Below are 56,127 nucleotides of genomic sequence, written 5' to 3' on the forward strand. Positions count from 1 at the left end.
CCCGCGGGCCACACCGGGCCGCCCCGCCGCGCCCCGCACCTGGGTGTCCTCGGTCACCCCGGCCCGTTCCGGCCCCGCGGGACGGGCGGGCTCCGCCCGCCCCCATCGGGGTCCTCCCCCAGGAGGGGGTCAAGGCTTCCCCTGACTTGCCCCCCGGTTCCGTGGATTCGCGGTGAGAGTCGCCGGCCACCGGGAACATTCCGCACGTCTCCCACGTTGGCCCCTCATGTGAACATCCTTGAGCCTCCCCGACTCAAGTGATTTGACACGACGGCAGCCACGAAGCAATATTGCGCTTGTAAGACTCAACTTTCACGGAGGATGCACTCATGGCACGTGCGGTCGGCATCGACCTGGGTACGACGAACTCGGTCGTCTCGGTCCTGGAGGGCGGCGAGCCCACGGTCATCGCCAACGCCGAAGGCGCCCGGACGACCCCGTCCGTCGTCGCCTTCGCGAAGAACGGTGAGGTACTCGTCGGCGAGGTGGCCAAGCGGCAGGCGGTCACCAACGTCGACCGGACCCTCCGCTCGGTCAAGCGCCACATGGGCACCGACTGGAAGACCGAGATCGACGGCAAGACCTTCAACCCGCAGCAGATCAGCTCCTTCGTGCTGCAGAAGCTGAAGCGCGACGCCGAGGCCTACCTCGGCGAAGAGGTCACCGACGCCGTCATCACGGTTCCGGCCTACTTCAGCGACTCCGAGCGCCAGGCCACCAAGGACGCGGGCAAGATCGCGGGCCTCAACGTCCTGCGCATCATCAACGAGCCCACCTCCGCCGCGCTCGCCTACCACCTGGAGAAGGAGGAGGAGGCCACCATCCTGGTCTTCGACCTCGGCGGCGGTACCTTCGACGTCTCCCTGCTGGACGTCGGCGACGGCGTGGTCGAGGTCAAGGCCACCCACGGCGACAACCACCTCGGTGGCGACGACTGGGACCAGGCGGTCGTGAACTGGCTGGTCGAGCGGTTCAAGAACAGCAACGGCGTGGACCTGGCCAAGGACAAGATGGCGCTCCAGCGTCTGCGCGAGGCCGCCGAGAAGGCCAAGATCGAGCTGTCCAGCTCCAGCGAGACCTCGATCAACCTGCCCTACATCACGGCCTCGGCCGAGGGCCCGCTGCACCTGGACGAGAAGCTCTCGCGCGCGGAGTTCCAGCGCCTGACCTCCGACCTCCTCGAGCGCACCAAGGCCCCGTTCCAGCAGGTCATCCGGGACGCGGGGATCGACGTCAGCAAGATCGACCACGTGGTCCTGGTCGGCGGCTCGACCCGCATGCCGGCCGTCGTGGACCTGGTCAAGGAGCTGACCGGCGGCAAGGAGCCCAACAAGGGCGTCAACCCCGACGAGGTCGTCGCGATCGGCGCGGCCCTCCAGGCGGGCGTGCTCAAGGGCGACGTCAAGGACGTGCTCCTGCTCGACGTGACCCCGCTGTCGCTGGGCATCGAGACCAAGGGCGGCGTGTTCACCAAGCTCATCGAGCGCAACACCGCCATCCCGACCAAGCGCTCGGAGATCTTCACGACCGCCGACGACAACCAGCCCTCGGTGCAGATCCAGGTCTACCAGGGCGAGCGCGAGATCGCCCAGTACAACAAGAAGCTGGGCGTCTTCGACCTGACCGGCCTGCCCCCGGCTCCGCGCGGCGTCCCGCAGATCGAGGTCACCTTCGACATCGACGCCAACGGCATCGTGAACGTCACCGCGAAGGACCTCGGCACCGGCAAGGAGCAGTCGGTGACCATCTCCGGCGGGTCCGCCCTGCCGAAGGAGGACATCGACCAGATGGTCCGCGACGCCGAGCAGTACGCCGAGGAGGACCGCAAGCGCCGCGAGGAGGCCGAGGTCCGCAACAACGCCGAGTCGCTGGTCTACCAGACCGAGAAGGTCATCGCCGACAACGAGGACAAGATCCCGGCCGACGTCAAGACCGAGACCCAGGACGCCGTCGGTGAGCTGAAGAAGGCCCTGGAGGGCTCCGACATCGAGGCCATCCGCTCCGCGAGCGAGAAGGTCGCGCTGTCCAGCCAGAAGATCGGCTCCGCGATCTACAGCCAGAGCCAGCAGGGCACCGAATCGGCGGCCCCGGGCGCCGATCAGGCCGCCGCCGAGGACAACGACGTCGTGGACGCCGAGATCGTCGACGAGGAGCCCAAGCGCGAAGGCAACGCCTGAGCCGGGAGCCTGGATTAGGAGGCGTAGCTAAATGGCGCTGCCGGAGAACGAGAACGGCAACGAAGAGCAGGGCCCGGTGATCCGCGACAAGCGGCGCATCGATCCCGACACCGGCGAGCTGCGTTCCCCGGAGGGGGCCCAGGAGCCCTCTGCGGACTCCGAGGAGGAGTCGGCGGAACCCGCGGCGGAGGTCGGGGCCCCCGCCGCGGACGACGCGGAACTCGACTCGCTGCGGACCGAGGTCACCGAGCGCACCAACGACCTCAAGCGGTTGCAGGCCGAGTACGTCAACTACCGCAAGCGGGTCGAGCGCGACCGGGCGGCCGTACGGGAGCAGGCCCTGTCCCAGGTTCTGGGCGAGCTGCTGCCGGTCCTGGACGACATCGGCCGGGCGCGCGCGCACGACGAGCTGACCGGCGGTTTCAAGTCGGTGGGCGAGTCGCTGGAGGCGCTGGTCGCCAAGCTGGGGCTGAAGAAGTACGCGGAACAGGGCGACGAGTTCGACCCGAACGTGCACGAGGCCCTGACCATGGTGCCCTCGCCCGAGGTGAGCGTTCCGACCATCATGGAGGTGTTCCAGCCGGGGTACCTCATCGGCGAGCGGGTGATCCGCCCGGCCCGCGTGGTCGTGGCCGGTCCCTCCGCCGAGGAGGCGGGGGCCTCCGCCGAGGAGGCCGCCGAGCCCGTCGGGGACGAGTCCGACGGATCGCAGTAGCGGGACGGCGCGCCCCGGGGCGGGATCCCCGGGGCGCGCCCACCATCCACCACCACCTGAGCACGGAGCGGGAGAAGGCAAGCGTCGATGAGCACCAAGGACTACCTGGAGAAGGACTACTACAAGGTCCTCGGAGTCTCAAAGACGGCCACCGCGGACGAGGTCAAGGCGTCCTACCGCAAGCTCGCGCGCCGGTACCACCCTGACGCGAACAAGGGCGACTCCGCGGCCGAGGACAGGTTCAAGGAGATCTCCGAGGCGTACAGCGTCCTTTCGGACGAGAAGCGCCGCAAGGAGTACGACGACGCCCGGTCGCTGTTCGGCGGCTCGTACCGGCCCGGCGGTGGCGGCGGCGTCGGCGACTTCAACCTGGGCGACCTGTTCGGCCAGGGCGCCCCGGGCGGGGCCGGTGGAGGCGGTGGCGGCGGCGAACGGCTGACCGACCTGTTCGGCGGGCTGTTCGGCGGTCGCGGCCGGACCGCCACCCAGTCCCGGCGCGGTGCCGACCTGGAGACCGAGACCAAGCTGACCTTCGCCGAGGCGGCTAACGGGGCCACCCGGTCCTTCAACCTGACCACCGAGGTCTCCTGCCCCACCTGCCGGGGCAGCGGGGCCAAGCCCGGGACGACGCCGCGGGTGTGCTCCAAGTGCTCGGGCACCGGGCACGAGAACAAGAACCTGGGCGGCTTCTCGCTGTCCGAGCCGTGCAGCCTGTGCAAGGGGCGCGGCTTCCTCGTCGACGACCCGTGCACGACCTGCAAAGGCTCCGGCAACACCAAGAGCACCCGCACCGTGCAGGCCCGCATCCCGGCGGGGGTGTCCGACGGGCAGAAGATCCGCATCAAGGGCAAGGGCGAGCCGGGCGAGCGCGGCGGGCCCGCCGGAGACCTCTTCGTGGTGGTGAAAGTGCAGCCGCATCCCGTGTTCGGCAGGTCCGCCGACAACCTGACCATCACCGTCCCGGTGACCTTCCCCGAGGCCGTCCTCGGCGCGGATGTGCGCGTCCCGACGATGAACGGCTTCCCGGTCACCGTGAAGATCCCTCCGGGCACCCCGAGCGGGCGCACCCTCCGGGTCCGGGGCAAGGGCGCCACCCGGCGCGACGGCACGGTCGGCGACCTGCTGGTCACCGTCGAGGTCGCGGTGCCGCAGAACCTCAACGGCCCGGCCAAGGAGGCCCTGGAGCAGTTCCGCGCCGCGACGGCCGACCAGGACCCGCGCGCCGACCTAGAGGCGCGGGCGAAGGGGGCGTAGAACCATGACCACTTCCGCGTTCGGTGACGACACCCCGGTCTACGTCATCTCCGTGGCCGCGGAGCTTTCCGGACTGCACCCGCAGACGCTGCGGCAGTACGACCGGCTCGGGCTGGTGAGCCCGGGCCGGGCGTCGGGACGCGGTCGGCGCTACTCGATGCGCGACATCCAGATGCTGCGCGAGGTGCAGCGGCTCTCCCAGGAGGACGGCATCAACCTCGCCGGGATCAAGCGCATCCTGGAACTCCAGCGCGAGGTGGCCGAGCTTCGCGAGCACATGTTCCACCTGCACAACGAATTGAACGCGGCGCGGGCCGCGGTGGCCCGGCGGGCGGGCGGGCAGCCGTCCGCCGGTGGCGAGCTGCTGCCGGTCCGGCGCACCCGCGTCACGATCTTCGACCACACGCCCCGCCCTCCCGAGAAGCAGTAGCGTTCCGGGCCCGACCGGGCCCCTCCCGGGGTGGCGGACCCGGTCGGCGGTGCGCGGGGTCCAGGGACACCACACGTTTTCGGGGAAGGAGCGGCGAGAGTCGTGGAGTACAAGTTCACCAAGAAGAGCCAGGAGGCGTTGTCGACCGCCATCCGGCGGGCGACCACGGACGGCAGCCCGCAGGTGGAGCCCGTCCACCTGCTCGCCGCGCTGCTCGGCCAGAGCGAGGGGATCATCCGCCCCCTGCTCAAGGAGGTCGGCGTCGACCCCGGCCGGTTCGACGCCGACGTCGAGAAGGCCGTCGCCGCGCTGCCCCGGGCGGCGGGTTCGACGGTCAGCGCCCCCGCCAGCTCCCGGCAGCTCATCGTCTCGCTGAACACCGCGGCGCAGCGCGCCAAGCAGCTGGAGGACGATTTCGTCTCCACCGAGCACCTGCTGGTCGGCCTCGCCGCCGACGGCGGGTCGGCCGCCGCCCTGCTCAGGGAGGCGGGCGCCACGCCCGAGGCGCTGCTGGAGGCGTTCGAGCGGGTGCGCGGAGGCGCCAAGGTCACCTCGGAGAACCCCGAGGACACCTACCAGGCGCTGGAGAAGTACGGCGTGGACCTCACCGAGCGGGCCCGCGACGGCCAGCTCGACCCGGTGATCGGCCGGGACGCCGAGATCCGCCGGGTCGTCCAGGTGCTGTCCCGGCGCACCAAGAACAACCCCGTGCTCATCGGCGAGCCGGGCGTGGGCAAGACCGCGGTCGTGGAGGGCCTGGCCCAGCGCATCGTCGCCGGGGACGTGCCCGAGTCCCTGCGCGGCAAGCGGCTCATCTCCCTGGACCTGTCCGCGATGGTGGCGGGCGCCAAGTACCGGGGCGAGTTCGAGGAGCGGCTCAAGGCCGTCCTGAACGAGATCAGGCAGAGCGACGGCCAGGTCGTCACGTTCATCGACGAGCTGCACACCATGGTCGGCGCGGGCGCCGCCGAGGGCGCGATGGACGCCGGGAACATGCTCAAGCCGATGCTGGCCCGAGGCGAGCTCCGGATGGTCGGCGCGACGACGCTGGACGAGTACCGCGAGCGGATCGAGAAGGACCCGGCGCTGGAGCGGCGCTTCCAGCAGGTGCTGGTGGGCGAGCCCTCCGCGGCGGACACGATCGCGATCCTGCGCGGCCTGAAGGGCCGGTACGAGGCGCACCACAAGGTGCAGATCGCCGACTCCGCGCTGGTCGCGGCGGCCACGTTGTCCGACCGGTACATCACCGCGCGGTTCCTGCCCGACAAGGCCATCGACCTGATCGACGAGGCGGCGTCGCGGTTGCGCATGGAGATCGACTCCCGTCCGGTGGAGATCGACGAGCTCCAGCGCGCCGTGGACCGGCTCAAGATGGAGGAGCTGGCGCTGGAGAAGGAGTCCGACGCCCCCTCCAAGCACCGCCTGGAGCGGTTGCGCGCGGACCTGGCGGACAGGCAGGAGCAGCTCAACGCGCTGGTCGCCCGCTGGGAGCAGGAGAAGGCCGGGCTGAACCGGGTCGGCGAGCTCAAGGAGCGGCTGGACGGGTTGCGCGGCCAGGCCGAGCGCGCCCAGCGCGACGGCGACTTCGAGGCGGCGTCCCGGCTGATGTACGGGGAGATCCCGCAGCTGGAGCGCCAACTGGAGGAGGCCGCGTCCGAAGAGGGCGAGGCCGAGCGCGAGCAGGCCACCATGGTCAAGGACGAGGTCGGCGCGGACGACGTGGCCGACGTCGTGTCCTCGTGGACCGGCATCCCGGTCGGACGGCTGCTGGAGGGCGAGACCGCCAAGCTGCTGCGCATGGAGGACGAGCTCGGCAGGAGGCTGATCGGCCAGTCCAAGGCGGTGACCGCGGTCTCGGACGCGGTGCGCCGCGCCCGCGCCGGGATCTCCGACCCGGACCGGCCCACCGGCTCCTTCCTGTTCCTGGGCCCCACGGGTGTGGGGAAGACGGAGCTGGCCAAGGCGCTGGCGGAGTTCCTGTTCGACGACGAGCGCGCGATCGTGCGCGTCGACATGAGCGAGTACTCCGAGAAGCACTCGGTGTCCCGCCTGGTCGGAGCGCCTCCCGGGTACGTCGGCTACGAGGAGGGCGGCCAGCTCACCGAGGCGGTGCGGCGCCGGCCGTACACCGTGGTGCTGCTGGACGAGGTGGAGAAGGCGCACATCGAGGTCTTCGACACCCTGCTCCAGGTGCTCGACGACGGGCGCCTCACCGACGGCCAGGGCCGGCACGTGGACTTCAGGAACACCATCCTGGTCCTCACCTCCAACCTCGGCTCGCAGTTCCTGGTCGATCCCGCCATCGGGGAGGCCGAGCGCCACGACAAGGTGATGCAGGTGGTGCGCAACACGTTCAAGCCGGAGTTCCTGAACCGGCTGGACGACGTGATCGTGTTCGACTCGCTGTCCACCGACGAGCTGACCAGGATCGTGGACCTGCAGGTGGACCGACTCGCCAGGCGGCTGGCCGACCGCCGCCTGAACCTGGACGTCACTCCGGCCGCCCGCGAGTGGCTCGCCCTGACCGGCTACGACCCGGTCTACGGCGCCCGTCCGCTGCGCCGCCTGGTCCAGGCCGCCATCGGCGACCCGCTGGCCCGCGCCCTGCTCGCGGGCGACCTCGTCGAGGGCGACACCGTCAGGGTCGACCTGGACGAGTCCAAGGACGCCCTGAGCGTGGGCCCGGCGGAGGACTGACCGATACGTGCCGGCTCCTGGCGTCGGCGAGGCCGGGACCGCGGCCGGTCCACGCCGGCGCCGGGAGCTCCGATCACCGCAGAACCGCGCAGGGGTCCACCACTCGGTCCCGCCTGCCGTTCCGCGTTCGGCGTCGCCCGGGACCGCCGCGCCCCCGGCAGCGGTACGGCTCGGTCGCCGCGGAGATGTGCCTGTCGATGTGGGGGGCAGACGACCTCACCGGTGACACGACGTAGTGGGCGCCGCTGGAGAAGGGCACCCGCACGGAAATGCCCCGATGCAATTGCATCGGGGCTTTGCGCTGCGAGGCGGTCCTCCCCTGGCGGAAGGCGGGGTCTCAGCGGGCGGCGGACTCGATCAGGTCGGCCGCGCGCGTGACGCCCTCGCGGCTGCGGATCTCCTCCCCGATCTCGGTGAGGTTGCGGCGCAGACTCGCGTTGCCCAGGAGGCTCTCCATCGCGGTGCGCAGCTCCTCGGGCGTGAAGCGGTACGTGTCCAGCCGCTCCCCGAGGCCGATCTCGTGGACGCGCTGGGCGTTGTCGTACTGGTCCCAGAACAGCGGCAGCACCACCATCGGCTTTCCGAAGTGCAGGGACTCGGTGACCGTGTTGTTGCCGCCGTGCGTGATGACCAGGTCCACCAGCGGAAGGATCGTGGTCTGTGGCAGGAACTCCGCTCCCCACATGTTGCCGGGGAGCTCGATCTCGTCGTGCCGCGGGCCCTTGGAGACGATGTAGCGGTGCGGGGTGTCGGCCAGGACGCCGATGACCTCGCGCATCAGCTCCACGTCGGCCGAACCGAGCGAGCCCAGGCTGAAGTAGACCAGCGAGCCGCCGCCCGAGGCGATGTGGTCGGGGACCCGGGCCTCCGCGTCGACGCGCCGGACCGAGGAGTCCAGCCGGTGCCACTTCTCGCCGAGCGGGCGGCGGTCCACGTAGTCGGCGACCTCCGGGAAGAGGTAGAGGTTCACGTCGGCCTCGGGCATGAACTCCATGTGGGGGAGCGCGGGGGCGCCCTGGGCCTGGACGTACTCGTCGAACCGGGCCCAGAGTTCGCCGTGGGTGCGCTCGTACTCGGCCCGGAACGCCGCGGCCGCCTCGTGGTCCCCGCTGGACAGCCCCGAGAACGCGGGCGGCACGGCCTTTCCGGGGACCTCCAGCGGGTTGCAGGAGACGATGCGCACGAACGGCACGCCCGCGGTGGCCAGCGCGGGGAACAGCACCACGTTGTCCTCGACGACGACGTCCGGGCGGACCTCGTCGATGATCCGTTTGAGCTGCGGTTCGGCGTACTCGACCCCCGCGATCAGCTCCTCGAGGATCGGCCTGGTCACCGTCTCCAGCTGCTCGGTGGTGGACTTGCGGAACTCGGGGGAGATCTGCGTGATGTAGTCCTTCCAGAACTGCCCGGCGTCCTGCTCGCCGCCGTCCTCCGACGGCGGCGTGAGGTCGACCAGAGCCTCCTCGAAGCCCAGCGGGGCCAGCCGCCCCTTCCAGGAGGACTCCGCGGCGAACACCACCCGGTGCCCCCGCTTCAGCAGGATGTCACCGATACCGATGCAGTTGTTCGTCGGACCGTACGCGCTTTCGGGCAGGAACAGCACCGTCAGTTTCTGATCGGCCATCAGTCAGGGCACCACCTGTCGGGAAAGGGGCGGAAAAACCGCTTCACGCCTATTTATAGAACACCTTGTTACGTGATTATCAGCTTTGAATCATGATCGAAAGAGGGCATCAGCCCACAATTCCATACCTCCGGGCGGCTGAAACACTTGAATCAGTCGCCGACCAGCGGCTTTGTCGATTTCTGTCATCGCCTACCGCCGGCCCACCCGCTCGATCTCGTCCGCCGCGAGGTCGAGTCCGTTCCGGTTCCGGATCTCCGCGCCGATCTCGTGCAGGTGCTGGCGCAGCCAGGCGTTGCCGAGCAACCGCTCCATGGCCTCGTGCAGTTCCCGAAAGGAGACCCGGTAGGTGTCCAGGCGTTCGCCGAATCCGAGTTCCTGGACGCGCTGGGCGTTGTCGTACTGGTCCCAGAACAGCGGCAGCACCAGCATCGGCTTGCCGAAGTGGAACGACTCGGTGACCGTGTTGTTGCCGCCGTGCGTGATGACCAGGTCCACCAGCGGAAGGATCGTGGTCTGGGGCAGGAACTCCCCGCCCCACATGTTGTCCGGCAGCCGGAGCTCCCGGTGCCGCGGCCCCATCGAGACGATGTAGCGGTGCGCGGTGTGCTCCAGCATGTCGATGAGCCGCTGCATCAGCTCCACGTCGGCCGAGCCGAGGGAGCCCAGGCTGAAGTACACCAGCGAGCCCTCTCCCCGCGCGATCTTCGCCGGGATCTCGAACGGCTCGTCGGTGCGCCGCACCGAGGACTCCAGCCGGACCCAGTTGGGGTTCATCTCCCGGCGGTCCACGTAGTCGGCGATCTCGGGGTAGAGGTAGAGGTTCACGTCGGCCTCGGGCAGGAAGCGCAGGTAGGGCAGCGGTCCGGCGCCCTGGGCCTGCACCCACTCGTTGAAGCCGGCCCACAGGTCGCGGTGGGTGCGCTCGAACTCGGCGCGGAAGCCCGCCCAATGGCTGCGGTCGTTGGACGGGAACCCCGAGAAGATCGGCGGGACGTCCGTCCCGGGGACCTCCAGCGGGTTGCACGAGGCGATGCGCACGAACGGCACGCCCGCGGTGGCCAGCGCGGGGAACAGCACCACGTTGTCCTCGACGACGACGTCCGGGCGGACCTCGTCGATGATCCGTTTGAGCTGCGGTTCGGCGTACTCGGCACCCTCGACCAGGGTCGCGAAGATGTCCGAGATGACCGTGGTCAGCTGCTCGGACGTGGACCGTTGGAACTCCGGTTTGATGGCGGCGACGTAGTCCTTCCAGAACTGCCCCGGCTCCTCGGGTTCGCCGCCCTCCCCCGGCGGCTCCAGGCGCACCAGCCTCTCCTCGAAGCCGTGCACGGCCAGCCGCCCCTTCCAGGAGGACTCCGCGGCGAACACCACCCGGTGCCCCCTGCCGCGCAGCACGTCGCCGATGCCAATGCAGTTGTTCGTCGGACCGTAGGCGCTCTCAGGGAAGAACAGCACCGTCAGCCTCTGCCCGTCCATGAACGGCCTCCGCACCGCTATTCACGCAGAAATCAGTCGATGCGTCGATTCAAGTGGCTTTCGGAACATTACGTCAACACGGGCTAATGATTACATAACCGTACTAAGTACTCATTTCCCCGTTAAAACCGCGAATCATGGCATTTCGCCGAGGACGGGCCTTCTCCCCGGCCGGGCCCTGATCACCGCGTCCCCCACGGCATCGCGCGCGGACTGGCGCGGATGCGGCCGGCGGAGGAGTGACGAACGTCTCCCCGCCGCTTCGCTCCCACCCCTTCCGGGCATGTCGGAGGCAATACCCGAAACTCGGGAGAATAGTGCTTCCAGCACTTCACACGGAGGCCAGAGGATGCGTGTCGGGTACCCGCCGGGCCGGGGCGACGACGCGCCCCGGCGGCACCACCACGACTTCACCAACGTCGTACTGCGCGCGATCACCTTCCAGCTCGGCCACCGGTTCTTCACCCTGGCCCGCGAGGGCCTGCTGGCCGACGGACTGCACGGGGCCTGGCAGCGGGCGGGGGCCGGGATCCCCGAAGGGCAGCGCCTGCCCTCCACCGGACTGACCACGGTCTTCACCCGCCGCGGATCACTGGAGGCCGCCGTGGTCGTACTCCCCCAGCCGCTGCGCGCGGGCGAGGCCTACCTGGTGTGCGGAACCCGGACGGACGACCCGTTCCTCGGACCGGGCGACCCGGACTTCTTCCTGCTGGAGGCGGACCACCAGGCACGCGGCCGGCGCACCGAGCGCCGGACCCGGCTGGCCCGGTGGACCAGGGACGGACGCCGGCTCGACCTCGGCGAGGGGCCCCTGCCCGAGGTGGGCGCGCTGCTGGACGCGATCGCGCGGGTGATGGCCATCGGGTCATAGAGGCGTCACCCGCCCCCTACTGGCACAGCACTACTACTGGGTAGTAACATCGGTTTGTTACCAGTCAGTAGATCGGCTGTGCACACGCAGCGGCCATGACACAGCGGAGCGCGGGCCATGACGCATTACAAGAGCAACCTTCGCGACCTCGAGTTCAACCTGTTCGAGGTCTTCAAGCGCCAGGACGTGCTGGGAACCGGCCCGTTCGAGGAACTCGACGAGGACACCGCCCGCACCATCCTGGACGAGGTCAACCGGCTCGCCACCGGGGTCGTGGCCGAGTCCTTCGAGGACGCCGACCGCAACCCCCCGGTGTTCGACCCCCGGACCAACACGGTGCGGATGCCCGAGAGCTTCAAGCGGTCCTACCAGGCCTACATGGACGCCGAGTGGTTCCGCCTGGACCTGCCCGCCCAGCTGGGCGGCAGTGAGGCCCCCCGCTCCCTCGTGTGGGCCGCGGCCGAGCTGATCCTGGGCGCCAACCCCGCCGTGCACATGTACTCCGCCGGGCCCGGCTTCGCCAGCATCCTCTGGAAAGAGGGCAACGAGGCGCAGAAGAAGTTCGCCAAGACGGCGATCGAGCGCGGCTGGGGCGCCACCATGGTCCTGACCGAGCCCGACGCGGGCTCGGACGTGGGCGCCGGGCGCACCAAGGCGGTCCAGCAGGACGACGGCACCTGGCACATCGAGGGCGTCAAGCGCTTCATCACCTCGGCCGAGCACGACATGTCCGAGAACATCTACCACCTCGTGCTGGCCCGCCCCGAGGGCCACGGCCCCGGCACCAAGGGCCTCTCCCTCTTCCTCGTGCCCAAGTACCTGGTCAACGAGGACGGGACGCTGGGCGAGCGCAACGGCGCCTACGTGACCAACGTCGAGCACAAGATGGGCCTGAAGGCCTCCACCACCTGCGAGCTGACCTTCGGCGACAAGCACCCCGCCGTCGGCTACCTGGTCGGCGACAAGCACGACGGCATCCGGCAGATGTTCCTCGTCATCGAGTACGCCCGCATGATGGTCGGCACGAAGGCCATCGCCACCCTGTCCACCGGCTACCTCAACGCGCTGGAGTACGCCAAGGAGCGCGTGCAGAGCGCCGACCTGACCCGGCAGTCCGACAAGAGCGCGCCGCGGGTGACCATCACCCACCACCCCGACGTGCGCCGCAGCCTCATGACGCAGAAGGCCTACGCCGAGGCGCTGCGCGCGCTGGTCGTCTACACCGCCACCCAGCAGGACGCGATCCAGATCGCCCAGGCCGCGGGCGAGGACGCCTCCGCCGCCTCGGCCCTGAACGACCTGCTGCTGCCGCTGGTCAAGGGCGTGGGCTCGGAGCGCTCCTACGCGCTGCTGTCCGAGTCCCTGCAGACCCTGGGCGGTTCGGGCTACCTGCAGGAGTACCCGATCGAGCAGTACATCCGGGACGCCAAGATCGACACCCTCTACGAGGGCACCACCGCGATCCAGGGCATGGACCTGTTCTTCCGCAAGATCGTGAAGAACGGCGGCCAGGCGCTGGGCGCGCTGATGGGAGAGATCCAGGCGTTCGCCTCCGGCGAGGCGGGCAACGGGCAGCTCAAGAACGAGCGCGCCCTGCTCGCCGAGGCCGCGGCCGACGTCCAGGCGATCGTGGAGAGCATGGTCGGCGATGCGATGCGCTCCGTCGAGGAGCCCCGCGAGGTCTACAAGGTGGGTCTGAACAGCACCCGCCTGCTGCTGGGCCTGGGCGATGTCGTGCTGGGCTGGCTGCTGCTGCGCCAGGCCGAGGTGGCGCTGTCCCGCCTCGACGGCGCGAGCGAGTCCGACCGGGACTTCTACACCGGCAAGATCGCCGCCGCGCGCTTCTTCGCCGACCAGGTCCTGCCGCGCCTGGCCGTCGAGCGCAGGATCGCCGAGCGCACCACGCTCGACCTGATGGACGTTCCCGAGTCCGCGTTCTAGCGATGTTCTGGCGATGAGCGCCGGGGGCCGGATCCCTGAGCGGGGTCCGGCCCCCGGTGTCCCTGCGTCAGTCCCGCTTCGGATAACCCCGGAGCAGGAGCGTCAGGGTGGCCGCGGCCAGGAGCGAGACCGCCGTCATGGGCACGAAGGCGAGCTGGAAGGACGCGTCGGCGCCCTGGAGGTCCAGCAGGACCCCGGCGCCCACCACGCCGACCGTGATCGACGTGAAGCCGCTCATGTTGACCAGGCCCGAGGCGACACCGGTGCGGTGCGCGGGCATGCCGTCACGGGCGTAGTCGAAGGACACCGACGGGGCCAGGACCGCGCCGAAGGCGCTGGCCACGACCACCGCCCCGGTGACCTCCAGCGGGGGCAGCCCCCCGGGCCAGACCACCACGGCCAGCCAGGCCAGTGAGATCGTCCAGGACAGCGTGAGGCCCAGCGGCTTGCGCAGCCCCGGCCGGCTGCCGGTGAGCCGGGCCAGGAACGGCACCAGGCCCATCGGGACGACCGCCGCGCCGGTCAGCAGCAGGCCGGTCAGCCCCGGGGAGAGGCCGTAGCCCTGCTCCAGCAGCGGGTAGCCCCACAGGATGCCCAGGACGCCGAACGGCACCATGATGACCGCGTGCGCGGCCATGCCGACCTGCGGTCCGCGGGTGGACAGCGCCTCCCTGACGCTCTCCAGCACCGAGACGGGGGCGGCGTGCGCGGACTCGGCGTGGCCCCCGGGGTGGTCCCGGACCGCCAGCAGCACCAGGAGTCCGATCAGCACGCTGACCGCGCCCGCGCCCAGGAAGGACGCCTCCCAGCCGACCCCGCGCAGCAGCGCCGACAGCGGCGCGACGCTGACGATCTGCCCGATCCCCCCGGTGAGCCCGGTCAACGCGCTGACGAGGGCGTACTGGTGCCGGGGGAACCACAGGGCGCCGATCCGGATCACGTTGAGGAAGACCAGCGCGTCGCCCGCGCCGATGAGCACCCGGCCCGCCACGGCCGAGCGGATCTCCGGCGCGACGGCGAACAGGATCACGCCGACCGCCATGACACCCAGGCCGATCAGCAGCGACCTGCGCGGCCCCAGGCGGTCCGCGAGAACCCCTGAGGGCACCTGGAGGACCACGTAGACGGCCAGTTGCACCATGGGCAGCGCGGACAGCAGGGCCGGTCCGACGTCGAAGCGCTCCTGCGCCTGCAGGGCCGCCGCGCTCATGCCGTTGCGGTGGAACATCGCCAGGAAGTAGACGGCCGCGGCCACGCCCCACACAAGCCACGCGCGGGCGCCGCCCGGCGGATCGGCCGCATCGCGCGCCGCCACGTTGGTCCGGTCATCGGACCTTCTCCGACCCGCCGAAGCGTCCCGTCTCGCGTCGATACTCATCGCTTCGCCCCCAATAGCTCCGCGGCGTGGTCCATATGGGCGTGCACCGCCCTTTCGGCCGCCGCGGGGTCTGCGTCCCGGATCGCGGTCAGGATCGCGGTGTGTTCCTCGATGTTGCGCAGCATTCGGTCGGTCCCCCGCATTCCGGCCCTCATCATCCGCAGCTGGCGGTCGCGCAGGGAGTCGTACAGGCCGGTGAGGATGGCGTTGCCGCCCGCGGCGACGACCAGCCGGTGGAAGTCCCGGTCCGCGTGGACGAACTCCTGGCTGCCGGGCTCCAGGCGGGCCCGCATCTCGGCCAGCCGCGCGGTGAGCGCTTCGACCAGCGCGGCGCGCGCCCGGGTGTCCGCCCCGGCCGCCACCCGGGCGGTGAAGCCCTCGATGAGGCGCCGGGTCTCGATCACGTCGTCGATCTCCTGCTGCGACACCGGCACGATGAGCGCCCCTCGCTTGGGGTAGAGCCGGACGAGGCCCTCGACCTCCAACCGGAGCAGCGCCTCGCGCACGGGCGTTCGGGACACGCCCACGTCCGCCGCGATGTCGCCCTCGCTGACGAGCTCGCCGCCGGGGTACCGCCCGCCGAGGATGGCCTGCTTCGCGTGGGCGTACGCCCGGTCCGCCGCCGAGATCTTTGTATGCATGTTGTATCTATGCTAGCTCCGGACCCCGGCCCCTCCCACCGCCCACGGCCCGCGCACCGAGGCGCAGAACACACGCGGACGGCGTTTGCGCGGCGAACCCGCCGGATGCGGCGCACGGACCCCCTACTACACAAGGAGGACCGAAAGCGGCGACTCCAGGGCGGACGGCCGGGGACTTTTCCGCCCGCCTCGGGCGCACGGACGCCTCAGAGCCGCGCCAAACAGGCAATGACCAGGCAAAACGTTCTCCATATCGTGATTTCGGGATGATCACGATGTGAGATGGCATACATTTCCCGGACTCGCCTACCCGCAGCGGTTTCCTGCTAACATCCGGACGCGAGGATAACTACGAGGTAACGGTGAACCCTGACCCTCGCAAAGATTGAGGATTCTCCGACCGCCTCGTCCGGCGGTCCGGGCGGTCGCAGCCGGCGGCTCCCGAACGATGAATGGTGTGCTGCCGCGGCCACCGCGGAAGTACCCGAGCCACACCCGTCAGGAGACGTCTTGAGTCACCCGCGACTGAACAACCCCCGGTCCCACCGGGCGAAGTTGGCGGAAGCGGCCCGCGTGAAGCGCGCCCCCCGGCACGGCTTCCGCGCCGACCGCTCGGTCGAGGCCCTCTTCAGCGAACTGAACGCCCGCCAGGCCCGCCCCCTGTTCCAGGCGGGCTCCGCCGACGTCGCGATCGTCTCCACCCGCTGCGGGCTCAACGTCTGGTGCCGGGACGGCAAGTTCATCTGGAACGACGTCCTCGGCTCGACCATCACGCACCCCGCGAGCGACCCCTCGGGAGCCGCCGCCCTCATCAACCCGCTGCGCCCGCTCCACATCGCCGCTCCGGCCCCACGCCACGCCCCCCACCACTCCCTGCGCCTCAGCGCCGCCTAGGCGGTCTCCGGCGCGGGGGTGGTTCGGCGTGCCGGTGCTTCGGGTGGGTCGTTCGGCCTCACGCCACGCGGATCGCGAGGTCCCGGCGGGCGGCGACGGCGGGTGGAGGTCAGGGCCGCGCCCATGACGTCCGTCGCGTGAGGGTTCCGTTGACGGTCGTGGGCCTTCTGCCCTTCCCGGCCCCGAAACGGGCAGAAAGCCCACGACCGTCAACAAAACCACCGGTGCCCGAATTCACCCCCGCGCCGGAAACCCCATAGCGGGTTGACCCGACCCGCTGATCGTGGCCTTTCGGGGGTCTCGGAAGCGGTCGAGACCCCCGAAAGGCCACGATCAGCGGGAAACCAGGGGCCTGAGCACGTGAGGCGGCCCCCGGACCGGGGGCCGCCGGGTTCTCCGGCCGTCTCCTATCCCCAGGCCAGTGCCACCGTCTCGGGGTCCTCCAGCATCAGGCCGACGTCGCGCAGGACCTTGGAGCCCAGCTCCCCGTCGACCAGCCGGTGGTCGAAGGACAGCGACAGCGTCGTCACCTTGCGGATCTTCAGCCTGCCCTTGTGGACCCACGGCATGTCGCGGATCTGGCCGAAGGCCAGGATCGCGGCCTCGCCCGGGTTGAGGATGGGGGTGCCCGCGTCCACACCGAAGACGCCCACGTTGGTGATCGTGATGGTGCCGCCGCTCATGTCGGCCGGAGTGGTCCGCCCCGCCCTCGCCGTGTCGGTGAGGGCCTGCAGGGCCCTGGCCAGTTCCGGCAGCGGCAGGCGGTCGGCGTCCTTGATGTTCGGCACGACCAGGCCGCGCTCGGTGGCCGCCGCGATCCCCAGGTTCACGTACCGCTTGACCACGATCTCCTGCGCGTCCTCGTCCCAGGAGGCGTTGACCTCCGGGTGGCGGCGCACCGCCGTGACGAGGGCCCTGGCCACCAGCAGCAGCGGGGAGACCTTCACCCCCGCGAACTCCGGGCGCTCGCGGAGCTTTCGCACGGACTTCATCATCCTGGTGACGTCCACCTGCAGGAACTCCGTCACGTGCGGCGCGGTGAACGCGCTGTTCACCATCGCCGCCGCCGTGTGCCTGCGCACTCCCCTGATCGGGACGCGCTGCTCCCTGGCCGCCCGGTCCGCGACGTCCTCCGCCGGTCCCGGAGGCGTCCGGAGCGGGGCCTCGGGGACGGGCGCGGCGGCCGCGGCGGCGGCGTGCCGCTGCACGTCCTCGCGCGTGACGATCCCGCCGGGACCGCCGGCCGCCACCGCCGTCAGGTCGACGCCGAGGTCCTTGGCGAGCTTGCGCACCGGCGGCTTGGCCAGGACCACGACCCGCTCCGCGGGAGCGGGAGCGGCGGGTTCGACACGCGCCGGCCCGGACGGCTCCCGGGTCCCGGCCTCCGGGCCTCCGGGAGCCCGGCGCGCCCGGCGCCGGGTGGCGCCCGCCTTCACCCCGTAGCCCACCAGGACCGGTTCGCGCTTCTCCGGCTCCTCCCGCTCGGTCGGCACGGCGGCCGCGGGCTCGGCGGCGCCCTGCGGCGCGGCGTCCCCGCCCCCGGTGTCGACCGTGATGATCGGAGTGCCCACGTCCACCGTCGCCCCGGTCTCCACCAGGAGTTCGGTGACCGTGCCCGCGAACGGGCTGGGCAGCTCGACGGCGGCCTTGGCCGTCTCGATCTCGCAGATGACCTGGTTGACCTTCACCTCGTCGCCCGGCTTCACGCTCCAGGAGAGGATCTCGGCCTCGGTCAGCCCTTCCCCGACATCGGGGAGCCTGAACTGCTGCGTGCCCTGCTGAGTCATGTCCACCTGGCTCCCGTCAGAACGCGAACGCGCGGTCGATGCCGTCCAGGACCCGGTCCAGGTCCGGAAGGTAGTGGTCCTCCAGCCGCGACGGCGGGTACGGGGTGTCGAACCCGCCGACCCTGATGACCGGGGCCTCCAGGTGGTAGAAGCACTCCTCGGTGACGCGCGCGGCGATCTCGCCGCCCAGGCCGTGGCTGACCGGGGCCTCGTGCGCGATGACGAGGCGGCCGGTGCGCCGGACCGACGCGATGACGGTGTCGTAGTCCACCGGGGAGAGCGAACGCAGGTCGACGACCTCGATGGAGTGCTCGGTGTCGGCTTCGGCCGCCTGCAGCGCGGTCTTGACCATCGGCCCGTACGCCAGCAGGGTGGCGTCCGCGCCCTGCCGGGCCACGCGGGCCGCGCCCATGGGGGTGGCCGAGGCCGGGGCGCCGCCCGTCACGACGTCGGCCTTGTCCCAGTAGCGGCGCTTCGGCTCGAAGAAGACCACCGGGTCGTCGGAGGCCACGGCCTGCTGGATCATCCAGTAGGCGTCCTCGGGGTTGGCGACGGTGACCACCCGCAGCCCGGCGGTGTGCGCGAAGTACGCCTCGGGGGACTCGCTGTGGTGCTCGACCGCCCCGATGCCGCCGCCGTAGGGGATGCGGATGACGACGGGCAGCTTCACCGTGCCGCCCGAGCGCGCCCGCATCTTGGCGAGCTGGGTGAACGTCTGGTTGGTGGCCGGGAAGAAGAAGCCGTCGAACTGGATCTCGCAGACCGGCCGGTAGCCGCGCAGCGCCAGGCCGATCGCGGTGCCGATGATGCCGGACTCGGCCAGCGGGGTGTCGATCACCCGGTCGGAGCCGAAGTCCTTGTACAGGCCGTCGGTGATCCGGAAGACGCCGCCGAGCCTGCCGACGTCCTCGCCCATCACCAGGACCTTGGGGTCGTCCTCCATGGCCCGGCGCAGGCCCTCGTTGATGGCCTTGCCGAGGGTGAGTCTCGTCCCGCTCATCGGACAACCCCTTCCGCGCCCTCGAAAGAGGCCAGGTAGTCGGCGAACTCCGCGCGCTGCCGCTCCAGGTGGGTGTGCGGTTCGGCGTAGACCTCGTTGAAGATGTCCAGCGGGGCGGGGTCGGGCAGCGCGCGGCAGTCGCGGCGCACCCGCTCCCCCAGTTCCTCGGCCTCGGCGTCGACGGCCGCGAAGAAGGCGTCGTCGGCCAGGTCGTTCGCCGCGAGGTAGGACCAGACCCTGCTGATCGGGTCCTTGAGCTTCCACTCCTCGGTCTCCGCCGACGGCCGGTAGCGGCTGGGGTCGTCGGAGGTGGTGTGCGCGCCCATGCGGTAGGTGAACGCCTCGACGAGCGTGGGTCCCTGGCCCTCGCGCGCGTTCCGCAGGGCCTTGCGGGTGACCGCCAGGCACGCCAGCACGTCGTTGCCGTCCACCCGGACCCCGGGGAAGCCGAACCCGGCCGCCCGCCGGTAGATGGGCGCCCGGGACTGGCGTTCCAGCGGCTCGGAGATGGCCCACTGGTTGTTCTGGCAGAAGAAGACGATCGGCGCGTTGTTGACCGCCGCGAAGTTGAACGCCTCGTTGGTGTCGCCCTGGCTGGTGGCGCCGTCCCCGAAGTAGGTGATGACCGCGGTGCCGTCCTCGCCGACGGCGCCGTCGCGCTGGACGCCCATCGCGTACCCGGTGGCGTGCAGCGTCTGGCTGCCGATGACGATCGCGTAGAGGTGGAAGCCGTGCTCGGCGGGGTCCCAGCCCCCGTTGGTGACCCCCCGGAACATGCCGAGCAGCTGCTTGTGGTCGACCCCGCGGCACCAGGCCACGCCGTGGTCGCGGTAGGAGGGGAAGGCCATGTCGTTCGGCCGCAGCGCGCGGCCCGAACCGATCTGCGCGGCCTCCTGCCCCAGGAGCGAGGCCCACAGGCCCAGCTCCCCCTGGCGTTGCAGTGCGACCGCCTCGGCGTCGACGCGCCGTACCAGCACGAGGTCGCGGTACAGGCCGCGGACCTCCTCGGGAGTGATGTCGAGGGGGTAGTCGGGGTGCTGGACGAACTCCCCTTCGGGGGTCAGGAGCTGGATGAGTTCCGGCTCTTCGTGCGCGGTGCTGTCAGACACCTGTCGCTCCTCGGTCTCGGGGCCGATTGACGGGGTACCGGTGGTCGGCCGTCTGTCCGCCCACCAACCCGGGGTAACGGGTGCGAGTGGGCGGCCGTACCGCCATCGTGACAGATCTCACCGCACACGGCGCAAGACCCCGGCAACACCTTTTGTCGATCGGCCCATGATCCCGTAGAAGGGTGAAAACCCCAACTACCAGGACTTCCTAGCAGAAACAAGGACATCCGAATAAAAATTCGGCCGTCCTAGCGGAGTCCGGGCGCGGTGGAGGGCCGAGTCCCGTGGGAGCGGCGCACAAGGGAAGGGGGAGCGGTCGCTTCGTCACCGGGACCGCGAACAACGGTGACGGAAAGCGACGGTTCTGAGGCGTGTTCTCGATCGGGCCCGCCCGTGCCCGTCAGGAGGAGCGCGGTCCGGGTCAGGCCGGCTGGAGGCCGCGCTCCCTGGCGTAGTCCGCCAGGAGGACGCGCAGCTGCCGCCGCGCGCGGTGCAGCCGGGACATGACCGTGCCCAGCGGGGTGTCCATCCGCGCGGCGACCTCCTTGTAGGAGTAGCCCTCGATGTCGATCAGGTAGACGACGAGGCGGAAGTCCTCGGGAAGCTCGGCCAGCGCCGTGCGGACGGCGGAGTCGGGCAGGCGGTCGAGGACCTCCGACTCGGCCGAGCGCGACCCGGTGGACGCGTGCGTGTCCGCCGCGGCGAGCTGCCAGTCCTTGATCTCGTCCGTGGTCTCCTGGCGCGGCTCGCGCTGCTTCTTGCGGTAGCCGTTGATGAAGGTGTTGGTGAGGATCCGGTAGAGCCACGCCCGCAGGTTGGTCCCGGCCCGGAACTGGTGGAAGTTGGCGAAGGCCTTGGTGAAGGTCTCCTGGACGAGGTCCTCGGCGTCGGCCGAGTTCCGGGTCATCCGCAGGGCTGCGGGGTAGAGCTGGTCGGCGTACGGCGTGACGGCCTCGGCGAAGTCGGGGACCTCGGGGATCTCCGCACTACCGGTGTCCGTCGGGCGCTCGAGTTCGATGGTCGTCAAATCTCCCCCTAGGGACGACCGTGGATGCTGACACTTACTTAGACGCGATTCCGGGCGGTCCATGATGACCGGACCTGGGGTGATTAGCGTCATAGTTCCTATTCTCCGGTTCACCCAACGGTGAGAATCCGGTAAAGGATCCCTCTCGCGTTCCCTGCCCGCGAGGGGTTTCGTGTCACGGGCCGGTTCCGGCCACCGCGTCCACGCCGCCCCCACCAGGCGACTGCTTCTCGCTGTGTGGAGTTGTCCCCTGCCCGAGCGGGCGCGCTCCACACATCGGGCCGGGGCCGCGGCGGCCGGTTCGGCCGCCGGACCGGCCTTGCCGTACGCTTCTCAGTGCTCGCCAGATCAACCATGGAGGACCCGTGGCCCGCGTCATCGTCGACGTCATGCTCAAGCCCGAGATCCTGGACCCCCAGGGCCAGGCCATCGTGGGGGCCTGCGGTCGTCTCGGCTTCCCCGGTGTGACCCAGGTCCGCCAGGGCAAGCGCTTCGAGGTCGAGCTCGAGGGCGAGGCCGACGAGGCCAAGCTCGCCGAGGTCCGCAAGCTCGCCGAGACCCTGCTCGCCAACCCCGTCATCGAGGACTTCACCCTGCGCGTCGAGTAGCCCTGCCAGGGCCTGCCCGCGACCTCCACCCCATCCGGAAACCGTCCGAAACTCAGCGGTTTCACAGGAAAGACCCCGGGAACGTCTTCACTGTGCGAAACGCTGCGGGGACCGGGTCGATGGACGAGCGATTCTCGATCGCGTTGCCCCGGGCCGCGTACACCGTTCCCGTCATGCGCCAGTTCATGGGCGGCGCGCTGGAGGCCAACGGGGTCTGCGCCGAATGCCTTTCCGACATCCTGGTCGCGGTCACCGAAGCCTGCGCGAACGTCGTCGACCACGGCGACCCCGCGCCCGGCTACGAGGTTCTGGCCAGAGTGAGACACGGTTTCTGCACGTTGGAGATCGTGCACACCGGCCGTTACTTCAACCCCGCGGTCGTACCGCCCCGCCCCTCCCCGGACTCGGAGTCGGGGCGGGGCATCCTGCTGATGCGCGAACTCATGGACCGGGTGGTATTCGACACCGATCCGCGCGACCGGATCACCGTCTACCTGGCGAAGCGCCTGTGCGTGGCGCCGTCCCTGACCGACCCCCGCCTGACCACGATCCCGGTCCCCCGGTAGCGCCCCGTCCGGCCACGGGCAGATCCGCCGGGTGGGGGCACCGGGTAACCTCGTATGCGGCCGAGCTGTTCGGGACGCACTCGGCCCTGGCCTTGCTCCCGTCCACACCTTTCGGAGAGTGCCCATATGACTGCCCGCGTGGGCGTCGTCACCTTCCCCGGTTCCCTTGACGACAGGGACGCCGCGCGCGCGGTGCGCGTCGCAGGCGCCGAACCCGTCTCGCTCTGGCACGGCGACGCCGACCTCAAGGGCGTCGACGCGGTCGTCCTGCCAGGCGGGTTCTCCTACGGGGACTACCTGCGCTGCGGAGCCATCGCCCGCTTCGCCCCGATCATGACCGAGCTCGTGCCCGCCGCGCGCTCGGGACTCCTGCCGGTGCTGGGCATCTGCAACGGCTTCCAGATCCTGTGCGAGAGCCACCTCCTGCCCGGCGCGCTGACCCGCAACTCCTCCCGGCACTTCGTCTGCCGTGACCAGCTCCTGCGCGTGGAGGCCGCCGACACCGCCTGGACCGGCTCCTACTCCTCGGGCCAGGAGATCCTCATCCCGCTCAAGAGCGGTGAGGGCAGCTACGTGGCGGGCGGCGAGACGCTCGCCGAGCTGGAGCGCGAGGGCCGGGTCGTGGCCCGCTACGTGGACTCCTCGCCCAACGGCTCCCAGAACGACATCGCCGGGATCACCAACGAGCACCGCAACGTGGTGGGCCTCATGCCGCACCCCGAGCACGCGGTGGAGGCGCTGACCGGCCCCTCGGTGGACGGCCTCGGCTTCTTCACCTCGGTCCTGGCCCGCCTCGCCGACGGCGCGCCGCTGGCCGCCGCGACGGGCTGAGCGTGCCGCCCCGGGGGAACGGCTTCGCGCTGATGACGCTGCTGCGGTCCAGGACGGCGATGGTCGTCCTGGCGACCCTGGCCATCGTCGCCATGGTCTCGACCACGGCCGTCGGGCTGCTGAACTCCGCGCAGGCCCCCGGAGGCGTCGAGGGGGCCGCGCAGAAGCCCCCGGACGCTCCCGGCGTCGCGGCCCTGGGAGCCGCCCCCCAGGGCATGACGTACACCGACCTCGGCGAGCAGTGCGACCTGTCCGAGTGCTTCCGCCCGATCGCGGTGACCGCCGACGGCCTCGACTCCGAGGAGACGATCGACGCCGTCTACACGCACCTGATCGACGAGGGCTGGGGGCGGCTGCTGCCCGAGGGGCGGACCGACCCGGACGAGGTGCCGTTCTCCGAGTCCGCGCTCAGCGACGGCGCCGTCCTCGTCCAGGCCAGCGTCCAGCCGTACACCACGGACTCCACGGCCGGGCTGCTCCTGGCGCACACGGTGCCGCCGTCCCCGGCCTCCTAAGCCCTGATCCGCTCCAGCCTTCCCGAACGGAAAATGACCCGCATGTCTGAAGCATCCCGGTTCGACACGGTCGCCAAGGCCGAATCCACTCCGGACACCCCGCAGCCGTACGCCGAACTCGGCATGAAGGACGACGAGTACGCGCGGGTCCGCGAGATCCTGGGCCGCCGTCCCACCTCCGCCGAACTGGCCATCTACTCGGTCATGTGGAGCGAGCACTGCTCCTACAAGAGCTCCAAGACGCACCTGCGCCAGTTCGGCGAGAAGGCCCCCGAGAACGACGCCCTGCTGGTCGGCATGGGCGAGAACGCCGGCGTCGTGGACGTCGGCGACGGCTACGCGGTCACCTTCAAGATCGAGTCGCACAACCACCCCTCCTACGTGGAGCCGCACCAGGGCGCGGCCACCGGAGTGGGCGGCATCGTCCGCGACATCCTCACCATGGGCGCGCGCCCGATCGCGGTCATGGACGCCCTGCGCTTCGGCCCGGCCGACGCCCCCGACACCCGGCGGGTGCTGCCCGGCGTGGTGTCCGGAATCTCCTTCTACGGCAATTGCCTGGGGCTGCCCAACATCGGCGGCGAACTCGGCTTCGACTCGGGGTACTCGGGCAACCCGCTGGTCAACGCCTTGTGCGTGGGCGTGATGAAGCACGAGGACATCAAGCTCGCCCAGGCCCCCGGCCCCGGCAACCACGTCGTGCTGTTCGGGTCGACCACCGGCCCTGACGGCATCGGCGGCGCGTCCGTTCTGGCCAGCGCGACCTTCGACGACGAGAGCCACGCCAAGCGGCCCAGCGTCCAGGTCGGCGACCCGTTCATGGAGAAGCTGCTCATCGAGTGCAGCCTTGAGCTGTTCGCCCAGGACCTGGTGGTGGGCATCCAGGACCTGGGCGCGGCCGGGGTCTCGTGCGCGACCACCGAACTCGCGGCGGGCGGCACCGGCGGCATGCGCGTCGACCTGGACCGCGTCCCGCTGCGCGACCCTCGGCTGACGCCCGAGGAGATCCTGATGAGCGAGTCCCAGGAGCGGATGATGGCGATCGTCGAGCCCGCCAAGCTCGACGACTTCCTGGCCGTCTGCGCCAAGTGGGACATCCTGGCCAGCGTGATCGGCGAGGTCACCGACGTCACGGAGGAGGAGGCCCGGCGCGGCGGCCGCCTCGTCATGACCTGGCGCGGCGAGACGGTCGTGGACATGCCGCCGCGGACCGCCTCGGACGAGGGACCCGTCTACGAGCGCCCCTTCGCCCGCCCCGACGACCAGGACGTGCTCCTGGGCGACGACCCCGCCGCCCTGGCCCGCCCCGCGACCGACGCGGAGCTGCGCGAGCAGGTGCTGCGGGTGCTGTCCGCCCCCGGTGTCTGCGACCCTGGCTGGGTGACCAGCCAGTACGACCGGTACGTGCTGGGCAACACGGTGCTGGCCGTCCCGCACGACAGCGGCATGGTCCGGATCACCGACTCGAGCGACCGGGGCGTGGCCCTCGCCACCGACGGCAACGGTCGGTACACCCGCCTCGACCCGTACGCGGGCACCCAGCTGGCCTACGCCGAGGCGTACCGCAACGTCGCGACCACCGGCGCGCGCCCGCTCGCGGTGACCAACTGCCTCAACTTCGGCTCGCCCGAGGACCCCGCGGTGATGTGGCAGTTCGCCGAGTCCACCAAGGGCCTGGCCGACGCCTGCCAGGCGCTGGGGACCCCGGTGACCGGCGGGAACGTCAGCTTCTACAACCAGACCGGGTCGACCGCGATCAACCCGACCCCGGTGATCGGCGTGCTGGGCGTCATCGACGACGTGCACGACCGCCTGACCAGCGCGTTCAGCCACGACGACGCGGGAGCGACGATCTTCCTGCTCGGCGAAACCCGGGAGGAGCTGGGCGGTTCGGCGTGGGCCGACATCGTCCACGGCCACCTGGGCGGCCGCCCGCCGAAGGTGGACCTGGCGGCCGAGGCCGCGCTCGGCCGGGTACTGGCCGACAGCGCGGACCACGGCGTGCTCGCCTCGGCGCACGACCTGTCCGACGGCGGCCTGGCGGTCGCGCTCGCGGAGTCCTGCCTGCGCGGCGGCGTCGGCTGCGAGGTGGATCTGGGCTCTGACGCGTTCACCGCGCTGTTCAGCGAGTCCGCCGCGCGCGTGGTCGTGAGCGTGCGCCCCGACGCCGAGGCGGCCTTCGCCGAGCTGTGCGAGCGGCACGGCGTCCCGGTGGCGGCGATCGGCACCGTGGGTGGCACCGCCCTGTCCATGGCCCACTCCGGAGGCCGGATCGCCATCGACCTGACCGAGCTGCGCACCGCGTACGAGTCGACGCTGCCCGCCGTCTTCGGCGGCGAGTAGGAGACCGGCCCGGCCCCCGCCGAGTTGGGGCCGGGCCGGGTCTGTCCGCCCCTGGTCCGTGGTCACCGCCCAGGGGCGCGTCCTTTCCCCGACGGATGCCGGGGCGTGTCTCTCGATGTCTTCAGGGGGTGGGCCGCCCCACCGCGCGTGCTCGGGCGGCCGGTGCGGCGGGCTTCCCGTTCCGGAGAGGGGAGCGAGCCCGGGAGCGCCCCGGAGGGCGCGGCCTAGCCCTCGTCCTCCCTGCTCGCCCGGGGATCGGTGGCCGGGACCCCCTCGTCGTCGACCATGGGCTCCGGTTCGTGCTCCTCGTGGGCCCGGGTGGGGTGACCGCCCTTGATCACTCCGTCGACCTCGTGTTTCATCTGATCGTCGATCTTGGGACCGTGCTTGTCGCTGCCGCGCTGTATCACGACCGGCTCCTTTCCCCGAACCTGTTGAATCCAGCGCACTACCCCTCCCCCGGACCGGGAAACCCGCACGTCAAAGCGGATTCCGAACGCCGCCGGAAAGCCGGTCTAACCCCGTGGACAGGGGTTCCTTACCCCGCGCATGAGCCCGCTCGAGGACGGGCAGCGGGCCCGGACCAGGTGAACACACGAGTTCAGAGGGGGTGAGCGGGCGGCGGACGGCGCGGCCCGCGGAGCATGGATCTTGGACTTCTGCGACCGCTCTACAAGACGACCGCCCCGGTGGCCTCGGTCTCCCTGGACACCACCCTGGCCGTGGAGAACGCGCCCAGGGAGATCAAGCTGCGCTGGCGGGGGCTGCGCGAGCGGCTCGCCGGGGAGGGCGCCGACGAGGCGACTCTGCAGGCTCTGGACGACGCGGTCGGAGGAGCACCGGGCGTCCCCGGGCCCCAGGGCGAGGCGCTGTTCGCCTCGGAGGGCCGGATCCTCGCCGCGTACACGCTGTCCCGGCCGCCCCTGCGCGACCGCGCCTCCTGGCTTCCGGTCGTCGACCCGCTGGACCTGGTCGCCGACCGGAACCGCCAGCTCCCGTACGTGGTCGTCGCCGCGGACCGGGAGGGCGCCGACGTGGACGCCTACTCCGCGGACCGGCACGACCCCGTCTCCAAGCGGAGCTTCAGCGGCAGCACCCTGCACATCCAGAAGGTGCGCGTGGGGGGCTGGTCGCACAAGCACTACCAGCGCCGGTCGGAGGAATTGTGGGACGACAACGCCGCCGGGGTCGCCCAGGACGTCGAGGCGGCCGTGGCCGACGTGGGCGCCGAGCTGGTGTTCGTCGGCGGTGACGAGCGCGCCATCGGCAAGCTCCGCGACCACCTGGGCAAGTCCGTCCTGGACATCGTCGTCGAGCTGCCGACCGGCGGCCGCTCCGACCACGCCGCGCTGACGAGCCTGCGCGAGTCGGTGGACCGGGCCTTGGAGGTGGCGGTCGCCCAGTCGCACGCCCAGGTCCTGACCCGGTTCACGTCCGACCTGAAACGCGGCGGCGCGGTGGAGGGGGTGTCCATGACGGCCGAGGCACTGCGCCGCTCCCAGGTCGAGACGCTGCTGCTGACCACCGGCCGCAACGACGAGCCCCGGGTCTGGGCCTCCCCGACCGATCCGCTGGAGGTGTCGTCCGAGCGCCACCGGCTCACCGACCCCGACTCCGCCTTCGCGGGACCGGCGAGCGCGCTGCTGCTGCGCGCGGCCGTGCTGAGCGACGCGGGCTTCGCCGAACTGCCCGACGCGAGCAGGGCCGCGGAGGGAACGGGCGCGGTACTGCGCTTCACCGTGGCGGACTGACCGTGCGGAGGGTGGAGCGCGCATGCGACGCGGGCGGTTGAGAGGCCCCCTCGGCAGCCACGACCGACCGGCGAGCGCGCTGACGTTCCGGCTGGTACTGGCCGTCTTCGGGGCCGCCGTCCTCCTGGCCGGAGCGGTCCTGGCCGCCGTATGGGCACGCTCCGTCCCGCTGGCGGTCGTGCTGGCCGCCGGGTTCCTGGCGGCCTGCCTCAACATCTACCGGGTGAACCGCCGCCGCCGCTTCGAACGCCGCTGAGGTCCCCGTAGCCGTGTCAGGCCCGGTCCGTCTCGGGGATCCACGGGCGCCAGACGTCGGGGTTGTCCGCGACCCACCGGGCCGCGGCCTCGTCGCGGTCCAGGCCCTCGTCCGCGATGAGCCGGGCGACGGCGTTCTGGTCGGCGTTGGTCCACTCCCACGCGTCGACGAGCTCGTAGGCCGGTCCGCCCTCCTCCGCGAAGTCCTCGCGGTAGATCTTGTTCAGGTCGTACCTGGGGTAGTCGCAGCCGACATCCTCCAGGTCGGCGTCGCAGCCCTCGGTGTACTCGGGGAACTCCACCCTGACGAGGTCGAGTTCCTCGAACAGCCACTGCGGCTCGTAGAAGTAGAACAGCACCGGCTCCCCGTCCGCGTAGCGGTTGCGGACCTCGGTGATCTGCGCCGCCTCCGACCCCGCGTAGACGATCTGGAAGTCCAGGCCGAAGTGGTCGATCATGCCCTGGTCCTGGGTGACGAAGCCGGGTGCGCCGGACAGGAACTCGCCCTGGTCGCCGCTCTCGGGAGTGCGGAACAGGTCGGCGTGCTCCTTGAGCCCTTCGACGGTGTTGACGCCCGGGTACTCCTCGACCAGGTAGGCGGGCATGTACCAGCCGATGTGGCCGGTGTTGCCGTTGGGCCCGCCGTCGACGACGGTGCCGTTGCCCCCGGGGCCGTAGGTGTCCATCAGGTCCTGGTGGCCCCAGTTCTCCAGGATCACGTCGATCGCGCCCTGGTCGAGGGCCTGCCAGGAGGGCTGCTCGTCGAGTTGCACGAGCTGCGCCTGATAGCCCAGCTCCTCCTCCAGCAGGTACTGCACGACGGCGGCGCTGGCCTCGTACCCGACCCAGGCGTTCAGCGCTATGCGCACCGTGTCGGGATCGCGCAGGATCGAGGTGGTGCGCACCGCGCACGAGGTGGTCATGAGCAGCGCCATCAGCAGCGCGGCGGCCTTGGCCGCCCGCCCGGCGCCCGGGGTGGTGGACATCGGACCTCCTGTGCGGTCTGCGGGGTACCGGGGTGTCGCGGTCACGGAGCGCCTCACCCCGTCCTCCGGGCCGCGCTCTGGGTGAGCCGGTCCAGGAGCACACCGAGGCAGACGATGGCCAGCCCCGAGGTCAGGCCCAGGCCCAGCTGGTTCTGCGCGAGGCCGAAGACGACCCCGTACCCCAGCGCGCCCGCGCCGACCAGCGCGCCGATCACGACCATCGCCAGGACCATCATGATCCCCTGGTTGACGGCGAGCAGGATGGAGGAGCGGGCCAGCGGCAGCCGCACCTTGGTGAGCAGCTGCCAGGAGGTGGAGCCCAGCGAGGTGGTGGCCTCGACGGACTCGGGCGGAACGCCGCGGATACCGTCCTCGACGAGCCGGATGACCGGTGGCAGCGCGAAGACGACGGCGGCCGCCAGCGCCGGGACGCGGCCGATCCCGAACAGCGCGACGGCCGGGATCAGGTAGACGAACGGCGGAAGCGTCTGCATGGCGTCCAGGATCGGGCGCAGGATCCGGGAGAAGGTGTCGCCGCGCGCGGCCAGGACGCCCACGACGACGCCGAGAGCGACCGTGACCAGGGCCGCCACCAGGACCTGGGAGAGGGTGTCCATGCTGAGCCCCCACACTCCCAGCAGGCCGGTGCCCAGGAGGGACAGGCCGGCCACGAGCGCGGTCCGCCAGCCGCCCAGCACCAGGCCCAGGGCCGCGGCGGCCAGGAGCACCAGCCACCACGGCGAGTCGGTGAGAAGCGTGCGCAGGGGGTCGAGCACCCAGCCGAGGAGGAACTCCCCCACCGCGGCGGTGGCGTCACCGAACAGGTCCTGCACCGCGTCGTTGAACGCGTTGATCGGGCCCGCGGCGCTGAGGGTCCACTCCCTGGGCCAGTCCGCCACTCCGGCGAGCCGGGCGAGCACGGACGCGGCCACCGCCGCCAGCACCGCGGCGGCGGTCATCGCGAGGCGTGGTACCGGGGAGCCGCCGGAGGCGTACTCGCGGTTTCCCGCGGCCGCGGTCACCCGGTCCAGCGCGATCGCCATGAGCACGATCGCGAGTCCGGCCTCGAACGCCTGGCCCACGTTGACCTTGTTGAGCGCCTGGTAGATGGCGTCGCCGAGACCGCCCGCGCCGATCACCGAGGCGATGACCACCATGGACACCGCGAGCATGATGGTCTGGTTGACGCCCAGCATGATGGTGCGCCTGGCGAGCGGGAGCTGCACCTTGGTGAGCAGCTGCCAGGAGGTGGAGCCCAGCGAGGTGGTGGCCTCGACCGCGCCCTTGTCCACGTTGCGGATGGCCAGGGCGGTGATGCGCACCGCGGGCGGGAACGCGTAGACGGTGGTGGCCACCGCCGCCGCCGGGTTGCCGATGCCGAACAGCAGCAGCATCGGCATCAGGTACGCGAAGGCGGGCATGATCTGCAGGAAGTTCAGGACGGGGCGGATGGCGGCGTCGAAGCCCTCGTTGCGCCCGGCGAGGATGCCCAGCGGGATGCCGATGAGGAGCGCCAGCAGCACCGAGGTGATGATGAGCGCGAGCGTGGTCATCGCCTCGCTCCACAGCCCGGTCAGGCCGAACACCGCGAACGCGGCGAGCACGAGCGCCGCGGTCCGCGGCCCGGCGACGCGCCAGGCGGTGAAGGTGCCCAGGACCGTCACGCCCGGCCAGGTCAGCAGGGTCAGCACCTGGTTGACCAGGATGACCGCCGACCCCAGTCCCACCGACAGGTAGTTGAAGCCGTACAGGAACAACGGGCTGGTGTTCCGGTTGGCGACGACCCAGTCGTAGACGCGGTCGAAGAACGGGCCGATCTGGAACGGTTCGGGCAGGGCCGGGAAGGCGTGCTCGCCGCGCAGCACGGCGAACCCGGCGAGCAGGGCCGCGAGCACGAGCAGCGCCTGGGTCCAGCGGCTGGTCAGCCAGGTGGGCGGCCCGTCGGCGCGGATCGTCGGCGCGGCGCCGAACGCGGTGGACACGGCTCAGCCCTCCGTGCTCGCGCCGGCGCCCGAGGCCGCGGACCCGCTGTCGCCCTCGCTCTGGTCCTCGGCGATGACCCGCAGCACGTCGGTGCGGCCCACCACGCCCAGCAGCCGGTCGCCGTCCACGACCCGGACCGGCGCGGTTCCCCTGGCGAGCTGGGGGACGACGTCGCGCACCACGGTCGTGGGCGCGGTGACGGGCCCGTCCAGGGGCTCGTCACCGGCCGGGGCGCGCATCAGCCAGCTCACGGTGAGCACGTCGGTGCGCGAGACGTCGGAGACGAAGTCGCGCACGTAGTCGTCGGCGGGGCGGCCGACCAGCTCCTCGGGGGTGCCCACCTGGATGAGCTCGCCGTCGCGCATGATGGCGATCCGGTCGCCGAGCTTGAGTGCCTCGGACAGGTCGTGCGTGATGAAGACCGCGGTCACGTCCAGTTCCCGTTGCAGGCGGCAGACCTCGTTCTGCATGTCACGGCGGATGAGTGGGTCCAGGGCGCTGAACGGCTCGTCGAACAGCAGCACCTCGGGCCGCACCGCGAGCGCGCGGGCCAGTCCGACCCGCTGCTGCATACCGCCGCTGAGCTGGCCCGGACGCGAGTTCTCGGAGCCGGACAGGCCGACCATGTCGATCATCTCGCGGGCCCTGGCGTAGCGGTCGGCCCGGCTCATGCCGCGCACCTCGAGCCCGTAGGCGACGTTGTCGATGATCTTGCGGTTCGGCAGCAGTCCGAAGTGCTGGAAGACCATCGCGATCTTGTGCCTGCGCAGTTCGCGCAGTTCCTGGGGGTCGGCCTGGCCGATGTCCGCGCCGTCCAGGACGACCTTGCCGCTGGTGGGTTCGATGAGCCGGGTCAGGCAGCGCACCAGAGTGGACTTGCCGGACCCGGACAGGCCCATCACCACGAAGACCTCCCCGGGGGCCACGTCGAAGGAGACGTCGCGCACCGCCACGGTGCAGCCGGTCCTCTCCCGGATGGCGTCGCGGTCCATGGACTGGTTCTCGGTGCCGAGGACGGAGTCGGCGTTCCCGCCGAAGATCTTCCACAGGTGGCGGACTGCGATCTTGGCGTCCCCGTTCGAGGGGTGCCGCTCGGTCGTTTCGGTGGCCTGGGAGGTCATCGGGGTCTCTCTCCTTGGGAGGCCCCCCGGGGTTCGGGGCGGCCCGGCTTGCCGGGGGACTGGTCAGTGGTCGTCGGCGCGGATCAGGTCGGCGGCGCGCTCACCGACCGCCAGGACGGTGACCATCGGGTTGGGCGTGGGCAGGGTCGGGAACACCGAGGCGTCGGCGACGCGCAGTCCCGACAGGCCGCGGACCCTCAGCGCGGGGTCGACGACCGCCATGGGGTCGTCGGCGGCGCCCATCCTGCAGGTCCCCGCCGGGTGGTAGACGGTGTGCGCGGCGCGGCGGCCGTACTCGCTCAGCGCCTCGTCACCGGTGACGTCCGGGCCGGGCGCGACCTCGCGTTTGAGCCAGGACCGGAACGGCTCGGTCCGGGCGATCTCGCGTGCGATCTTGAGGCCGTCCACGATCGTGGTGGCGTCGTGGTCGTCGGGATCGGTGAAGTATCGGAAGTCCAGCGCCGGCTTGACCGACGGGTCCGCGCTGGTCAGCCAGAGCTTGCCGCGGGAACGGGAGCGGGGGACGTTCGGGGTCATGCAGATCGCGTGCCGGGGCCGGTCGTAGCCCAGGCGCTCGATGTTGTCGGCGAAGGGGATCTGGTAGATGTGGAACATCAGGTCGGGGCGCGGATCGCTCGCGTCGCGCCGGACGAACAGCGCCGCGTCGGAGTCCATCACCGTGGTGTGCGGCAGCTCGTCGGTCTCCCACATGATGATCGACTCCGGGTGGTCGAGCAGGTTCTCGCCGACCCCCGGAAGGTCGTGGCGCACGGGGATTCCGACCTCCGCCAGGTCCGCCGCCGGCCCCACCCCGGACAGCAGGAGCAGGCGGGGGGTGTCGACGGCCCCCGCGCACAGGACCACCTCGCGCCGGGCGCGGACCGCGGCGTACCCGCCGGACGGCTTCCTGACCCGGACCCCGGTGGCGCGGTCGCCGTCGAACAGGACCTTCTCGGCCCAGGTCTCCAACATCAGGACGAGGTTGGTGCGGCGGCCCATGATCGGGTGCAGGTAGGCGACCGAGGCCGAGGACCGGTACCCGGTGTAGGGGTCGTAGGCGATGGACAGGAAGCCGACGCCGTCGCGGAAGCCGTCGCCGTGCGAGAGGGACGCGTTGAAGTCCTCGACGACCGGCACCCCGGTGGCCTCGGCCGAGGCGGTGATCCAGTCCTTGACGATGTCGTTGCGGTCCTTGCGGGCCACCGGGACGATGTTGCACTTGATCCGGTCCGCGTACGCCTGGACGGTGGCGTTGTCCCAGCCGGTGGCGCCCGCGGCCACCCATTCGTCGAGGTCGCGCGGGAACGGCCGGAAGCTGATCAGCGTGTTGTGCGAGGAGCAGCCGCCCAGGACGCGGGCGCGCGAGTGCCGGATGTGCGAGTTGCCGCGCGGCTGCTCCACGGTCGGGTAGTCGTAGTCGAGGTCGCCGCCGAGCAGGCCGAGCCAGTCGCGCAGCTTCAGGACCCGTTCCAGGCCCATGTCGGAGGGACCGCCCTCGATGACGCACACGGTCGTGCCGGGGTCCTCCGTGAGGCGGTCGGCGATCACCGAGCCCGCTGTTCCCCCGCCGACGATGACGTAGTCGAACACGGATTCGGGTTCGGACACTGAGGTCTCCTTCTTCGGCTCTCGTGGTGCCGCGGCCGGACGCGCGGCGCGGCGGCGGCCGTGAACCGGCCGCCGCCGGGCCTCATCCGAACCAACGCTGCGGTTTCGGGTCGAGGTTGCGGTAGATGTGCTTGGCCTCCCGGTACTCGTCGAGTCCGGCCGGGCCCAGTTCGCGGCCGACGCCGGAGCGCCCGAACCCGCCCCATTCGGCACCCGGGAAGTAGGGGCCGAAGTCGTTGATCCACACCGTTCCGTGCCGCAGCGCGGCCGCGACGCGCTCGCCGCGGGCGGCGTCCGCGGTCCACACGCCGCCGGACAGCCCGTAGTCGGTGTCGTTTCCCAGTGCGACGGCCTCGGCCTCGGTGCGGAACCTCTCGACGGTGACGACCGGCCCGAAGACCTCCCGTTGGACGATGTCCATCGCGCGGTGGCAGTCCACGAACACGGTCGGCCGGTAGAAGTAGCCCCTGGACAGTTCCGGGTCGTCGGGGCGCCTGCCCCCGGCGATGATCCGGGCCCCCTCCTCTGTCCCGCGGGCCACGGCGGCCTCGACCTTGGCCCGGTGCTCCGCGGAGACCAGCGGACCGCAGCGCACGCCCTCGCCCTGCGGGTGGCCGATGACGATCGCGTCGGCGCGCCGGGCGAGTTCGGCGGTGAACGCGTCGTGGACGTCCTCGTGCACGATGAGCCGGGCGCCCGCCGAGCAGACCTGGCCGGAGTGGAAGAAGGCGGCGCTGAGCGCGTAGTCCACGGCGGTGTCGAGGTCGACGTCGTCGAAGACGATGTTGGGGTTCTTGCCTCCCAGTTCCAGCGCGACCTTCTTGACCGTGGGCGCGGCCGCGGCCATGATCCGCGTTCCGGTGTCCAGGCCCCCGGTGAAGGAGACCAGGTCCACGCCGGGGTCCTCGGTCAGCGCGGAGCCCACGGTCGCGCCCGACCCGAGCACCAGGTTGACCACTCCGGCCGGGATGCCCGCCTCCTCGACGAGCTCCACCAGTTTGAGGGTGGTGACCGGGGTGACCTCGCTGGGTTTGACGACCATGGTGTCGCCCGCGGCGATGGCCGGGGCCACCTTCCAGGAGAGCTGGAGCAGCGGGTAGTTCCAGGGCGTGATCATCGCGCACACCCCGACGGGCTCGTAGACGACGCGGCTGAACACCCCTTCGGGCGCGGAGACGATCCGCCCGGCGTCCTTGTCGGCCAGTCCCGCGTAGTAGCGGAACACCGCGACGACGTCGTCGACGTCGATCCCGCCCTCTTCCAGGGTCTTCCCGGTGTCCAGCGACTCCATCAGCGCGATCTCGGCCCGGTCGCGCGCCAGCAGGTCCGCGACGCGGTGCAGGACCGCGCCGCGCTCGTCCGCGGGGACGGCGCGCCACGGCCCCCCGTCGAAGGCGGCGCGCGCGGCGGCGACGGCCGCGGCGGCGTCCGCCGCGGTGGCCTCGCTCACCACGGTCAGCACGCTGGCGTCGTACGGGTTCACGATCTCGCGCACGCCGCCGTCGGCGGCGGGACGCCAGGAACCGCCGATGTACAGTCCCGCGGCCGTGCTGGAGCCCGGCGCGGACAGGTAGGGCTTGTCCGGCAGTGCTACGTAGGGTTGCGTCACGGAGGCGGTCTGCCCCCGAACAAAGGGAGCAAACAGTCGCTTTGCGTTCTTTACCGTTCCGAAGGCCCGAACAGGGAGTAAAAATACCTGCGAGAACACGGTGGGTCGACGCTCCGGCGGAACGCGGACCCGCCTCATCCCCGAAGTCGATCACTCTTCGTGTCCATGATCCGGGTTTCGGGCGTATCGGGGCACCGGCTGGGCGGCCCCCGCGCTCGTGACGTACCTTAGGTAAGGCTGCCCGTACCGAAGCGGCCGGAGAAACCCTCGCGCCGTCTGCCCTTCGAGGAACCATGCTGCTGGAGCAAGAACGCCGACACGTCTGCCTGACCGCGCGGCGGCTCGTCGAGACCGGCCTCGCCTTCGGCGAGGGCGGCACGGTCAGTGTCCGATCGGGCGATCTCGTCGTGGTCACCCCGGCCGGGACCGCGCTGGACCGGGTTGAGCCGGGCGACTGCCCGGTGCTGTCCCTCGACGGCGGCCTGCTGGAGGGCCGCCGCGAACCGGCGGCGGAGACCACCCTTCACATGGGGGTGTACCGGAGCACCCGCGCGGGAGCCGTCGTGCACGCGCACTCGCGCTCCGCCGCGGCGGTCTCGGCGGTCCTGGCGGAACTGCCGCCCGTGCACCACCGGGCGGCCCGTCTCGGCGGCGCGGTCCCGGTGACGCCGTACACCGCCTACGGGACCGCCGAACTCGCCGACCACGCGGCCAAGGCCCTCAAGGGAAGGCGGGCCGCGCTCCTGGCCAACCACGGAGGCGTGGCGACCGGCTCTGACCTGGACGAGGCCTTCGAGCACGTCCGGCTGCTGGAGTGGCTGTGCTCCGTCTACCTGGACGCCGCCCGCCTGGGCCCTCCCCGGGTGCTGTCCGAGGACGAGCTCGCCGAGGTCCGCCACCGCGACACCTACGCCTGGGGCGGACCCGACCTCTACTGAGCCTCGTCGTCGGGGACCTCGTCCGGGAGGGTCCAGGCCAGGTAGGCGGCGGGGAAGCTGGTGTGCGTCATCACCGCCAGCCACGCGGACGCCGCCACGACGCCCGCCTCGACCGGCGCCGCCCGCGCCGTCCACAGCACGGTCGCGGCCAGGAACAGCGCGAACAGCAGGCCGGCGGTCACGTGGTGCCCCATCCGACGGGCCCGTTCCTGGTCGGCGCGCTGCCGCTCGTCCAGGGTGGGCAGCCCCGCCACCCAGCGCGCGGCGATGTTGAGCTGTGTCCCCAGCAGCACGCCCGCGGCCATGAGGACCAGGAACACCGGCATGATGACGACGGCGGGAAGGCGGGGGACCAGGTACATCCCGACCGCCGCCGCCGAGCACACGAGGGCCTGGGCCAGGACGAGGGCCCGGCGACGGTTGCGGGAGGACCAGCGGCGGCGCGCCGGGCCGTGCTCCACCATCCGGACGAGGACCTCCCCGTGGGACGCGGTCCTCGGGGCACCGGTGTCGTCGTGGTCGGTCATCAGGCTTTCTCCTCACTGCCGATGCGGGGAAACGGGGTGGTCGAGAAGACGATCTCGACGGGGACCTCGAAGTACGAGGCGATCCGCAGCGCCAGGTGCAGGCTCGGGCTGTACTCCCCGCGCTCCAGGTAACCCACCGTCTGGTAGTGCACCCCCAGCGCCTCGGCCAGCTGCCGGCGGGACACGCCCCGTTCCGCGCGCAGCACGGCGATGCGGTTGTAGACGTTCTCACCGCTCACGGTCTTGCCTCCGCCCATCCGGTTACTCAACCCACCCTCTGCAGGGCCTTTCGCCTGCGCTCCTCAAGGCTCGTGCCGGACTCGCGGCGGGCCATCCGGCGCAGCACGAAGGGGGCGACGAGCAGACCGAGCGCCGCCCACGCTCCCAGCGCGCCCGCGGTCTCCAGGTGCCGCCACGACCCGCCGACCTCTTCGACCAGCGCGGCGTCGGGCAGCATCGACGAGCGCAGCCCCAGCCCCAGCCAGTAGACCGGGAACGCCTGGGCGACCCAGGAGACCCACCCGGGCAGCATGGAGATCGGAAAGAAGATACCCGAGACGATGATCAGGGCCATGAGCACGAGTACCAGAACGCCCACCACGGCCCTGGGGTTGGGGAACAGCGATCCCGCGATCGCGCCGAGCGGCAGGGTCGCCAGGAGGCCGAGGCCGACCACCCACAGCAGCGTCAGCCCTCCGGCGGGGGTGAACTCCAGCCCGTCGATCAGCAGCACCGAGGGGACCAGGAGCACCAGCATGCTCATCAGGCTCATCAGCGAGACGCTGACCACCTTGCCGACCAGGTAGCCGTGCGTCCCCTTGGGGGTGGCCTTGGCCCGCAGCAGGGTGCCGTCCTCCCGGTCGGTGGCCAGCAGCTGGGCCGTGGACAGGACCCCTCCGAACACCAGCAGCACGGCCAGCGTCCCGGGCATCGACAGCGTCGCCTGCGACACGCCCGTCCCGGCCAGTGCCGTGTTCTCCATGTCGTTGCCGCTCATGAAGAGCAGGACGGCCAGGAAGACCATGCTGTTGAGAAGGTAGGAGCCCAGGTCGGCCTTGCTCGTCAGGGTGTGCCGGAACTCGGTCCAGCCCCGGGCCAGCCCCAGCCGCACGGCGAAGAGCGTCGTGTTCACCGGTTCTCCTCCCCGAACCCGGGCTCGCCGCCCGCGGCGCCGGTCTCGTGCCGGTGCACCATGGCCATGTAGACGTCCTCCAGCGTCGCCCTGCGGACCTCCAGGTCGGCGATCTCGTCGCCGTACTGGGCGAACAGCTCCCGGACGAAGCCGGTGCCGTCGGCCGCCGAGTGCACGAACCGCTCCCCGCCGCGGGTCCAGCGGACCTCGGTGTCGCGGCTCACCCGGCGGGCCAGCTGGTCCGCGCTGCCGTCGGCGACGATCCGGCCCTGGGCCAGGATCAGGATGCGGTCGGCGAGCTTCTCCGCCTCGTCCAGGTCGTGCGTGGTGAGCAGGATCGTGGTGTCCTCCAGGTCGGACAGCCGGTGCACCAGGTCGTGGAAGTCCCGTCGGGCCTCGGGGTCGAACCCGGCGGTCGGCTCGTCCAGGAAGAGCAGCTCCGGACGGCCGACGATGCCGATCGCCACGTCGAGGCGGCGGCGCTGGCCGCCCGAGAGCGTCTGGACCCGCTTGCCGGCGTGCTCGGCCAGCCCCACGACGTCCATCAGCTCGGCGGTGTCGCGCGGCCGCTCCACCGCCCCGGTGGAGTAGGGCCGGTAGTACCGGCCGAAGTGGTCCAGCAGCTCGCCGACCCGCCACTTCCCGTGGTCCCGCCAGGACTGGAGCACCACGCCCAGCCCGGCCCGCCACCGCTCGTCCCCGTGCGCGGGGTCCACGCCCAGCACGCTCACCGCACCGGCGGAGCGCATGCGGAAGCCTTCAAGAATCTCGATCGTGGTGGTTTTTCCCGCGCCGTTCGGGCCGAGCAGGGCGAGCACCTCGCCGCGCCGCGCCGCGAAGTCCACCCCCTTGAGCACGTCCACCGAGCCGTAGCGCATCCGCAGGTCACGGACCTCGATGACGGCGTCCGCCGACGGCGGCCGCGACGACGACGGCCGGACGCCGGTGTCGGCCTCGAACCGCTGTTCCACTGCCACGTTCCTTCCTCCTTATCGCTCGACTACGCTCATTGATAGCATGAGTACTACATTTCGCCAAGCCACTACTACATACCCCCGTGGCGTCGACCGTCCGGAACCGGACAGCCGACGCCACCGGAGATCCTTGGAGAGCAGGTGCGGCGAAGGCACAATGGTCGGGAGGACCGGTCGGCCCCTGCGACGGAGGTACACCATGCGGATGAGCTACGTTCGGCTCCTCGCCGACGACTACGAGGCGTGCTTCCGCTTCTACGCCGACGTCCTGAAGTTCCCGGTGCTGCGGGGTTCGGAGGAGACCCGCTACGCCGAGTTCGAGGTGGGGTCCGAGACCCTTCTCGCGCTGAACCAGCGCGAGGTGGTCGCCGAGGCGCTGGGCACCGACGCCGAGGACCCCCACCTGCCGAGGCAGGACCGGATCGCGGTGATCTTCGAGGTGGAGGACGTGGACGCCAAGGCCGCCGAACTCATCGAAGCGGGCGTCCCGATGGTCTCCCCCGCCAAGGAGTGGACCGCGTGGGGCATCCGCGCCGCCCACTTCCGCGACCCTGACGGATACCTCCTGGAGATCAACCAGCAGGTGCCCGTCGGAGCGGCGCCCCCGATCAAGCGGTCACTGGCCGCCTACGACCACTGACGACCGGGGCACCCCACCCCCGTCAACGATCTAACCGAGGAGTGCCCGGCCGCACGCCGCTCCGATCACGGCCGCGCCCAGGCCCGCGCCCAGTGACGCCAGGACGTTGGCGCAGGCCAGGAAGGTCTCACGGTTCTCCAGCAACCGGAACGTCTCGTACCCGAACGTGGAGTAGGTGGACAGCGCCCCGAGGAAGCCCGTTCCCGCCAGTGCCGTGGCCCAGGGCGGCAGCGCCAGCGCGCCCGCGAACCCCAGCAGCAGGCAGCTCGTGGCGTTGACGACGTGCGTCCCCCACGGGAACACCGAGTCGTGCCGGGCCTGCACGAACCGGTCCACGAAGTAGCGCAGCGGCGCGCCGACGGCGGCTCCGAGCGCGACCATCAGCACGGTCACCGCTCCTCCCCCGCTCCGGTCCGGGCCGCGGGCCGCGCGCGGAACACACGGGTGGTCGCCGCCAGGCCCAGCCACACCGCCAGGAGCCCGCCGACCAGGGTCCCCGCCAGGGAGACCAGCGCGGTGCCGGCGGCGCCGGCGTCCAGCATGCGCAGGGCGTCGACGAGGTGCGTGGAGAAGGTGGTGTAACCGCCCAGGACCCCGACCCCGAGGAACGGGCGCAGCAGCCGGGAGTCGGGCCGGACATCGGTGACCAGGGCCATCAGGACCCCGATAAGGAGGCAGCCCGAGACGTTGACCAGCGCGGTCGACCAGGCGAACGCGCCCGGGGCGTGCGGGATCGCGACGCTCAGCCCGTGGCGGGCGACGGCCCCGATCGCACCGCCCGCGGAGATCGCGGCCGGCACCGCCCAGGGGGCGTCGCGCGGTTCCCGGACCTGCCGGGGGAGGCGCGGGTCGACGTCGGAGTCGACGGGACGCGGTGGTCCTCCCTCGCTCACGGGCGTGTCACGGCTGTCCTGCCGGCAGCCCCGGGGACGAGGCGAGGTGCTCCAGGAGCAGATCGTTGACCCGGTCCGCGCGCTCGATGTTGGCCAGGTGCGCCGCCCCGTTGACCGTCTCGAACCGGGCGCCCGGGATGCTGCCGGCGAGTCTGCGGCCGTGGCCCGGCGGGGTCCGGGGGTCGTGCGCCCCGGAGAGGACGACCGCCGGGGCCCGCACGCGCGCGGCCAGGGACCGGTGGTCGAGGTCCGCGAGGGCGTCACAGCATCCGGCGTAACCGTTCGCGTCGACCTGCTCGAACTCCTCGGTGAACCGCGAGACGATGTCCGGCCGCCGCTCGCCGAAGCCGGGGGTGAACCAGGGGCGTACGGCCTCCGCCGACACCGCCGCTGTGCCGAACGCGCGCGCCCGCTCCCCGATGCCCCGCCAGTGTCGCGGCGGCGGCGCCCACGAGGTGGACGACAGGAGCGCCAGCCCGGTCACCCGCGAGGGCTCTGCCGCGGCCAGCCAGAGCGAGACCATGGCCCCCAGCCCGGAGCCGACGAGCACCACCCGCTCCAGTTCGCACCGGTCCAGCAGCGACAGCAGGTCCCCGCCGAGTTCCTGCACCGAATAGGGCCCCCCGGGGGCGGGCGAGTCCCCGTGGCCTCGGTGGTTGACCCTGAGCACCCGCAGCCTGCGCGTCAGCTCCGGCATCTGCGGCTCCCACATCGACCACTTGGCGCCGAGCGTCGGGACCAGCACCGCCACCGGCGCGCGCCTCGGCCCGTCAAAGCGGTACTGAAGGGGAACAACGGCCATCTGTAGACCTCCTGGGACAGCAAGCCAAAAGCCTACCGGTATCCCCCCTCCCCGAAGAGACGTTTCCCGGCCCGCTCCGGCCGCGGCAGTGCGGCTACTCGCCCGCCGGCGCGCCTCCGCCTCCGGCTCCGGCTCCGCCTTCGTCGGTCCGGTCGGTCTGGTCGGTCTGGTCGGTGCCCCCGGAGTCCCCTCCTCCGTCGCCACCGCCGTCGCCACCGGTGTCACCGCCGCCTTCGCCGGTATCGGTGCCGCCGTCCCAACCGCCATCACCGGTGGGGCTGGGGTCCCCCCACGTGGGCGGGTCCCAGGAGGGCGACGGTTCGTAGGACTCGTCCACGGGGGGAGGCGTGTACTCCTCCTCCGTCTCCCACGACTCCACCGGGCTCGGCTCCGTCAAGGGCGACTGCTCCGCGCTCGGCTCCGGCGAGTCGACGACGGCGTCGTCCACGGGAGCGATCTCGGGCCCGTCGGACGGCGGACCGCCCCCGAAGAGGAACCAGCCCCCCGCACCGACGATGACGAGCAGGCCCACGGCGAGCATCCACGACAGCGCGTGCCGGAGCCCCCGCTGGGCCCCGGGAACGGGCGGCCGGGGGCCGACCGGGTGCACCGGGCCGCCGCCGTGACCGCCGTGGTCGCCGTGTCCGCCCGGCTGAACGGGGCTCCCCGGGCTGACCGGGTCGCTCTCGGGGCTCACCGTGGGGGCGGGCACCCTGCCCCCGGCGACCGGGGACGCGTCGGCCTCGGGAGCGCCGCCCTGCGCGGGAACCGCGCCCGCGCCGCCGGCGGGACCGGCCGCTCCGCCCGCCGCCCCCGCGGCACCGCCGCCGACCAGTGAGGCGAGTCCGCTGGTGGTGCGCAGCGCTCCGCTGGTCGTGGTGGGGCCGGTGGTGGGGCCGGTCGCCGGCCCGCTCCCCTGCTCTCCGTCGGACACCCGGGTCGCGGCGGGGCCCGTCAGCCCCGCCAGACCGCCGACCGCTCCTCCCCCGGAGCCGCCGTCGCCGTACCTGCGGGTCGCGGCCGTCTGGGCGGTGGGGATCGGCAGCGCGACCGTGGCCGCGATCTTCGTCTGCTCGCTGACCGCCGCGGTGTACCCGTCCGCGAGCACGGACGCGACGGGGACCCCCGGAACGGTGGCGGGGTCGTGCCCCACCAGCATGCCGAGCACCTGGACGGCGCTCGGCCGGTTGTCCGGGTTCTTGTCCAGGCAGGCCTCGATCAGCGGCCGGAGCCGGTCGTCCACCTCGTCCAGCAGGGGCTGCTCGTTCAGGACCCGGTTGATCACGGCGGGCAGGGTGTCGTCCTGGAACGGGGAGACACCGCTGGCGGCGAAGGCCATGACGCCCGCCCAGGCGAAGACGTCCACGGCGAAGGTGACCTCGCGCCCCCGCACCTGCTCCGGCGCCATGTAGGCGGGGGTCCCGACGATGGACCTGGTCGAGGTGATGGTGGCGTCGCTGGACCGGGCGATGCCGAAGTCGATCACCCGGGGACCGTCCGGGCCGAGCAGCACGTTGGCCGGTTTGAAGTCGCGGTGCACCACGCCCGCCTGGTGGATCGCCACCAGCGCGGTCGCCGTGGCGATGGCCAGCCGGTCCAGCGCGGTGCCGCTGCGCGGCCCCTCCTCCAGCACGGCCTGGCGCAGCGACGGGCCTTCGATGTACTCGCTGACGATGTAGGGCGGATCGGCGTCGGGCGCCGAGTCCAGGACCGCCGCGGTGCAGAAGGCCGCCACCTTCGAGGCCGCCTCCACCTCCTTGGCGAACCGGTTGCGCAGCCTGGTGTCGGCGGCCCAGGAGCCGGTCATCACCTTGACGGCGACCCTGTTCCCCCCGGGGTCCCGTCCGAGGTAGACGATGCCCTGCCCGCCTTTGCCGATCCGTCCGGTCAACTCGTACTCGCCGACCCGGGTCGGATCCTCGGGTCGTAACGGACTCGTCATGTGTGCTCTCCCCCTCCGCGCCGCGAGCACCAGGCCGACTCCGTGAACCCTCGGTTCACCTCGCACTCGGAGCCGTCCGGGACGAGTAGCCCGGTCGGGCCGGTGACCACCCGAAACGGCCTTCACCAGCCAGCGAACCACAACCTGGCCCGCCGTACCAGGGCACATTCCCATTGCCTGGAAACACGGTGCGTCTCACAGGGGTAGATGCGTGAGAAGGGGGGATAGTTCCGACCCGGCCGCGCGTTCCCGACCGTCCGATTGGGGTCACCCGTCGGTGGTGCTCCCCTGCTCGGTCTTCTCCCGCATCTTGCGCAGCAGTTCGCGCTTCTCCTCCAGGGGGTCGGCCGCGCCGCCCTGCTGGCCCTTCTCGTTGCCGCGCAGCGTGTTCTTGGAGAGCTTCTTCCGCTGCCCGCCCAGACCGAGCAGGCTGTCTCGTCCTCGCGCCATGGGTTCCTCCGTACGTTGGTGAACGGCCCGGCCGGATCGGGCGGGACTCCCCGTCACCGTACTTTCCACTCCGACCCGCCGCATCCGTTTTTCCCGCCCGACACGGGCCAGGAGAGCTTTCCGACGGTTTCGGTCCGCGTGACCGGACCGACGGGACCGAGATCCTCGTCCACGCCTGCGACGGGTGGTCGGGGCGGAGAGCTGGAAGGAGCGGGGCCCGCGCGGCCGGGTGGGGTCGTCCCCCGTGCGCCACCGGCCGGTCGCCGGGGCCGTCAGGGCGCCGGCCCCTTGCGGCGGGGCGGGGGCGGGGCGCGGACTGCGGGAGAACCGGGCCGAACGCGAAAAGCGCGAAGGCCGCCTCCATGTCCCCCCTCAAAGCACGGAGGCGGCCTTCGCCTGGGAACGGTCGGCGACTCCTCCCCCCAGGAGTCGCGACCTCGGAAGGTCTCGCACAGCGGGTTATCTGTTTCATCTCTCCCCGCTGACACCCAGATTACCCACACCCACCTGGCGAAACAACCGTCAGTCACAGTTAATTACTTAAAGTAATAACCAGCTGCATCCCTGGCACAGGCCAAGTGCCGCACGCCCCCGCGGTCTCTCCGCATCAGGGGGCCACCGTCCCCTCGCCCGAAGTCGGACATAGCCTGTGAGAGTGCGTTTTCCGCTTCTCCACCCCCGCTGGCTCGGCACCCACCTGATGGCCGTGCTCGCCGCGCTCGGCTGCCTCGGGCTGGGCTACTGGCAGTACGAGCGCGCCCAGGAGCCCGACCGCAGCGCGATCACCAACCCCGTCGAGGACCTGGCCCGCGCCACCGACATCGGCGCGCTGCTCGAACCGGGCGCGTACATGCCGCTGGACCTGGCCAACGAGGCCGTCCGCACGTCCGGGGTGTACGACGCCGAGAACCAGCTGCTCTCCCCCGCGCTCTCGCCCGAGGGCGAGGAGGGGTACTACGTCATCGTGCCGCTGGTGACCGACGACGGCGCCGCCGTGACGGTGAACCGCGGCTGGATACCCCTCGACGCCGCCGGGGCCGACGGCGCGGTTCCCCCCGTGCCGGACGGGGAGGCCACCGTCAGCGGGTGGCTGATGCCGCCGCAGGGCGAGGCGACCCGCGGCTACACGGCGATCGTGTCCGAGGGGCAGATCGCGCGGATCTCGTCCGCGCTGCTGGTCAACGAGTGGCCCTACCCCCTCTACGAGGGGTACGTCACCCTGGCCGAGCAGACCCCCGCGGAGACCGCGGGCGCGGCGTCGCAGCTCCGGGAGATCCCGCCGCCGGACCCGCCGCAGGAGATCACCTGGAACATCAAGAACCTGAGCTACGCCGCCCAGTGGGTGGTGTTCGGGATCGCCGTCGTCGTGTTCTGGATCTCCCTGATGCGGCGCGAGCTGGACGAGCGCCGCGCGGCCCGGGAGGGCGGCGCCGGGGGGACGGCGTCCCCCTCCGCCGCCGACGGGCCTCAGCCCTCGGTGGCGGGCGCGACCGCGGACTGAACCGGGGCCGCGGCCTCGGCCTCCATCGCCGCCTTCTCCCTGGCCGCGACCCGGCGCTCCACGAAGAACCCCACCAGCGGGATCGTGCCCGAGAGCATCACCCCGACGGTCTTGGGCGCGCTCCACCGGCGGTTCAGCGACAGCCACAGGACCACCAGCACGAACAGCATGTAGATGTAGCCGTGCGGGGTCGCGATGAGCATCATCAACGGGGTGTCGTCACCGAACCACCCCTCCGTCCCGGCCGGAGCGCCGACCAGGGAGAACCGGGCGTCCTCACCGACGAGGTACTTGGCCGGCATCGCCACGAACGTCAGGAGCAGCAGCCAGACCGACGTCACGTAGGCCAGCACGCGGTACAGCGTGAAGGGGAGACTGCTCTTCTTGTCCACCAGGGCACCTCGACACTAGGACGGTTCGATCGAGAACGGATCTCCGGCGGCGCCCGTGCGGGCGCCGCCGGAGATCCACTTGTCCTTCGAGCCTAAGTGCCGTGTCGGACCGCCCTCGTCCGGGGTTCGGGTCGCGCCCTCGGTCAGGGCTTCAGCGCCGCCCGCTCGGGGCTCTTCCACCGGCCGTCGGACTTGGCGGTCCACGCCTGCGGGATGGTGCGCAGCGTCAGATAGGAGTCGAGCAGCCGCATCGGCAGGAAGAACAACCCGTAGAAGAGGTAGCTCGGCCGACGGCGGATCATCGCGATGATGCAGGTCAGCATGTAGTCGGGGACGAAGAGTCCGACGGCGACCGTGCTCAGCGGCAGCACCGCGGACACCGCCGTGTAGCCCTCGGCGTACCACCCGACGCCGAGCACGGCGTCCCCGATGAGCGTCGGCGGCAGCACGAACACGCCGATCAGCGCGGTGATGATCAGCAGGACCGAGACGAGAACGACCTCGAGGATGTAGAAGAACAGCGCGAACCAGAAGAGGCTCGGCCACACGCCGTGCCGCCGGACCGTCTGCCAGAAGCCCAGGGTCCAGCGCTTCACCTGGCTCCTGTAGTCGCGCAACGTGAAGGGGTCCTGGCTGTACGCCTTGGTGTCGGGCTCCATCGAGATGCGGCCGAGCCGCTTGTGGTGCACCTCGAAGGTCATGTTGAAGTCCTCGATGACCAGCCCCTTGGGGTTGATCTCCAGGTGCTGCAGGACGCTGGTGCGGTACGTGCTGGCGAAGCCCGGGACGATGAAGCTGACGCTGGTGAAGCGCCAGGTCTGCCCGAAGCGGAGCAGGTACTGCAGGAGCCAGTACAGCCGGTCCCGGTAGGCCGAGATCAGCCGGCCCATGACGGTGCGCTGCTGCGGCTTCCACTCGGCGACGACGAACCCGGCGACGGCGGCGACCGTCGCGTCCTTGAACTGGCGGCGCACGCCCTCGACGTAGTTCTCGTCGAGTTCGGTGTCGGCGTCCAGGATCGCCACGCCGTCGTAGTTCTCGATCAGGTCGAACTCCTGGATGACCGCCTCGATCGCGCCGGCCTTGCCCAGGTTCGTCAGCAGCTCCAGGATGTTGACGCCGGTCTGCGCCGCGATGTCCGCGGTGGCGTCCCTGGAGCTGTCCGACACCACGTAGATGTCCCACCGGTTGAACAGCCGCAGGGCCGAGCGGATCGCCCCGTCGATGACCACTTCCTCGTTGTGCGCGGGGATGATGACCGCCAGCGAGATCGTCTCCGGGTCGGTGGCGTTCTCGGGCGCCCTGACCGTCCCCGGGCCGGTCCCGGTGTCCGGCCCGGGCGGTCCGCCGCCCGGGGCGGGGCGGTCCCCGTCACCGCCGTCGCCCCCTCGGGAGGCGACCAGCACCCGCTGCTTCTGGTGCCGCGGCACGCTCCCCGCCGGGCGCGGGGCGTTCCGGCGGCGGACGATCGTCGCGGGTTCCCGGCGCATGACCTTGTGGACGGCCTGGTCCGCGAGTCTGAGGACCCCGACCAGCGACCACACCAGCAGGTTGATGCCGAAGCCGATCAGGAGCAGCAACGGCAACGGGGTGCCGTCCCCCGCCGTACCGATCACGAACCGCAGCCACAGCACGAAGAGTAGGACCGCTGCCGACAGGGAGACCAGGCCGGCTAGCCAGCTTCCGATGAAACGCGCGGTGCGCACTGGGAGAACCTCCGGGTGGTGACGGGACTCGGACCGACGGCAACCGACGAAGCCGATGTATTGACGTTCCGCCCAAGGGATCCGTTGTCCGCTGATAGCGACCTAAGTAGGCCAGGGGAAACCACATGCGCGGGCTTGCGACCAGTCTGCCCTATTGGTCCAATATCGGTGAGGTCTTTCACCTCCCATAGTGCACTCGAACGACAAGTTTCCTCGTATTTGAGGATGAGCCGCAGCCAAAGATCACGAAAATATGACTTGGGCGGTGAAACGGTCCACCTCAGCCCTAGTCGGCGGATGCCACCGTGGGCCGTGATCCGGCCGCCCAAAAGGCCACAGAGCGTGCCGATACAACCTCGAAAGGGAATGCCCGTGCGCGTCGCGATGCATCAGCCGCACTACCTGCCCTGGTTGGGCCTGGTGGACAAGATCGACCGCTGCGATCTGTTCATCGTGCTCGACGATGTGCAGTTCGAGCGCAAAGGGTGGCAGCACCGCAACTATGTGGCGTCAAAAAATGGTCCGGTTCTTCTTACTGTTCCGGTAATACAACGCAGCAGGAACGAACGGATAATCGACAAGTCGATTAACAACGAAACTCCGTGGCAAGAGAAGCACCAGCGGACTCTGGCTTCCCACTGCTACCGCAACTCCCCTTTTTGGTCGGAGTTCGGCGAAGGGGTCACGGACGTCTACAACCGCGAGTGGGAACGGCTCGTCGATCTCTCGACGGCGACGACCGACCTCGTTCTCAACGCGTTCGGGGTCACCACCCCGATGGTGCGTTCCAGCGAGCTCGGCGAGTTCCCCGGGCAGAAGAGCGAACTTCTCGCCCAACTCAGCGCCAAGGTCGGCGCCACCACCATGCTGTCCGGTGAGGGCGCCCGGGGGTACGTCGATCCGGAGGTGTTCGCACGGTACGGCATCACCGTCGAATGGCAGACCTTCCGGCACCCGGAGTACCCGCAGCACAACCGGCGCGGACAGGAGTTCCTGCCCCGTATGGCAGCCCTGGACCTGCTGCTGAACGCAGGTCCCGAAGGGATGGACCTGGTCCGCGCGGCCCGTTCCACCGAGGCGGCCTGAGACCGCCGCGAACCGGACGGGACCGCACGCGGCCTCCCCGTCCACTTTCCGATTCCACCCGTTTCATTCCCAGGCTAAGGACACCTCATGACGATCGACTGGTCCCGTGAGCGGATTCTGATTCTCGCTCCGCACCCGGACGACGAGACCCTCGGCTGCGGCGGTCTGATCCGCAAGGCCAAAGACGCGGGGGCCGAGGTGTACATCCAGTTCATCACGGTCGGAGACACCGAGGACAACTCCGCGAGAGGTCCATCCACCGCACAGGAGCGCTACGGGGAGATCAAGGAGGTCGCCGACTTCTTCGGGTGGGACGGCTGGGACTTCGCCTTCCCCGGCGACGAGTACCACCTGAAGCTGGACGTCCTGTCCCGGTTCGAACTGAGCAACGCGATCGAACGGCACAGCCCGCTGTCCGTCACGACGCTGAAGCCGACCGTGGTGATCACTCCGCACCACACCAGCTACAACCAGGACCACCAGGCCACGGCAGAAGCGGTGCACACCGCGCTGCGCCCGTCCGACAACCGGTTCCGGCACCATCCGCGCCTGGTGCTCGCCTACGAGGAGGCCGCCGACCAGTGGCGCCAGGACACCGCGCCGCCGCCGAACTTCTTCGTCGAACTGACCGAGGCGCAGGTCGACGCCAAGATCGAGGCGATGCACCTGTACGGGAGCCAGGCGCACGCACACCCGCACACCCGATCGGACCTCACTCTGCGGAGCCTCGCCGCCCTGCGCGGAATGCACGTGGGGGTGCCCTTCGCCGAGGGCTACCACACGCTGCGCTGCCTCGTCTGACCTGCTCACGGCCCGGCGGTGTCTCCGCCGGCCGGTCAGCAGTGCATCATCAGCACATCAGTGCTTTCTCTTGGAGGGAAACAACTTGAAGGCCGTGGTCACCGGCGGTGCCGGATTCATCGGTTCTCATCTGTGCGACTACCTGACCGCCCAGGGGCACCAGGTGGTGGTACTCGACGACCTGTCCACAGGATCGGAGTCCAACCTCGAACAACTCACCGGCGAACCGGACTTCGAGCTGGTCAAGGGCTCCATCCTGGACAAGGGGCTCGTCAACGACCTCATCAGCGAGTGCGACACCGTGTTCCACCTGGCCGCCGCGGTCGGCGTCCACACCATCGTGGACAAACCGCTCCAGTCGCTGCGCACCAACCTGCACGGCACCGAGACCGTGGTCGAGGCGGCCGCGCGGCACGGAGCACGCTTCCTGGTCGCCTCCACGAGCGAGGTGTACGGCAAGAACGACACCGACGGGCTGACCGAGGACGCCGACCGCATCCTCGGCTCTCCGTTGAAGAGCCGGTGGTCCTACGCCGCGGCCAAGGGCCTGGACGAACTCGTGGCCTACGTCTACGGCCAGGAGACCGGACTGCCCACCGTGATCACCCGGTTCTTCAACATCGTGGGCCCGCGCCAGACCGGGCGCTACGGCATGGTCGTGCCCCGCTTCGTGGGCCAGGCCCTGGCGGGCGAGCCGATCACGGTGTACGGCGACGGCAACCAGCGGCGCTGCTTCGGGTCGGTCTTCGACATCATCCCGGCCGTGGTCCGCCTGATGGACACCCCCGCCGCCTACAACCAGGCGGTCAACCTCGGAGGGCTGGAGGAGATCTCCATCCGCGGCCTCGCCGAGCGGGTCATCGAGCTGACCGGCTCGACCAGCACGATCGAGTACGTGCCGTACGAGAAGGCCTACGGCGAGGGGTACGAGGACATGCAGCGCCGTATGCCCGACACCACGCTCGCGGGCGAGCTCATCGACTACCGGCCGAGCCGCCGCCTGGACGACATCATCAACTCGATCATCGAGTACAAGCAGGGTTAGGGGGTCGGCACCGCGGTCGCCGCGACCGCGGTGCCCAGGAGCGCCACGGCCGCACCGAGCAGCACGAGTGCCCAGGGGCGGGCGAGCGGCGCGGGAGGGGTCCCGGTGTCGTCGTCGTGCAGGCCGTGGTCGGTCCGGCGCCAGCGCCGCCGCAGGTGCACGATCAGCACGATGACCGCCCCGAGGACCCCGAGCACCGTCAGGACCCGTCCGGCCATGTCCGCGGCGGGTCCCTCGGCGGACTCCCCCAGCGGAACCCTCAGGTACAGCAGCACGACCACGACCAGCAGGAAGACGGTCCGCTGCCAGGACAGCAGGGTGCGTTCGGGCTGGAGTCCCCTGTCGCGTGGGGGGCGCGCGCTCATCGCCAGTAGTTCCCCACGACCACGACCAGGCACACCAGGGCCACGCCGACGGCGGTGACCAGGGGCAGCGGGCTGGTCGGCAGCGGCCGGTCGCGCCGCATGGCGCGCTGCACCCGGAACCAGCGCAACGGCGCGTAGGCGGTGATGACCACGGCCAGCGCGGCGAGCGAGAGGCCCACGGTGAGCTGCAGGCCGTGGTGCCACTGGAGCGGGACGAGGTGCAGCACCGCCACCGCTCCGGCCACCAGCGCCAGCGCCGTCCGGATCCAGGCCAGGAAGGTCCGCTCGTTGGCGAGGGTGAAGCGGTAGTCGGGCTCCCTGTCCCCCGACTCGTCGTCCCACCGCGTGTTGGAAGGCGAAACCGTACTCACCGCACCCCTCCTGCCCGCGGACCGTTGCCCCTGCCCCTGCCCCGAATGTACGCGTGAACCCGATTTCCCCCCAAGTCGGTATTGGCCAGGGGTTTTGTCGGTTGTCCCGGCCGGACCCGCGGATTCGGGCGCGCCGCCCGCGCATGCGGAACAAAACAGCGGGAAGGACCGCTTTAGCCAGAGACCAAGCATTCCAACGCAGGAGATCCCGTGGCCACCATCGAACTCACCAAGGACAACTTCAACGAGACGTTGACGGACAACGGCTTCGTTCTCATCGACTTCTGGGCGTCCTGGTGCGGTCCGTGCAAGATGTTCGCCCCCATCTTCGAGAAGGCCTCGGAAAAGCACGACGACCTGGTCTTCGCCAAGATCGACACCGAGGCCCAGCAGGAGCTCGCGGCCAGCTTCAACATCCAGTCGATCCCGACTCTCATGATCGTGCGGGACCAGACCGTGCTCTACGCCGAGCCGGGGGCCCTTCCCGAGGCCGTACTGGAGGATCTGATCAAGCAGGTCCGCGAGCTGGACATGGACGAGGTCCGCGAGCAGATCGCCAAGAACCACGAGGAGGCGTCCGCGAAGGAGTAGGCGGAGGCGTTCCTCCCGGTGGCCCCGGCGTCGGCGCCGGGACCACCGGTCGCGCGTGCCGTCAGGCCCCGGACGGGCGTGCCAGGTAGACCACGTCGGGCCCGCCCCTGCGGGCAGGGACGCTGACGGTGGCGACCCCGCCGAACCGCTGGCCGAGCAGCGCGGCGAAGCCGGGCGCGGGCATCGCGCTCCAGAACGCCACGATCCCGCCGGGCGCGGTGATCCCGGCCAGCCGGTCCAGCGCGGCCGGTTCGTACAACAGCCCGTTTCCCTCGACAACGGTCCAGTCGGGGCCGTTGTCGATGTCCAGGCATACCGCGTCGAAGGTCTCGTCCGCTTCGGCGAGCCACTCCACCAGGTCGGCGCAGGTGATCTCGCAGCGCGGGTCGTCGGCCGGGTGTCCGGCCGCCGGTCCGAGGGGGCCCGAGTGCCAGGCGATGACCCGGGGCTCCAACTCGATCACCCGGACCCGCGCGACCGCCTCGTGCGCCAGGGCCTCCGCCGCGGAGAACCCGACGCCGAGCCCGCCGATCAGCACGCGCAGGCCCGTGCGCCCGGTCAGCGCGGACAGGGAGGCACGGACCATCTCGCGTTCGGAGGAGCCGTCGCGGGTGTCCATGAGGAACACGCCGTTGCTGATGATCTCGTAGTCGGCGCCCGCTCTCCGCAGGACAAGTTCCCCGCCGGTCACCCCCGGCACGCGCTCGACGACCACGGCTCCGGCCGGCTCGGCGGAGAACTGCACTGCCACGACGGACCTCCAGTGCCGCCGGGCTCGTGCCCTACAGGCGGCAGGCGTAGATATCGGTGACCAGGATGGCGCGCGCGCCGATCTGCCACAGATCGTCCATGATCTGCTGCGCGCCGCGACGCGGGACCATGGCCCGCACGGCGACCCAGCCCTCCCTGTGCAGCGGGGAGACCGTGGGTCCCTCCATGCCGGGGGTGAGCGCGATCGCGTCGTCGAGGCGCTCGGCGTGCACGTCGTAGTCCATCATCACGTAGTCGCGCGCGACGAGCACCCCGCGCAGCCGGCGCAGCAGCTGCTCGACCTTGGGGTCCTCCGGTTCGCCCTTGCGCCGGATGACGACGGCCTCGGACTCCAGGATGGGGTCGCCGAAGGTCTCCAGCCCGGCCTGGCGCAGCGTGGTGCCGGTGGACACCACGTCGGCCACCGCGTCGGCCACGCCGAGCTGGATCGAGCTCTCCACGGCGCCGTCCAGGTGGATCACCCGGGCGTCGATGCCGCGCTCGGCCAGGTAGGCGGTGAGCAGCCCCTCGTACGAGGTGGCGACGCGCTTCCCCGAGAGGTCCTCGACCTTCATCCCCGAGCCGCCGCGCGCGGCGAAGCGGAACGTGGAGCCGCCGAAGCCCAGCGGCAGCAGCTCCTCGACCGGCGCGCCGGAGTCGAGCAGCATGTCGCGGCCGGTGATCCCGGCCTGCAGGATGCCCTCGCCGACGTACACGGCGATGTCCTTGGGACGCAGGAAGAAGAACTCGGTCCCGTTGTCCGGGTCGAGCAGGACCAGGTCGCGGGAGTCCTTGCGCTGGCGGTACCCGGCCTCGCGCAGCATGGCGCTGGCGGGTTCGGAGAGCTGGCCCTTGTTGGGCACGGCGATGCGGAGCTGGTCGTTCATGGAGGTTCTTCCTCGACTCACTGGTTCGGATGCCTGCTGTGCGGACGCGACAGTGGGGTCGGTCCCGACACGGGGTGCGGGATCGACCTACAGATGCCTGTAGACGTCCTCGAGGCGCAGGCCGCGCGCCAGCATCAGAACCTGGAGGTGGTAGAGGAGCTGCGAGATCTCTTCGGCGGTCTGCTCGTCCGTCTGGTACTCGGCCGCCATCCAGACCTCGGCCGCCTCCTCGACGACCTTCTTGCCGATCGCGTGCACGCCGGCGTCCAGCTGGGCGACCGTACCCGAGCCCTCGGGCCTGGTACGCGCCTTCTCGGACAGCTCGGCGAACAGCTCTTCGAAGGTCTTCATGATCACTTTCCTCGGCAGCGTGCCCTCCTAGAGTAGGCGCACCCCGCTCCGGCGCGTGAACCGGATGGCCGAACCGGGGGTGAACAGTCCGCGGCGGAGCGCTGGGCCACGCCACCAGGATCTAGCCATTGACTAAATAGCCGTCGGGGCGCAAACTAGACAGCGACAAGATTGGATGGCGCCCGTAGGACGCCACGTCGCGAAGGGACTGGGATCATGTTGATTCCACTGGTGCTGCTGACGGCTCTGGCGGTCTTCCGGACCGCCGGCGCGCTGGGGGTCCGCCGGTTCGACGGCTGGCGGGTCAGCGCGGCGCACGCCATGGCGGTCATGCTGTTGTTCACGGCCGGCGCGCACTTCGCGCCGCCGTCGGTGACGGTGATGCCCAACAGCGCCGACCTGACCGCGATGGTGCCTCCGCAGATCCCCTTCCCCGAGCTGGTGGTCTACGGCACCGGGGTGCTCGAACTCGCCGGGGCGGCCGGGCTGGTCCTGCCCGCCACCCGGCGCGCCGCCGCGGTGTGCCTGGCGCTGCTGTTCGCGCTGATGTTCCCGGCCAACGCCTACGCGGCGCTCAACGGTGTCGAGCTCGCCGGCGACGCCCCCTCCCCGCTCGTGCCGCGCGCGCTCGAACAGGTGCTCTACATCGCCACCGTCACCTGGGTCGCCTGGCCCGCCCGCACCCGCCCGCACCCGGCCGCGCCCGGCCGCGACGCCGACCGCGCCACCGGGGCAGGACGACGGTCTTGAGCGTTCTGCCCGTTTCGGGGCCTGGAAGGGCGGAAAGCCCAAGATCATCCCGGATCGGGGCGGAACCAGCCCTCGGACCACCGTGTCACGGATCCCCTACGGGCACGCGCGGCCCTCCGGCCCCACCCGCCGTCGCCGCCCGCTGTGGCAGGCCCCGAACGGCGTGGCGTCCCCGCCCGGTCGAGGGCCCGGTCAGCGCAGGAGGTAGCGCAGGAGGACGACATCGCCTATCTGGCGGGTTTCGGCCAGTTCCATGCGCTTGTCCTTGTTCCTGGGGAAGGCTCCCGGGTGGACGAATCGGGGCGCTTGAGCCTGCCCGACGAAGAACGGGGCGATGACGAGGTGGATCTCGTCCGCGAGGTCTTCGGTGAGGAAGCGCGTGTGGATCTGCCCACCACCTTCGACCATGAGGCGTCCGACACCTCGCGCGGACAGGTCGGAGAGCACCCCGCCGAGGTCCACCGGCTGCCCCGCGTCCACGACCTCGGCGACCCCGTCCAGGTCCTCGCGCAGCTTCCCGACGGCGGAGGAGTCCGAGTACACGATCTTGGCGGTGTCGCCCGCCGTGAAGAACCGGCTCGCGGGGTCGAGTCCGCCACCGGCGGTCAGGGTCACCTTGACCGGATGCCGCGCGGCGCCTCGCGCGAGCCGCTCCTCCTGACGCCGCTGCGAGCGGACCAGGAGCCGGGGGTCGTCCCGGCGGATCGTGTTGGCGCCGACCAGGATGGCGTCGTTGTGCGCGCGGACCTCGTCGACGCGGTCGAAGTCCGCGTCGTTGGACAGCAGCAGCCGCTGGTCACTGAGGTCGTCGATATGCCCGTCAACGGACATCGCACAACTCAGGGTCACATAGGGACGGTCGCTCATACACGCTCTCCATAATCCATTGAGGTCATTCTGTGGACCAGTGAGACGAATCCGTCCGCGTCTGCTGACGCAAGCGCGTCGAAGTCCTCATCCCTCATCCATGACCGCACCCCTGCGTCGCGGCCCATTCGACTGTAACCGGACCTCGCGGCTCCACCACTAGCCGGGAATGGGATCACCTGCTTGCGCATGGAAAAAGCCAGGAGGATTTCGTTCTCGGTACCCTTGCCACCTCCGACCACAAGGACGTATCCGGCGAGAGGTGTTGGACTCTTTCCACGGCCTGCGACCACGGGAGGAAACTATTTCTCGGGAGCCCCATGACTGCGAGACTTGCCGTGCCGGTGAGGGGTGCCGTTAGGGAAGCTCCGGCGCGGGGGTGAATTCGGGCACCGGTGGTTTTGTTGACGGTCTTGGGCTTTCTGCCCGTTTCGGGGCCGGGAAGGGCAGAAAGCCCAAGATCATTCCGGGTGGAGGCGGAACCGGCCCTCGAATGTCCGGTGATCTTGCTGTTTTCCCCACGGAATCCTTGGCTTCAGGGGGAAACAGCAAGATCACCAACGGAAACCACGCGAAACGGACACCGTGTGCGCGGCCCCGACCGGCACCCGCCGTCGCCGCCTCGTCACCGCGCCGCGCACGAGGACACCTCGACGATCCGGTCGGCGGATTCCCGACGCCGAACCACCCCCGCGCCGGAACCCCCATAGTGCCCTGACACCGCGGTTTCAGGGCACTAACCTCACGATCATCAGCGGGGTGCGCGGTCAGAGGGCGTCGCGCTTCACCGCTTCGACGAGCGCGCGCCACTCGGTGCCGCCGAACTCGATGTGGCCGGCCTCGCGGTTCCTCGTGTCGCGCACGGCCGCGCCGTCCGGGAGGTCGGCGACCTCGACGCACTCGGACGCACCAGCGCTGTGGCTGGACTTGCGAAAGGTGGGGACGGAAGAACGCATGTGTCTCGCCTTGCTACTCGATGGCCTTTTTCAGAAACTCGATCGACTCCGCCTTGGAGAGCGCGTCCATGGCGACATGGTCGAACGCCTGCCGATAGCCCGCTACCTGTCGGGGCTCTTCCAGGTACAGCCCCTCGGCACGCGTCTCCAGATAGACGATGCTCGGATCGAGGGGGTCGGCATAGTCGAGGATGACCATCGCGCCGA

56 protein-coding genes (1 of these 56 cut by a window edge) are annotated in these 56,127 nt (G+C 70.8%); 23 read left to right on the forward strand and 33 right to left on the reverse strand.

Annotated features, from left to right (window positions below):
• Positions 1 to 329: 329 nt before the first annotated feature.
• From dnaK to clpB, 5 genes are all read left to right on the forward strand, one after another.
• Positions 330 to 2,177 (forward strand): molecular chaperone DnaK, encoded by a 1,848-nt coding sequence (gene dnaK / locus EV190_RS02900; RefSeq protein WP_133739809.1) that lies wholly within the window; start codon positions 330 to 332, stop codon positions 2,175 to 2,177.
• 31 nt (positions 2,178 to 2,208) lie between these two features.
• On the forward strand, positions 2,209 to 2,892 hold the full coding sequence (gene grpE / locus EV190_RS02905) for a nucleotide exchange factor GrpE (protein ID WP_133739810.1): 684 nt from the start codon (positions 2,209 to 2,211) through the stop codon (positions 2,890 to 2,892).
• Between the two features lie 87 nt (positions 2,893 to 2,979).
• The gene (gene dnaJ, locus EV190_RS02910) at positions 2,980 to 4,146 is read left to right on the forward strand and encodes a molecular chaperone DnaJ (protein WP_133739811.1); all 1,167 of its coding nucleotides are present in this window, start codon (positions 2,980 to 2,982) and stop codon (positions 4,144 to 4,146) included.
• A 4-nt stretch (positions 4,147 to 4,150) separates the two neighbouring features.
• The gene (locus EV190_RS02915; RefSeq protein WP_133739812.1) at positions 4,151 to 4,576 is read left to right on the forward strand and encodes a heat shock protein transcriptional repressor HspR; all 426 of its coding nucleotides are present in this window, start codon (positions 4,151 to 4,153) and stop codon (positions 4,574 to 4,576) included.
• A gap of 102 nt (positions 4,577 to 4,678) precedes the next feature.
• Positions 4,679 to 7,273, forward strand: coding sequence for an ATP-dependent chaperone ClpB (gene clpB, locus EV190_RS02920; RefSeq protein WP_133739813.1), 2,595 nt, complete (start codon positions 4,679 to 4,681; stop codon positions 7,271 to 7,273).
• 337 nt (positions 7,274 to 7,610) lie between these two features.
• Here clpB and EV190_RS02925 read toward each other — a convergent pair whose 3' ends face one another.
• Positions 7,611 to 8,897 (reverse strand): glycosyltransferase, encoded by a 1,287-nt coding sequence (locus EV190_RS02925; RefSeq protein ID WP_133739814.1) that lies wholly within the window; start codon positions 8,895 to 8,897, stop codon positions 7,611 to 7,613.
• Positions 8,898 to 9,089: 192 nt separating this feature from the next.
• A complete protein-coding gene (locus tag EV190_RS02930; protein ID WP_133739815.1) occupies positions 9,090 to 10,379 on the reverse strand; it encodes a glycosyltransferase in 1,290 nt (429 codons plus the stop codon).
• Between the two features lie 349 nt (positions 10,380 to 10,728).
• Between EV190_RS02930 and EV190_RS02935 the strand changes: the two genes are divergently transcribed.
• On the forward strand, positions 10,729 to 11,250 hold the full coding sequence (locus tag EV190_RS02935) for a hypothetical protein (protein WP_133739816.1): 522 nt from the start codon (positions 10,729 to 10,731) through the stop codon (positions 11,248 to 11,250).
• 117 nt (positions 11,251 to 11,367) lie between these two features.
• Positions 11,368 to 13,191: an acyl-CoA dehydrogenase gene (locus tag EV190_RS02940; protein ID WP_133739817.1), complete on the forward strand. Its 1,824-nt coding sequence runs from the start codon at positions 11,368 to 11,370 to the stop codon at positions 13,189 to 13,191.
• 67 nt (positions 13,192 to 13,258) lie between these two features.
• On the opposite strand, the gene EV190_RS02945 is transcribed toward EV190_RS02940, so the two are convergent.
• Positions 13,259 to 14,569: an MFS transporter gene (locus EV190_RS02945; protein ID WP_133739818.1), complete on the reverse strand. Its 1,311-nt coding sequence runs from the start codon at positions 14,567 to 14,569 to the stop codon at positions 13,259 to 13,261.
• A complete protein-coding gene (locus EV190_RS02950; RefSeq protein WP_133739819.1) occupies positions 14,566 to 15,210 on the reverse strand; it encodes a GntR family transcriptional regulator in 645 nt (214 codons plus the stop codon). Before EV190_RS02950 ends, EV190_RS02945 begins: the two co-directional genes overlap by 4 nt.
• Before the next feature lie 510 nt (positions 15,211 to 15,720).
• Between EV190_RS02950 and EV190_RS02955 the strand changes: the two genes are divergently transcribed.
• Complete coding sequence (locus tag EV190_RS02955; protein WP_394345484.1) at positions 15,721 to 16,104, forward strand: hypothetical protein; 384 nt, start codon at positions 15,721 to 15,723, stop codon at positions 16,102 to 16,104.
• A gap of 407 nt (positions 16,105 to 16,511) precedes the next feature.
• Here the strand turns inward: EV190_RS02955 and EV190_RS02960 are convergent, their stop codons facing one another.
• From EV190_RS02960 to EV190_RS02975, 4 genes are all read right to left on the reverse strand, one after another.
• Positions 16,512 to 17,891, reverse strand: coding sequence for a dihydrolipoamide acetyltransferase family protein (locus EV190_RS02960; RefSeq protein WP_133739820.1), 1,380 nt, complete (start codon positions 17,889 to 17,891; stop codon positions 16,512 to 16,514).
• A gap of 16 nt (positions 17,892 to 17,907) precedes the next feature.
• The gene (locus tag EV190_RS02965) at positions 17,908 to 18,891 is read right to left on the reverse strand and encodes an alpha-ketoacid dehydrogenase subunit beta (RefSeq protein ID WP_133739821.1); all 984 of its coding nucleotides are present in this window, start codon (positions 18,889 to 18,891) and stop codon (positions 17,908 to 17,910) included.
• The gene (gene pdhA, locus EV190_RS02970; RefSeq protein ID WP_133739822.1) at positions 18,888 to 20,000 is read right to left on the reverse strand and encodes a pyruvate dehydrogenase (acetyl-transferring) E1 component subunit alpha; all 1,113 of its coding nucleotides are present in this window, start codon (positions 19,998 to 20,000) and stop codon (positions 18,888 to 18,890) included. The genes EV190_RS02965 and pdhA overlap by 4 nt, the downstream gene beginning before the upstream one ends.
• Before the next feature lie 421 nt (positions 20,001 to 20,421).
• Positions 20,422 to 21,027, reverse strand: coding sequence for a sigma-70 family RNA polymerase sigma factor (locus tag EV190_RS02975; RefSeq protein WP_133739823.1), 606 nt, complete (start codon positions 21,025 to 21,027; stop codon positions 20,422 to 20,424).
• A 365-nt stretch (positions 21,028 to 21,392) separates the two neighbouring features.
• Here EV190_RS02975 and purS point away from each other — a divergent pair, with 365 nt between their 5' ends.
• The 5 genes from purS to purL all read left to right on the forward strand — a co-directional run bounded on the left by purS (position 21,393) and on the right by purL (position 25,890).
• The gene (gene purS, locus EV190_RS02980; protein ID WP_133739824.1) at positions 21,393 to 21,635 is read left to right on the forward strand and encodes a phosphoribosylformylglycinamidine synthase subunit PurS; all 243 of its coding nucleotides are present in this window, start codon (positions 21,393 to 21,395) and stop codon (positions 21,633 to 21,635) included.
• Between the two features lie 119 nt (positions 21,636 to 21,754).
• A complete protein-coding gene (locus EV190_RS02985; RefSeq protein WP_133739825.1) occupies positions 21,755 to 22,201 on the forward strand; it encodes an ATP-binding protein in 447 nt (148 codons plus the stop codon).
• A 126-nt stretch (positions 22,202 to 22,327) separates the two neighbouring features.
• Positions 22,328 to 23,032, forward strand: coding sequence for a phosphoribosylformylglycinamidine synthase subunit PurQ (purQ, locus tag EV190_RS02990; protein ID WP_133739826.1), 705 nt, complete (start codon positions 22,328 to 22,330; stop codon positions 23,030 to 23,032).
• A gap of 2 nt (positions 23,033 to 23,034) precedes the next feature.
• Positions 23,035 to 23,547 (forward strand): hypothetical protein, encoded by a 513-nt coding sequence (locus EV190_RS02995; RefSeq protein ID WP_243742299.1) that lies wholly within the window; start codon positions 23,035 to 23,037, stop codon positions 23,545 to 23,547.
• Between the two features lie 42 nt (positions 23,548 to 23,589).
• Positions 23,590 to 25,890, forward strand: coding sequence for a phosphoribosylformylglycinamidine synthase subunit PurL (gene purL, locus EV190_RS03000; protein WP_133739827.1), 2,301 nt, complete (start codon positions 23,590 to 23,592; stop codon positions 25,888 to 25,890).
• A gap of 224 nt (positions 25,891 to 26,114) precedes the next feature.
• Here the strand turns inward: purL and EV190_RS03005 are convergent, their stop codons facing one another.
• Positions 26,115 to 26,300, reverse strand: coding sequence for a hypothetical protein (locus EV190_RS03005; RefSeq protein ID WP_243742300.1), 186 nt, complete (start codon positions 26,298 to 26,300; stop codon positions 26,115 to 26,117).
• A gap of 234 nt (positions 26,301 to 26,534) precedes the next feature.
• Here EV190_RS03005 and EV190_RS03010 point away from each other — a divergent pair, with 234 nt between their 5' ends.
• Positions 26,535 to 27,641 carry a baeRF2 domain-containing protein gene (locus EV190_RS03010; RefSeq protein WP_133739828.1) on the forward strand — a complete coding sequence of 369 codons (1,107 nt, stop codon included), beginning with the start codon at positions 26,535 to 26,537 and terminating at the stop codon, positions 27,639 to 27,641.
• A 22-nt stretch (positions 27,642 to 27,663) separates the two neighbouring features.
• The gene (locus tag EV190_RS03015; RefSeq protein WP_133739829.1) at positions 27,664 to 27,897 is read left to right on the forward strand and encodes a hypothetical protein; all 234 of its coding nucleotides are present in this window, start codon (positions 27,664 to 27,666) and stop codon (positions 27,895 to 27,897) included.
• A gap of 16 nt (positions 27,898 to 27,913) precedes the next feature.
• On the opposite strand, the gene EV190_RS03020 is transcribed toward EV190_RS03015, so the two are convergent.
• From EV190_RS03020 to EV190_RS03040, 5 genes are all read right to left on the reverse strand, one after another.
• Positions 27,914 to 28,882, reverse strand: coding sequence for an ABC transporter substrate-binding protein (locus tag EV190_RS03020; RefSeq protein ID WP_243742301.1), 969 nt, complete (start codon positions 28,880 to 28,882; stop codon positions 27,914 to 27,916).
• 53 nt (positions 28,883 to 28,935) lie between these two features.
• On the reverse strand, positions 28,936 to 30,864 hold the full coding sequence (locus EV190_RS03025) for an ABC transporter permease (RefSeq protein ID WP_133739830.1): 1,929 nt from the start codon (positions 30,862 to 30,864) through the stop codon (positions 28,936 to 28,938).
• Positions 30,865 to 30,867: 3 nt separating this feature from the next.
• The gene (locus EV190_RS03030) at positions 30,868 to 31,986 is read right to left on the reverse strand and encodes a quaternary amine ABC transporter ATP-binding protein (protein ID WP_133739831.1); all 1,119 of its coding nucleotides are present in this window, start codon (positions 31,984 to 31,986) and stop codon (positions 30,868 to 30,870) included.
• A gap of 63 nt (positions 31,987 to 32,049) precedes the next feature.
• Positions 32,050 to 33,594, reverse strand: coding sequence for a GMC family oxidoreductase (locus tag EV190_RS03035; protein WP_133739832.1), 1,545 nt, complete (start codon positions 33,592 to 33,594; stop codon positions 32,050 to 32,052).
• Between the two features lie 82 nt (positions 33,595 to 33,676).
• Complete coding sequence (locus EV190_RS03040; RefSeq protein WP_133739833.1) at positions 33,677 to 35,203, reverse strand: aldehyde dehydrogenase family protein; 1,527 nt, start codon at positions 35,201 to 35,203, stop codon at positions 33,677 to 33,679.
• Positions 35,204 to 35,496: 293 nt separating this feature from the next.
• On the opposite strand from EV190_RS03040, the gene EV190_RS03045 reads away from it, so the two are divergent.
• A complete protein-coding gene (locus EV190_RS03045) occupies positions 35,497 to 36,141 on the forward strand; it encodes a class II aldolase/adducin family protein (RefSeq protein WP_133739834.1) in 645 nt (214 codons plus the stop codon).
• On the opposite strand, the gene EV190_RS23250 is transcribed toward EV190_RS03045, so the two are convergent.
• From EV190_RS23250 to EV190_RS03065, 4 genes are read right to left on the reverse strand one after another with little or no spacing between them, the layout of a single operon-like run.
• Positions 36,135 to 36,668 (reverse strand): hypothetical protein, encoded by a 534-nt coding sequence (locus EV190_RS23250; RefSeq protein ID WP_166655360.1) that lies wholly within the window; start codon positions 36,666 to 36,668, stop codon positions 36,135 to 36,137. The genes EV190_RS03045 and EV190_RS23250 overlap by 7 nt on opposite strands.
• Complete coding sequence (locus tag EV190_RS03055) at positions 36,668 to 36,925, reverse strand: helix-turn-helix transcriptional regulator (protein ID WP_133739835.1); 258 nt, start codon at positions 36,923 to 36,925, stop codon at positions 36,668 to 36,670. The genes EV190_RS23250 and EV190_RS03055 overlap by 1 nt, the downstream gene beginning before the upstream one ends.
• An 8-nt stretch (positions 36,926 to 36,933) precedes the next feature.
• Positions 36,934 to 37,800, reverse strand: coding sequence for an ABC transporter permease (locus EV190_RS03060; protein ID WP_166655361.1), 867 nt, complete (start codon positions 37,798 to 37,800; stop codon positions 36,934 to 36,936).
• Positions 37,797 to 38,678, reverse strand: coding sequence for an ABC transporter ATP-binding protein (locus EV190_RS03065; protein ID WP_133740149.1), 882 nt, complete (start codon positions 38,676 to 38,678; stop codon positions 37,797 to 37,799). Before EV190_RS03065 ends, EV190_RS03060 begins: the two co-directional genes overlap by 4 nt.
• 295 nt (positions 38,679 to 38,973) lie before the next feature.
• Here EV190_RS03065 and EV190_RS03070 point away from each other — a divergent pair, with 295 nt between their 5' ends.
• Positions 38,974 to 39,414, forward strand: a complete 441-nt coding sequence (locus tag EV190_RS03070; protein WP_133739836.1) for a VOC family protein — start codon at positions 38,974 to 38,976, stop codon at positions 39,412 to 39,414.
• 30 nt (positions 39,415 to 39,444) lie between these two features.
• Here EV190_RS03070 and EV190_RS03075 read toward each other — a convergent pair whose 3' ends face one another.
• From EV190_RS03075 to EV190_RS03100, 5 genes are all read right to left on the reverse strand, one after another.
• Entirely contained in the window at positions 39,445 to 39,807 is a 363-nt protein-coding gene (locus tag EV190_RS03075; protein WP_133739837.1) for a fluoride efflux transporter FluC, read from the reverse strand.
• Positions 39,804 to 40,307, reverse strand: coding sequence for a fluoride efflux transporter FluC (locus EV190_RS03080; protein ID WP_133739838.1), 504 nt, complete (start codon positions 40,305 to 40,307; stop codon positions 39,804 to 39,806). Before EV190_RS03080 ends, EV190_RS03075 begins: the two co-directional genes overlap by 4 nt.
• A 7-nt stretch (positions 40,308 to 40,314) precedes the next feature.
• A complete protein-coding gene (locus EV190_RS03085; protein WP_133739839.1) occupies positions 40,315 to 41,109 on the reverse strand; it encodes an alpha/beta fold hydrolase in 795 nt (264 codons plus the stop codon).
• A 94-nt stretch (positions 41,110 to 41,203) separates the two neighbouring features.
• The gene (locus EV190_RS23630) at positions 41,204 to 43,051 is read right to left on the reverse strand and encodes a serine/threonine-protein kinase (RefSeq protein WP_208112995.1); all 1,848 of its coding nucleotides are present in this window, start codon (positions 43,049 to 43,051) and stop codon (positions 41,204 to 41,206) included.
• A 267-nt stretch (positions 43,052 to 43,318) separates the two neighbouring features.
• Entirely contained in the window at positions 43,319 to 43,501 is a 183-nt protein-coding gene (locus EV190_RS03100) for a DUF6243 family protein (RefSeq protein WP_133739840.1), read from the reverse strand.
• A gap of 655 nt (positions 43,502 to 44,156) precedes the next feature.
• Here EV190_RS03100 and EV190_RS03105 point away from each other — a divergent pair.
• Positions 44,157 to 45,002, forward strand: coding sequence for an SURF1 family protein (locus EV190_RS03105; protein ID WP_133739841.1), 846 nt, complete (start codon positions 44,157 to 44,159; stop codon positions 45,000 to 45,002).
• Here EV190_RS03105 and EV190_RS03110 read toward each other — a convergent pair.
• On the reverse strand, positions 44,969 to 45,394 hold the full coding sequence (locus EV190_RS03110) for a DUF3817 domain-containing protein (protein ID WP_133739842.1): 426 nt from the start codon (positions 45,392 to 45,394) through the stop codon (positions 44,969 to 44,971). The genes EV190_RS03105 and EV190_RS03110 overlap by 34 nt on opposite strands.
• A 143-nt stretch (positions 45,395 to 45,537) precedes the next feature.
• Positions 45,538 to 47,100: a glycosyltransferase gene (locus tag EV190_RS03115; protein WP_133739843.1), complete on the reverse strand. Its 1,563-nt coding sequence runs from the start codon at positions 47,098 to 47,100 to the stop codon at positions 45,538 to 45,540.
• A 372-nt stretch (positions 47,101 to 47,472) separates the two neighbouring features.
• Between EV190_RS03115 and EV190_RS03120 the strand changes: the two genes are divergently transcribed.
• From EV190_RS03120 to EV190_RS03130, 3 genes are all read left to right on the forward strand, one after another.
• On the forward strand, positions 47,473 to 48,186 hold the full coding sequence (locus tag EV190_RS03120) for a WbqC family protein (protein ID WP_133739844.1): 714 nt from the start codon (positions 47,473 to 47,475) through the stop codon (positions 48,184 to 48,186).
• An 87-nt stretch (positions 48,187 to 48,273) separates the two neighbouring features.
• On the forward strand, positions 48,274 to 48,987 hold the full coding sequence (locus EV190_RS03125; RefSeq protein ID WP_133739845.1) for a PIG-L deacetylase family protein: 714 nt from the start codon (positions 48,274 to 48,276) through the stop codon (positions 48,985 to 48,987).
• 85 nt (positions 48,988 to 49,072) lie between these two features.
• On the forward strand, positions 49,073 to 50,032 hold the full coding sequence (locus tag EV190_RS03130; RefSeq protein ID WP_133739846.1) for an NAD-dependent epimerase/dehydratase family protein: 960 nt from the start codon (positions 49,073 to 49,075) through the stop codon (positions 50,030 to 50,032).
• Here EV190_RS03130 and EV190_RS03135 read toward each other — a convergent pair.
• Both EV190_RS03135 and EV190_RS03140 read right to left on the reverse strand, forming a co-directional pair.
• Positions 50,029 to 50,397: a DUF202 domain-containing protein gene (locus EV190_RS03135; protein WP_133739847.1), complete on the reverse strand. Its 369-nt coding sequence runs from the start codon at positions 50,395 to 50,397 to the stop codon at positions 50,029 to 50,031. The genes EV190_RS03130 and EV190_RS03135 overlap by 4 nt on opposite strands.
• A complete protein-coding gene (locus EV190_RS03140) occupies positions 50,394 to 50,768 on the reverse strand; it encodes a YidH family protein (protein ID WP_133739848.1) in 375 nt (124 codons plus the stop codon). The genes EV190_RS03135 and EV190_RS03140 overlap by 4 nt, the downstream gene beginning before the upstream one ends.
• Positions 50,769 to 50,978: 210 nt before the next feature.
• On the opposite strand from EV190_RS03140, the gene trxA reads away from it, so the two are divergent.
• A complete protein-coding gene (trxA, locus tag EV190_RS03145) occupies positions 50,979 to 51,359 on the forward strand; it encodes a thioredoxin (RefSeq protein WP_133739849.1) in 381 nt (126 codons plus the stop codon).
• 61 nt (positions 51,360 to 51,420) lie between these two features.
• Here trxA and EV190_RS03150 read toward each other — a convergent pair whose 3' ends face one another.
• From EV190_RS03150 to EV190_RS03160, 3 genes are all read right to left on the reverse strand, one after another.
• Positions 51,421 to 52,104 (reverse strand): spermidine synthase, encoded by a 684-nt coding sequence (locus EV190_RS03150; protein ID WP_243742339.1) that lies wholly within the window; start codon positions 52,102 to 52,104, stop codon positions 51,421 to 51,423.
• Positions 52,105 to 52,141: 37 nt separating this feature from the next.
• On the reverse strand, positions 52,142 to 52,996 hold the full coding sequence (gene hisG / locus EV190_RS03155) for an ATP phosphoribosyltransferase (protein ID WP_133739851.1): 855 nt from the start codon (positions 52,994 to 52,996) through the stop codon (positions 52,142 to 52,144).
• An 87-nt stretch (positions 52,997 to 53,083) separates the two neighbouring features.
• A complete protein-coding gene (locus EV190_RS03160; protein ID WP_133739852.1) occupies positions 53,084 to 53,347 on the reverse strand; it encodes a phosphoribosyl-ATP diphosphatase in 264 nt (87 codons plus the stop codon).
• Between the two features lie 216 nt (positions 53,348 to 53,563).
• Between EV190_RS03160 and EV190_RS03165 the strand changes: the two genes are divergently transcribed.
• Complete coding sequence (locus EV190_RS03165) at positions 53,564 to 54,097, forward strand: DoxX family protein (protein ID WP_208112996.1); 534 nt, start codon at positions 53,564 to 53,566, stop codon at positions 54,095 to 54,097.
• Between the two features lie 192 nt (positions 54,098 to 54,289).
• On the opposite strand, the gene EV190_RS03170 is transcribed toward EV190_RS03165, so the two are convergent.
• The 3 genes from EV190_RS03170 to EV190_RS03180 form a co-directional block, all read right to left on the reverse strand.
• On the reverse strand, positions 54,290 to 54,964 hold the full coding sequence (locus EV190_RS03170; protein WP_133739853.1) for a RibD family protein: 675 nt from the start codon (positions 54,962 to 54,964) through the stop codon (positions 54,290 to 54,292).
• A 767-nt stretch (positions 54,965 to 55,731) separates the two neighbouring features.
• A complete protein-coding gene (locus EV190_RS03175; protein WP_133739854.1) occupies positions 55,732 to 55,920 on the reverse strand; it encodes a DUF397 domain-containing protein in 189 nt (62 codons plus the stop codon).
• A gap of 13 nt (positions 55,921 to 55,933) precedes the next feature.
• Positions 55,934 to 56,127, reverse strand: the end of a protein-coding gene (locus EV190_RS03180) for a helix-turn-helix domain-containing protein (protein ID WP_133739855.1). It continues 643 nt past the right edge of the window; only the last 194 of its 837 coding nucleotides appear in the window; its start codon lies beyond the right edge, outside the window — the gene reads right to left on this strand; the stop codon is at positions 55,934 to 55,936.

The organism is Actinorugispora endophytica (assembly GCF_004363075.1).
Classification (GTDB): domain Bacteria; phylum Actinomycetota; class Actinomycetes; order Streptosporangiales; family Streptosporangiaceae; genus Actinorugispora; species Actinorugispora endophytica.

What these genes read in the sequence shown, in the direction of transcription:
- dnaK (WP_133739809.1), top strand. Translation starts at nt 330, where the DNA reads ATGGCACGTGCGGTCGGCATCGACCTGGGTACGACGAACTCGGTCGTC.
- grpE (WP_133739810.1), top strand. Translation starts at nt 2,209, where the DNA reads ATGGCGCTGCCGGAGAACGAGAACGGCAACGAAGAGCAGGGCCCGGTG.
- dnaJ (WP_133739811.1), top strand. Translation starts at nt 2,980, where the DNA reads ATGAGCACCAAGGACTACCTGGAGAAGGACTACTACAAGGTCCTCGGA.
- EV190_RS02915 (WP_133739812.1), top strand. Translation starts at nt 4,151, where the DNA reads ATGACCACTTCCGCGTTCGGTGACGACACCCCGGTCTACGTCATCTCC.
- EV190_RS02925 (WP_133739814.1), bottom strand. Translation starts at nt 8,897, where the DNA reads ATGGCCGATCAGAAACTGACGGTGCTGTTCCTGCCCGAAAGCGCGTAC.
- EV190_RS02930 (WP_133739815.1), bottom strand. Translation starts at nt 10,379, where the DNA reads ATGGACGGGCAGAGGCTGACGGTGCTGTTCTTCCCTGAGAGCGCCTAC.
- EV190_RS02935 (WP_133739816.1), top strand. Translation starts at nt 10,729, where the DNA reads ATGCGTGTCGGGTACCCGCCGGGCCGGGGCGACGACGCGCCCCGGCGG.
- EV190_RS02940 (WP_133739817.1), top strand. Translation starts at nt 11,368, where the DNA reads ATGACGCATTACAAGAGCAACCTTCGCGACCTCGAGTTCAACCTGTTC.
- EV190_RS02945 (WP_133739818.1), bottom strand. Translation starts at nt 14,569, where the DNA reads ATGAGTATCGACGCGAGACGGGACGCTTCGGCGGGTCGGAGAAGGTCC.
- EV190_RS02950 (WP_133739819.1), bottom strand. Translation starts at nt 15,210, where the DNA reads ATGCATACAAAGATCTCGGCGGCGGACCGGGCGTACGCCCACGCGAAG.
- EV190_RS02960 (WP_133739820.1), bottom strand. Translation starts at nt 17,891, where the DNA reads ATGACTCAGCAGGGCACGCAGCAGTTCAGGCTCCCCGATGTCGGGGAA.
- EV190_RS02965 (WP_133739821.1), bottom strand. Translation starts at nt 18,891, where the DNA reads ATGAGCGGGACGAGACTCACCCTCGGCAAGGCCATCAACGAGGGCCTG.
- EV190_RS02985 (WP_133739825.1), top strand. Translation starts at nt 21,755, where the DNA reads ATGGACGAGCGATTCTCGATCGCGTTGCCCCGGGCCGCGTACACCGTT.
- purQ (WP_133739826.1), top strand. Translation starts at nt 22,328, where the DNA reads ATGACTGCCCGCGTGGGCGTCGTCACCTTCCCCGGTTCCCTTGACGAC.
- purL (WP_133739827.1), top strand. Translation starts at nt 23,590, where the DNA reads ATGTCTGAAGCATCCCGGTTCGACACGGTCGCCAAGGCCGAATCCACT.
- EV190_RS03010 (WP_133739828.1), top strand. Translation starts at nt 26,535, where the DNA reads ATGGATCTTGGACTTCTGCGACCGCTCTACAAGACGACCGCCCCGGTG.
- EV190_RS03015 (WP_133739829.1), top strand. Translation starts at nt 27,664, where the DNA reads ATGCGACGCGGGCGGTTGAGAGGCCCCCTCGGCAGCCACGACCGACCG.
- EV190_RS03020 (WP_243742301.1), bottom strand. Translation starts at nt 28,882, where the DNA reads ATGTCCACCACCCCGGGCGCCGGGCGGGCGGCCAAGGCCGCCGCGCTG.
- EV190_RS03030 (WP_133739831.1), bottom strand. Translation starts at nt 31,986, where the DNA reads ATGACCTCCCAGGCCACCGAAACGACCGAGCGGCACCCCTCGAACGGG.
- EV190_RS03045 (WP_133739834.1), top strand. Translation starts at nt 35,497, where the DNA reads ATGCTGCTGGAGCAAGAACGCCGACACGTCTGCCTGACCGCGCGGCGG.
- EV190_RS23250 (WP_166655360.1), bottom strand. Translation starts at nt 36,668, where the DNA reads ATGACCGACCACGACGACACCGGTGCCCCGAGGACCGCGTCCCACGGG.
- EV190_RS03055 (WP_133739835.1), bottom strand. Translation starts at nt 36,925, where the DNA reads ATGGGCGGAGGCAAGACCGTGAGCGGTGAGAACGTCTACAACCGCATC.
- EV190_RS03065 (WP_133740149.1), bottom strand. Translation starts at nt 38,678, where the DNA reads ATGCGCTACGGCTCGGTGGACGTGCTCAAGGGGGTGGACTTCGCGGCG.
- EV190_RS03070 (WP_133739836.1), top strand. Translation starts at nt 38,974, where the DNA reads ATGCGGATGAGCTACGTTCGGCTCCTCGCCGACGACTACGAGGCGTGC.
- EV190_RS03085 (WP_133739839.1), bottom strand. Translation starts at nt 41,109, where the DNA reads ATGGCCGTTGTTCCCCTTCAGTACCGCTTTGACGGGCCGAGGCGCGCG.
- EV190_RS23630 (WP_208112995.1), bottom strand. Translation starts at nt 43,051, where the DNA reads ATGACGAGTCCGTTACGACCCGAGGATCCGACCCGGGTCGGCGAGTAC.
- EV190_RS03100 (WP_133739840.1), bottom strand. Translation starts at nt 43,501, where the DNA reads ATGGCGCGAGGACGAGACAGCCTGCTCGGTCTGGGCGGGCAGCGGAAG.
- EV190_RS03125 (WP_133739845.1), top strand. Translation starts at nt 48,274, where the DNA reads ATGACGATCGACTGGTCCCGTGAGCGGATTCTGATTCTCGCTCCGCAC.
- EV190_RS03135 (WP_133739847.1), bottom strand. Translation starts at nt 50,397, where the DNA reads ATGAGCGCGCGCCCCCCACGCGACAGGGGACTCCAGCCCGAACGCACC.
- hisG (WP_133739851.1), bottom strand. Translation starts at nt 52,996, where the DNA reads ATGAACGACCAGCTCCGCATCGCCGTGCCCAACAAGGGCCAGCTCTCC.
- EV190_RS03160 (WP_133739852.1), bottom strand. Translation starts at nt 53,347, where the DNA reads ATGAAGACCTTCGAAGAGCTGTTCGCCGAGCTGTCCGAGAAGGCGCGT.
- EV190_RS03165 (WP_208112996.1), top strand. Translation starts at nt 53,564, where the DNA reads ATGTTGATTCCACTGGTGCTGCTGACGGCTCTGGCGGTCTTCCGGACC.
- EV190_RS03170 (WP_133739853.1), bottom strand. Translation starts at nt 54,964, where the DNA reads ATGAGCGACCGTCCCTATGTGACCCTGAGTTGTGCGATGTCCGTTGAC.
- EV190_RS03175 (WP_133739854.1), bottom strand. Translation starts at nt 55,920, where the DNA reads ATGCGTTCTTCCGTCCCCACCTTTCGCAAGTCCAGCCACAGCGCTGGT.